This window comes from Pseudomonas sp. B21-035 (genome assembly GCF_024748945.1).
Lineage (GTDB): Bacteria > Pseudomonadota > Gammaproteobacteria > Pseudomonadales > Pseudomonadaceae > Aquipseudomonas.
The window spans coordinates 751,222-808,892 of sequence record NZ_CP087179.1; the positions used below are offsets into that span (position 1 = coordinate 751,222).

Consider the following 57,671-nt stretch of genomic DNA (forward strand, 5'->3'; position numbering starts at 1 on the left):
GTCACGGCGGGTGACGCGCATGTTATGGGTCAGGTCGCCGGCGGCGATCTTCTCGACCACGGCCAGGGTTTCACGCAACGGGCGAGTGATCTGACGGGTGATGATTACCGCAGCCAGGATGCCGACCAGCAGTGCCAGCAAGGTGGCCGTCAGCTGCAGGGAGCGGGCCTGGGTGCTCTCGCTGTCGCGGCGGTCCAGCTGGATCTGGTACAGGGCGTCGCTGGTCTTGACGATATCGGCGCCTTGAACGGTCATTTCCTGACGCGCTACGGCGATATCGGCAGTGGCGTCGCGGAACTGGCGTACAGCGTCACGGTAGGCCATCACTGCGGATTCAAACTGCTTGATGCGCGTCGCTTCGCCTGGCATCTGGCGGTTCAGGCCGGCGATTTCGGCCAGGGCGGTATCGAGCTGACGCAGGGCCAGTTGCTCGGTCTCGCTGCTGATGTCGGCGATGTAGCTGCGCACGGCCAGGCGAACCAGCAGCAGTTGCTCCTTGGCCTGGGTGATGGTGCGGAACTGCTCCAGGCGGCTGGCGTCACCCTCGGGCAGGGCCAGCACGTCGCGGTTGATCGCTTCGATCAGTTCGATAGCGCGGGCTGCGGCCTGGTTCATCGAGTCGCGTGCGGCCAGGCTGGTCTTGTAACCGGCGCGCATCTTGTTGATCGACACCTGGTATTCGCTGATGGTCTGGCCCAGCTCCTGGAGCAGCTTGATGTTCTCCGGGCTCTTGAAGCTCTTGAGCAGTTTTTGCTGCTGCTCGCTGAAGGCATTGAGCTTGACCTGGACGTTGCCGGCCGCGGCGTCGTCGCCATTGGTCAGCATGTACTGCAGGCGGGTGATGCGCAGGTTGGTCAGGTCACTGTTGAGCTGGGTAATGTCGCTCATCCAGTTGCTGCGATCGATCAGGCTGCCCAGGCTATTCCAGCCGGTCAGGGCCAGCAGGCCGGTCAGCAACAGCACCAGGCCAAAGCCCAGGCCGAGTTTCAGGTTGACGCTGATGTTGGCAAACCAGCTATTCATGCAATCCCTCCAGGAACGTTGTGCTTCTTGATCCGAATCGGTGGAAGGTTGTTGTTATTGATGGCCAGCCGATGTTCTGAGCAGGGTTTATCGGCGGCTTGCGCCGGAGCTGAAACGCTTTTTCAGCAAAAATGATCAGCGGTAGGTAACAGGGGATTTCTGCGGCCAGCCCGAGGCTTCAGGCGGCCGCAAAATGGCTCAGAGCGAGCGTGCGCCGAAGGTGTCGCACTGGTTGATATCGCCCTTGGCGAAGCCGGTCTTGAACCAGCGCTGGCGCTGTTGCGAGGTGCCGTGGGTGAACGAGTCCGGTACTACGCGGCCCTGGCCCTGCTGCTGCAGGCGGTCGTCACCGATGGCGTTGGCGGCGTTCAGGGCTTCTTCGATATCGCCCGGTTCCAGCCAGTTCAGGCGTTTTTGCGCCTGGTAGGCCCAGACCCCGGCCAGGCAGTCGGCCTGCAGTTCCTGGCGTACCAGCAAACCGTTGTCGCCTTCCATGCGCTCACCGCGCTGGCGTGCGGCCTGGACCTTGGCCGAAACGCCCAGCAGGGTTTGCACATGGTGGCCGACTTCGTGGGCGATCACGTAAGCCTGGGCAAAATCGCCGGCGGCCGAGAAGCGCTGTTCCATTTCACGGAAAAAGCTCATGTCCAGGTAGACCTTCTGGTCGGCCGGGCAATAGAACGGCCCGACTGCCGAAGAGGCAAAGCCGCAGGCTGAGTTGATCTGGCCGCTGAAGAGGATCAGGTTGGGGTCTTTATACTGGCGGCCGGCCTGGGCAAAGATGGCCTTCCAGGTGTCTTCGGTGTCGCCCAGCACCGACCTTACGAATTCCGCCTGCTCGTCATTGGCCGGTGGTGCCTTGCCGGTGCCGGTGGTCACTGGCGCGGTCTGTTGCTGGCCCATCTGCCCGGCCAGCTGGCCGAGGATCTGCAGCGGGTCCTGGCCGGTGATCCAGCCAATCCCGACAATCAACAGGATCGCGCCGATGCTCAGGCCCTTGCCACCGCCGAAGCGCATGCCGCCACCGCCCTCGCCACGGGCATCGACCACATTGTCGCTACGCCTGCCTTTTCGCCATTGCATGAGTGCTCTCCGGAGCTTGGAAACATGAGGACAAAGATTAGTTCACGGCGCGGGGCTCTGTCAGATTCCTGATTTATACATAACCATTTGGTTATGAATGGCGCTGTTCTTTTCAGTATTCGCCGGACCCTGCATACCGGAAACTGCAAGCTCGCCTGCCACGCCCAGGCCCTCCAATAATTCCAAGACAGGAGAACGGCATGTCTGCACAAGACAACAGTCGCTTCGCTATCCGTGATCGCAACTGGCACCCGAAAGCCTTGACCCCAGATTACAAGACCTCCGTCGCGCGCTCGCCGCGCCAGGCCCTGGTGAGCATCCCGCAGTCGATCAGCGAAAGCACCGGTCCGGATTTCTCCCACCTGAAATTCGGCCCTAACGATCATGACCTGCTGCTCAACTTCAATAACGGCGGCCTGCCGATCGGTGAGCGCATCGTCCTTGCCGGGCGCGTCTGCGACCAGCACGGCAAACCAATCCCGCACACCCTGGTAGAGATCTGGCAGGCCAACGCCGGTGGCCGCTACCGGCACAAGAACGACCGCTACCTGGCGCCGCTGGATCCCAACTTCGGCGGTGTCGGCCGTGCGCTGACCGACAGTGAAGGTTATTACAGCTTCCGCACCATCAAGCCGGGCCCGTACCCATGGCGCAATGGCCCCAACGACTGGCGCCCGGCGCATATCCATGTGTCGATCAGCGGTCCGTCGATTGCCACGCGGCTGATCACCCAGCTGTATTTCGAAGGCGATCCGTTGATCCCGATGTGCCCGATCGTCAAGTCGATTGCCAACCCTGACGCGGTGCAGAGCCTGATCGCCCGGCTGGACATGAGCAATGCCAACCCCATGGATTGCCTGGCCTATCGCTTTGACATCGTGTTGCGCGGACAGCGCAAGACCCACTTCGAAAACTGCTGAGGAGGCGCCCCATGCCTATCGAACTGCTGCCGGAAACCCCTTCGCAGACCGCCGGCCCCTACGTGCATATCGGCCTGGCCCTGGAGGCCGCCGGCAACCCGACCCGCGACCAGGAAATCTGGAACTGCATGGCGCAAGCCGACGCGCCGGGCGAACACATCCTGGTGTTCGGCAACGTCTATGACGGCAACGGTCATCTGGTGCGCGACTCGTTCCTGGAGTTCTGGCAGGCCGACCACAACGGCAATTACCAGGGCGATTTCAACCTGGAAAAACCCTTCAACAGCTTTGGCCGTACCGCCACCACCTTTGATGCCGGTGAGTGGACCCTGCACACCATCAAGCCGGGCGTGGCCAAGAACGCCGCCGGCGTGCCGATGGCGCCGCACATCAACGTCAGCCTGTTTGCCCGGGGTATCAATATCCACCTGCAGACGCGCCTGTACTTCGATGACGAAGCCCAGGCCAATGCCCAGTGCCCGGTGCTCAACCTGATCGAGCAGCCGCAGCGGCGCGAGACCTTGGTGGCGACCCGCTGTGAAGTGGACGGCAAGCTGGCGTATCGCTTTGATATCCGCATTCAGGGTGAAGGCGAGACGGTGTTCTTCGATTTTTGAATGCGCCATTGAGTGACATGAGCAAAGCCCGCCATTGGCGGGCTTTTTGTTCGGATCAGCGTGGTGTCGTAACGCCAATGGATTCGGACTTCAGCAGTTTCAAGCCTTCATCGGCGTTGTAGCCATGAATCTCTTTCACGTCGAGCTTGCGCATGAACGAGAGCGTTTCAGCAGTGATTACCTGGCCCGGTACCAGGATCGGAAACCCCGGCGGATAGGGGATCACGAAGTTTGCTGAAATCAACGGCGGGCCGTTTTCCAGGCGTTCGTCGATGGTTTTGTCGAACAGACGAAGATGCTCGCACGCTGCACTGTCATAGGCTTTGTAGTAAGCACTGCGAATGTCTCCTTCTGCCGTACTGCTGTTCGCCGACTCACGAAAAGCGGGGTAGAAATGGCTGAAGTCGGGCAGGTCCGGCACATCTTCCATAAGTGACGTGACGCGTGCATTAAAGGCTTCACGCAGGTTGTCGTCACTGGTGCCCAGGCGGTCCTCCAGTTCGCGGCTGATACGTACCAGCACCCGGATCAGGTGTGCCACGTCACTGCGAGTGTTGTTGATGTTGGTTTGCAGCAGCACGCTGTTGCGAGAGGTTTTGTTCAACTGGACATCGTAGCGGTTGGTCAGCAAATTCTTGAACGTGGTGCCGTCAAAGCCTGCATGGCCACAGACCAGCGTCAGGCGGGTAGGGTCCAGGGCGACTTCATCGGTGTTCAGGGCATCGACGACGGTGGACCACGCAGTGCCCTTGGCCAGGTAATCCTGCAGCCCTGAAGCCCGATAGACCGTTGGCACCAGGTCCTCGATCGTGAGTATCTTGAAATACTTGGATATCAGTGGGTGGCGGCCGACCTCCCGACGGATGTCGAAGGCCAACTGGGTTGCCGACATCACCAGTTCATAGCCTTCCAGCTCCATTTGCCGGCGGGCAACATCCAGGGACGCAATGATTTGCTGATTGGGGGAGGTGGACGTGTGGGTAAATACCGCCTCGCGGAACGATGCTTCGACGTGATGGAAGTCCTGATCGTCGACCAGGATCATCGAGCCCTGGCGCAGCGCCGACATAGACTTATGGGTGGAGTTGGTCTGGTAGACGCGCACGCGGGTGGTGTCCGGGTCCATCAGCAGGTGTTCCTGCAGCAGCGCAGGGTCATCGCCAGCAAGCGCTTGCAGCCGTTCGCGCTGGCATTCGAAGGCGTACCGGTACTGCGGGCAACTGAGCGCCTGCTTGAGTTGTGCGGCGGCGCCCATGCCGGTTCGACGACGCAGCAGGGGTGAAAAGCGTGCAAAACCAAACCAGGCTTCATCCCAGAGAAAGGCCAGGTCCGGTTTGATTGCCAGGCATTCTTCCATGACCCGGAAGGTGTTGTAGACGTGCCCATCGAAGGTGCAGTTGGTCAACACCAGCAGTTTGACCCGATGCAGTTTTCCTTCTTTTTTCAGGTCGAGTAGCGCTTGCTTGATAGCGCTCAGTGGCACTGCGCCGTACATCGAGTATCGGGGCAGCGGGTAGGCTTCGACATACAGCGGATAGGCGCCGGTCAGCACCATGGCGTAGTGGTGTGACTTGTGGCAGTTACGATCGACAATGACAATGTCACTGGGCGCAAGCAGGGCTTGTTCAACGATCTTGTTCGAGGTCGAGGTGCCATTGGTGACGAAAAACGCCTGCTGTGCGCCGAACGCATGGGCTGCCCGGTCCTGGGCCTTTTTGATGTTGCCGGTGGGCTCTAGCAGGCTGTCGAGCCCGCCCGTGGTGGCAGAGCTTTCGGCCAGAAACAGGTTGATGCCATAGAATTCGCCCATGTCGCGGATCCAGTTCGACTTGAATATCGATTTTCCGCGGGCAATGGGCAGCGCATGGAAGGTGCCGATAGGACGTTGAGCATAGTGTTTCAGGTTGTTGAAAAACGGCGTTTCATAGCGCTTTGCAACGCCTTGCAGCAGGCTCAGGTGGATCTCCAGCGGCTCCTCGACTTCGTAGAACACCCGGCTGATGAACGCGTAGTCTTCATCACCGGCAATTCGCTCAACCTGACGATCGCTGAGCAGCAGGATATCGAGCTCTGGCCTGATGGACTTGATCGCTCGGGCCAGTGGCAAGGCCAGGTTCGTGGAGTCTTCGCCGTCCGGGCTGTTGCCCAGGTGTGGCGCCAGCAGCTCACGCACCCAGGCGGCGCGACAGCTCGATGTAAAAGCGAAACCTTCGTAGATCACCACCGCTTGCAGGTTGACGTTGAGTATCACCGCGAGCAACGCATCCTCAAAGGAGCCGGTCATGACGGGCTCGTAGATGAAGGGGTCCTGGTGGCGGCGCAACTGGCGAATGGCCTGACGGTGCTGCGGCCATGTCGAGATTGGCGCGGGGCTGACAATCAGAGTTTCGAAATACGGACGATGTGCGGACGCAGCGGCGAAACTACGGGGCGCGGGTGCGTCGGGCAGGTCCTCGCTGGCCTCCCAGTCGTTTGCGTCTTGCTTGTAACTGCGGTCGAGCAGCGAACTGCTGATGCGCTGAGCCAGATGCAGGGCTCCGATGCCATTGCCCGCTGCTACGCGTTCGACCAGCAGGGCCAGCAGGCGAGGGCCCGGGTAAGCCTGATAAGCCTCCAATTGCGCAAGCTGCTCGAGTTGGGCAAGGCATTGCTGCTGGACCTTCGCGCTAGCGGGCTGATCTTTGCAGTTGCGCCAGCGGCGACACAGGGCGTTGAGTTCACGCCACAAGTCAACGCGGGCAGTGGTACAGGAAAACAGTTGATCGATTGGCTTTGCGTCGCCATCGGGCAGGGTCAGGTTGTTCACGGTTCAATTCCTTTTGAACGGTCGCCGGAGCCGTGAAGTATTCGCGTTGCGGATAATCGTGAGCAGCCTGTCTGCTTTCCCTGTGATGCAATGCTGCAAGGTACGCCTTACTCGTAGTCTGTCACCCCGGCAATATGCCGCCCGGCGATATAGCCGAACGTCGCCGCCGGCCCCAGGTTGATCCCGCCCGCCGGATAGTGCCCGCCCATGATGCTGGCCATGTCGGTGCCCACCGCATACAACCCGGCAATCACCTCACGCTTTTCATCCAGCACCTGCGCGTGGGTGTTGGTCCTGAGCCCGGCGAAGGTGCCGAAACAGCCCGGTTCGACCTTTACCGCATAGAACGGCCCGTTCTCGATCGGCGCCACGCACGGATTTGGTCCGTGCAGGGCATCGCCCTGTTTGCGGTTGTAAGGGGTGGAGCCGCGGCCGAAGTGCGGGTCTTCGCCGTTGCGGGCATGCCGGTTGTACTCGGCGACCGTTGCCACCAGGCCTTGAGGGTCAATGCCGCAGGCCCGCGCCAGGGCTTCGATACTGTCGCCGGTCTTCAGGTAGCCGGATTTGATCAACGGCTGCAGCGGCAACGGAAACGGCCGTGAAATGCCCAGGCCATAACGGCGCTGGAAGGCATGGCTGCAGATCAGCCACGATTCGACCTTGTCCCCCGGCGCCTTGGCGACCATGGCGCTGACATAGTCGTAGTAGCCGTCGGCCTCGTTGACGAAGCGCTTGCCGTCGGCGAGCACGCCGATGATGCCGGGCTTGGCCCGTTCGATGATGTGCGGGAAATGCCCGCTGCTGCCGTCCTTGTAAGGCACCCGCGATACCGGCGCCCAGGCCACCGGGCTGTGCAGGTCGTCAGCCACCTGGCCGCCAACGCTTTCGCCCAGGCGCAGGCCGTCACCATTGGCGCCCAGCGGCGGCAGCGCCAGGTGTTCGTGGCCGGTGGGTGTACGCGGGAACAGCGCCTTGCGCCGTTCGATGTCGTTGGCAAAGCCGCCGGCGGCCAGCACCACGGCCTTGCGCGCATTTATTTGGATCGGCCCGCGCGCGGTTTCAATCAGCGCACCGCTGACCCGGCCATGCTCGCGGAGCAACTGCCGAGCCGCTGCCGATTCCCAGAGCAACACGCCAAGGTCTTCAGCCGACTTGGCCAGCCGAGCGACCAGGGCTACGCCGTTGACCAGTTGCAGGGCCCGGCCGCGGGTTGCCAGATCGAGCAGGTGGCGGCTCAAACGCTTGCTCACATGCAGCAGCGAGCGCCAGGAACGGGTGAGGCTGAGGAAGGCGCCGAGGTCCTTGCCGGCCATGATCGGCATGCCCATGAACGAGGTTTCGCGCATGGTTTTGCGCAGGCGCTTGAGCAGCTTTTTGCCCAGCTGGCGGCCATCGTAGGGGGCGGCAATTACCGAACGCCCGCCGGTGCCGGCGCCAGGGGTATTACCGTGAATGTCGGCGATGCCATTGCCGTCGGCAAATTGCAGGGCGGTATGGCGCTCGAAGAACGACACCATGTTGGGCGCCGCGTCGAGAAACGCATCGATCATCGGCCCATCGAAACGTTCGCCCAGTTCATGCTCCAGATAAGTGCGCGGCTGCGAGCGCTGCTCGATGATCCCGGCGCGCTGCGCCAGCGGGTTGCACGGTACCCACATCCAGCCACCGGACCAGGCCGTGGCGCCGCCGAACACCGGGTCCTTTTCGACCACGATGACCTTCTGGCCATGCCAGGCGGCGGTCACGGCGGCGGCCAGCCCGGCGGCGCCGGAGCCGATGACCAGTACATCGCATTCGACCAGCGGGGTATCGACGGGCATGAGCAGTATCCTCCAGGCAGTTTTGTTATATTTTGGAACTGTATTCCATATTTTATGGTTTGATCTGTCGCCCAGCCAAGGCGTGCCACGACAAAGTGGGCGAAGATCGGACAGTGATTTGCGCTTTCGCCGGGGCTCTTTAGAATCGGCACAAATTTCAGGGACCATGACCATGGCCGGCAGTCAGATCGAACGCGCGTTCAGCCTTCTCGAACGCCTCACCAGCGACCCGCGCGGGCTGCCCCTGCAGACCCTGGCCGAAGAGCTGGACATCCCCAAGAGCGCCACCCATCGCATGCTCGCCGAGCTGATGCGCCTGGGCTATGTGCGCCAGAACGCCGAGAGCAGCCGCTATCACCTGAGCACCCGCCTGGTGGCCATGGGTTTTCGCTATCTGGCCAGCAGTGGCGCCGATATCGTCCAGCCGATTCTTGATCAACTGGCCCAGCAGACCGGCGAGCTGGTGCGCCTGGGGGTGATCGACGGCGAACGCCAGACCTGGATCGCCAAGGCCCAAGGCGCCCGCTCCGGCTTGCGCTACGACCCGGACATGGGCCGTGATGCGCCGTTGTTCTACACCGCCTCCGGGCATGCGTGGCTGTCGAGCCTGAGCGATGCCCAGGCCTTGTTGCTGGTGGAGCGCCAAGGCATCGCCGACCCGGCGCAGTTCGGCCCCAACGCACCGAAGTCCAATGCCGAGCTGCTCGAACGCCTGCGTGTTGCCCGCGAGCATGGCTATGCCTGGGTGGTGGAGAGTTCGGCAGTGGGGATGTCGGCGCTGGCGGCGGTGGTGCGGCACCCGCTGGATGGCCATGCGGTTGGCGTGCTCAGCGTTGCCGGGCCCAGTGCGCGGATGAGCGAGGCACGCATGCACGAGCTGGCGCCGGTGTTGCTGGCGGCGGTGGCGGAGTTGTCGGCGGCAAGTCCTGCTTCTGAGTTGTTTGTCTAGAAGCATCACGGGTCAAGCCCGCTCCTGCACTCGCGATCCGTTTTTTCGCTTGCATTGAAATTGGAACTAAGTTCTAAATATTTCCAAATTCAATTCGCCGAGAAAACAACAATGAGCCAACGCGTGATGTCCCTTGCCGCCCTGACGGTACTCGAGCTGTCGCCTGTCGACATGGTCGAGGTTGCTGCCCGCGCAGGCTACAGCCATGTCGGCCTGCGCCTGGAACCGGCCACGGCCGAGGAACATCACTTTGCGCTGGTGGCCGACGCCGGCCTGCGCCGGCAGACCGCCGCGCGCCTGCGCGATACCGGCATCCAGGTGCTGGATGTGGAGATTTTGCGGCTCAAGCCCGAGACCTGCGTGGCCGACTTCGAAGCCCTGCTGGCGGTCGGCGCCGAGTTCGGCGCCAGCGAGCTGCTGGTGGCCGGCAACGATCCTGACGAGCAACGCCAGAGCGACAATTTTGCGGCCCTCTGCGACCTGGCCGCAGATTACGGCCTGCATCCGCACCTGGAGTTCATGCCCTGGACCGACGCCAAGAACCTCACCCAGGCCTGGCGCATCGTCGAGCAGGCCGGGCGCGACAATGGCGGGGTGCTGGTCGATGCCTTTCACTTTGACCGCTCCGGCTCGTCGCTGGATGAGTTGCGCCAGGTGCCGGCCTCGCGGCTACGCTATGCACAGTTGTGCGACGTGGCCGGGCCGCGTCCGCACGATATGGCCGAGATCTTGCGTCAGGCGCGCAACGAGCGGCGGTTTCCCGGCGATGGCAATTGCGATTTGCCCGGCTTGTTGCGTAGCCTGCCGCAGAACATTGCGCTGAGCCTGGAAATTCCCGTTCGCGACCAGGGCCTGAGCGCCTTGCAGCGGGCACAGATGGCCCTGGACAAGACCTGTCAGTTGCTCCGTCAACTCTGAACCTGCGAGCTTTTATCGATGCCCCGTCCTACTGCGCTCGACGCTGTCAGCCAACCGCTCAAGGGCATTGCCCTGGTGGTGCTGGCGACCTTTCTGTTCGCCAGCCACGACGCCTTGTCGAAGTACCTGGCGGGGTTCTATCCGATTCTCTGGGTGGTGTGGGCGCGCTACCTGGTGCACACCCTGCTGATGATGGTGATCTTCCTGCCGCAGTCGGGCCTGCGCGTGTTGCGCACCCGGCGACCGGGGCTGCAGACCTTGCGCGCGCTGTGCCTGCTGGGCACCAGCCTGTTGTTCACCACCGCCCTGCAGTACATACCGCTGGCCGAGGCGACGGCGGTCAACTTCCTCGCGCCGTTGCTGGTCACGGCGCTGTCGCTGCCGCTGCTGGGCGAGAAGGTCACGCGCGGGCAATGGGTGGCGGTGCTGGTGAGTTTTGTCGGGGTGACGGTGATCATCCATCCGGGCGGGGCCTTGTTTACCCCGGCGGTGTTGCTGCCATTTGGCTCGGCCTTGTGCTTCTGCTTCTACCAGTTGCTGACGCGCAAGCTCAGCGGCACCGACAGCCCGACCACCAGCAACTTCTTCACCGGCCTGCTCAACACCTTGGTGATGAGCGCCGTGGTGCCGATGTTCTGGCAGACCCCGAGCTTCATCCATGGCCTGATGGCCGTGGCCCTGGGCACCTGCGGGATGACCGCGCACCTGTTCCTGACCCAGGCGTTCCGGCATGCGCCACCGGCCATGCTGGCGCCGTTCAGTTACTGTCAGATCGTGTTCGCCGGTGTTCTCGGCCTGGTGTTGTTCGGACACAGCCCGGACATGGCCGGGCTGGTGGGGATTGCCTTGATCTGCCTCAGCGGCCTGGGCGCCGCCTGGTTGCAACGGCGGCGTTAGGCCTCGACCTTCGGCACCTTGCGCGGGGCCATGAAGTACATCCAGGTCAGGGCGATGAAGTACATGGCCGGGATCATGGTGAACAGCAGGGTGTAATTGTTGTTGGTGGTGGTCAGGATGTAGCCGACCAGCTGGGTCATGAACATGCCGCCGATGGCCGCGCACATGCCGCCGAAACCGAACACCGTGCTCATCATGTGCTTGGGCGTGTAGTCCATGACCAGGCTCCAGATGTTGGCGGTCCAGGCCTGGTGCGCGGCGATGGCCAGGGAAATCGCCAGCACCGCGACCCACAGGCTGCTGGCGCCGGCGGCGAAGATCACGCCGATGATGGTGGTGGCGAACAGCAGCATCGACAGCAGCCGCGCCTTGACCGGGGCCATGCCGCGGCCGATCAGGAACGACGAAAGAATGCCACCGCCGACACTGCCGAAATCCGCACTCAGGTAGATGACGATCAGCGGGATACCCATCTGCGTGACGCTGATGCCCAGGCTGTATTGCTGGTTGAGGAACGGTGGCAGCCAGTACAGGTAGAACCAGAACACCGGCGCGGTCATCGAGTAGGCCAGGGCGAAGGCCCAGGTGCCGCGCATGCGCAGGATTCGTGAGAACGGCACGCGGGCTTGTTCCGGTTCCACTTCGCTTTGCACGTAGGCCAGTTCTTCTTTGCTGACGCTCGGGTGATCTTCCGGGTTGAAGTATTTCAGGCCCCAGAACACTACCCAGACCAGGCCCAGGGCGCCCATGCCGATGAACGCCGCTTGCCAGCCCCAGACGGTGAGGATCAACGGCAACAGCATCGGCGTGAACATGGCGCCGACGTTGGTGCCGGCGTTGAAAATGCCGGTGGCCACGGCGCGCTCACCGGCCGGGAACCATAAGCGGGTGGTCTTGACGCAGGCGGGGTAGTTGGCCGCTTCGGTCAGGCCGAGAATGAACCGGCAGACCATGAAGCCCACCGCCGAGGTGGCCAGGCCATGGGCGCCGGTAGCCAGGCTCCAGAGCAGCACGGCGCAGAAGAACACGCGCTTGACGCCGACCCGGTCGATCAGCCGGCCTTGCAGTACGAAGCCGATGGCGTAACCGACCTGGAACCAGAAGTTGATGTTGGCGTAGTCCATCGCCGTCCAGCTCATCTCCTTGGCCAGAATCGGCTGCATCACCCCGAGGGCGGCGCGGTCGATGTAGTTCAAGGTGGTGGCGAAGAACACCAGCGCGAGCATGACCCAGCGGGTCTTGCCGACGGCCATGGCGCCACGCAGCTTGTCGCCGATGCCGGCGTGCGCAGTAGTACCCAGGGGCTGGGCCATGCGGGTGGATTGAGAGTGGATCATCGCGGGTTACCCGTATTTTTATGTTTATGGGTCAAGCCTTGGTGTCGAAATGGTGCGCCTGTGGTCAAAAAAGGGTCAATTGACTGAACGCTATATTGGGCGATAATCGAACACAAAACTAACTAGTTCGTACCTTTTGCATTGAGCAAAATTTGCTCAACACCAATAATTCCTCCACCGGTTTTTGCCTGCCCATCGGAGCCAGAATAATGCAGCGTTCGATCGCCACCGTATCCTTGAGCGGTACTTTGCCAGAAAAACTCGAAGCCATCGCCGCCGCGGGCTTCGATGGGGTCGAGATCTTCGAGAATGACCTGCTGTACTACGCCGGCAGCCCGCGCGAAATTCGCCAGCGCTGCGCCGATCTGGGCCTGGCGATTACCCTGTTCCAGCCGTTTCGCGATTTCGAGGGCTGCCGCCGCGATCGCCTGGCGCGCAACCTGGAACGCGCGGAACGCAAATTCGATTTGATGCAGGAACTGGGCACCGATCTGGTGCTGGTGTGCAGCAATGTCGCCGCCGATTCCCTGGGTGAGCGCCAGGTGCTGATCGACGACCTGCGCCTGCTGGCCGAGCGCGCTGGGGCCCGTGGCCTGCGCATCGGCTACGAAGCCCTGGCCTGGGGCCGCCACGTGAACACCTGGGAGCAGGTCTGGGACATCGTCAAAACGGCTGACCACGCAAGCCTGGGGATGATCCTCGACAGCTTCCACACCTTGTCGCTCAAGGGCGACCCACGGGCTATCGCCCAGGTGCCGGGGGACAAGATTTTTTTCGTGCAGATGGCCGACGCGCCGCTCCTGGCCATGGACGTGCTGGAGTGGAGCCGGCACTTTCGCTGCTTTCCGGGGCAGGGCGAGTTTGACCTGGCGGGTTTTCTCGCGCCGATCCTGGCCAGCGGTTACAGCGGCCCGCTGTCGCTGGAGATCTTCAACGATGGCTTTCGCGCCGCGCCGCCTCGGGCCAATGCCGCCGATGGCCTGCGCTCGCTGTTGTACCTGGAAGAAAAGACCCGCCAGCGCCTTGAGCAAGACCGCGTAGCGCCGGCCAGCGACGACCTGCTGTTCGCCCCACCACGTGCCAGCGCCTACGATGGCGTCGAGTTTCTCGAGTTCGCCGTCGACGACGCCCTGGGAGCCAAGCTCGGCAACTGGCTGGAGCGCCTGGGCTTTACCCGCGCCGGCGTGCACCGTTCGAAGAATGTCAGCCTGCTGCGCCAGGGCGACATCAACCTGATCCTCAACGCCGAGCCTTATTCCTTCGCCCATAACTTCTTTGAGAGTCATGGCCCGTCGCTGTGCGCCACGGCGATCCGGGTCAAGGACAGCGCCCAGGCCCTGGCCCGTGCCGTGGCCTACCATGGCCAGCCCTATCGCGGCCTGGTCGGCCCCAACGAGCGCGAGCTGGCGGCGGTGCGTGCGCCGGACGGCAGCTTGATCTACCTGGTCGACCAGGATGCCCAGGGCCGGACTATCTATGACACCGACTTCAGCCTGCAGCCACAAGCGGGCAGCAGCCTGGGCCTGACCCGCATCGACCATATGGCCCTGGCCTTGCCGGCCGACGGCCTGGACAGCTGGGCGCTGTTCTACAAGAGCGTGCTGGACTTTACTGCCGACGACGAAGTGGTGTTGCCCGACCCTTATGGTCTGGTCAAGAGTCGCGCCTTGCGCAGCCGTTGCAGCTCGATCCGCCTGCCGCTGAATATTTCGGAAAACCGTAATACGGCGATTGCCCATGCCTTGTCGCATTACCGCGGTTCCGGCGTTCACCACATTGCCTTTGACTGCGAGGACATTTTTACTGCGGTCAAACAGGCCAAGGAGTCGGGGGTGGCTTTGCTCGACATTCCGCTCAACTACTACGACGACCTTGCCGCACGCTTTGATTTCGACGACGAGTTCCTCAGCGAACTGGCTTACTACAACGTGCTCTACGACCGCGATGCCCAGGGCGGTGAGCTGTTTCATGTGTACACCGAGCCGTTTGAGGAGCGCTTCTTCTTCGAGGTGCTGCAACGGCGTAACGGCTACAGCGGCTATGGCGCGGCCAACGTCGCCGTGCGCCTGGCCGCCATGGCCAAGGCCCGCGCCGGCGCGCCGGCCCAGGCCAAGTTGTAGGGCGCAGGCGCCGAGGCTTCCTTACTCAGCACCCGGGGCTCATAATTGCCGGGTTAACCGATGGCCATGAGTCCCGTATGACGACTACCCCAGCACTCTGCGCAGCCCCCGAACAAGCGCCGCGCAAGGGCCGCAAGAACAATCCGGAAAAGACCCGCGAGAATATTCTCCAGGCGGCAATCAGCGAGTTCGTCCAGCAGGGGCTGGCCGGCGCCCGGGTCGATGCGATCGCCGAGCGCACGCAAACCTCCAAGCGCATGATCTACTACTACTTCAACAGCAAGGAGCAGTTGTACGTAGAAGTGCTGGAGAAGCTCTACGGCGATATTCGCAGCACTGAAAGCAACCTGCACCTGGCCGAACTCGAGCCGCGCCTGGGCATCCGCCGGCTGGTGGAATTCACCTTCGATCACCATGATCGCAACGTCGATTTCGTGCGCATCGTCTGCAACGAGAACATGCACCACGGCGAGTACGTGAAGCGCTCGGCGGCGATTCGCTCGATGAACAAGACCGTACTCACGGCGCTGGATGAAGTGCTCAAGCGCGGCGCTGGCGAGGGGGTATTCCGCCAGGGGCTGGAGGCGCTGGATGTGCACCTGCTGATCAGCTCGTTCTGCTTCTACCGGGTGTCGAACCGGCACACCTTTGGCGAGATCTTCCAGGTGGACTTCGAGGACAAGGCGGTCAAGGACCGGCATCGGCAGATGATTTGCGAGTCGGTGCTTAGATTTTTGCAGGCCTGAGTATTTTCGCGGGGCAAGCCCGTTCCTACCGTAGGAGCGGGCTTGCCCCGCGATGCTTTTCAGTCACCCAGACTGTTGAAGTGCTCGATCATCCGCGCCGCATCAGGCTTCACCCCGCTGAACAGTTCAAACGCCTTCACCGCCTGGAACACCGCCATGTTCGCCCCGCTCAGGGTGCGGCAGCCCAGGGCCCGGGCTTCGCGCAGCAGTTCGGTTTGCAGCGGAAAGTAAACAATCTCCGCCACCCACAGATCCGCCCGTAGCAGCGCCTTGGGCACCGGCATGCCCGGCAGCTTGGCCATGCCCATGGGCGTGGTGTTGACCAGGCCGTCGGCGCTGGCCATGGCGCTTTGCAGGTCATGACCGACCCTGGCGCGGCTGCCGGCAAAGTGCTGGTTGAGGTTGTCCACAAGGGCCTGGGCACGGGCCGGTTCGACATCGAACACGCTCAGTTGCCCGACCGCTTCTTCCAGCAGCGCATGAGCTACCGCAGCGCCGGCGCCACCGGCGCCCATCTGCACCACCTGGCGGCGCGGCGCGTCGCTCAGGCCACGGCGAAAGCCCTCGGCAAAACCCAGGCAGTCGGTGTTGTGGCCGATGCGCTTGCCGTCCTTGAGTACCACGGTGTTCACCGCGCCGATACCGCGCGCTTGCGGTGACAGTTCGTTGAGCAGCGGCAGGATCGCCTGCTTGCACGGGAAGGTGATGTTCAGGCCGGTGAAGCCCATGTGCTCGGCCGCGGTCAGCAGCTCTTCGAGGGCGCTGCTGTCGAGCTTGAGCTGGTCCAGGTCGATCAGCCGGTACAGGTAGTTCAGGCCTTGCGCGGCGCCTTCGTGCTCGTGCAGCGCCGGGGTGCGCGAAGCCTGGATGCCCGCGCCGATAAGGCCGGCAAGAATGCCGGAAGAAGAGGCCAAAGCCATGTTGAAAACTCCGTTGTTATTCTTGGTGATGAAGCGGGAGTGCCTTCGCTTAAAAATGTACCGAATGGTTAATTTGGTCAATCGGGCGCAAGGCCGCAGGGGTGTTTTCTGTGCGCTGATCGCACAGCCTGTGCTACACCTGTTGCTTTGCACCTGACCACGGAGGGCAACATGGCAACGCCGATCAACGACCTGCAGTCGCTGGGTGAAACCTGGCCGGGCCTGGCCAACCTCACCCAGTCGATTTTCGCGGCCCTGGGTGGCCACGGTTTTCGCAATGCCTTTCGCCTCGACCATTCGCGCAGCACCTGCCTGCTGCTGATCGACGGCCTGGGCTGGAACCTGCTGCAGGCCCACGCCCGGCATGCGCCGTTTCTTGCCTCGCTGATGCAGCCGGACAGCCACTTCAAGGTAGGCTTTCCAGCCACCACGGCGACCAGCCTGGCCTCGGTGGCTTGCGGGCTGGGCAGCGGCGCCCACGGTATCGTCGGCTGCGGCTTTGCCCTGGATGAGCACACTGAACTGTCGCCACTGACCTGGACCACCTCGCCCTTGCAGGTCGAGGCGCAGGCCAGTGGCGCGCCGCCGCCGGAGACTTTTATCGTGCCCGCCGATGCCTGGGGCCAGGCCGCGGCCCAGGGCATCGCCATCAGCACGGTGATGCTCGGGCGCTATGCCGGTTCGGACTTCACTCGGGCGATCTACCGGGCCGGCAAGATCCTCCCTGCGCCGGCCTATGATGCCTATCCGGAACTGGTCAATGCCGCCCTGGCCGTGCCGGGGCCGGCGTTCTGCTTCGCCTATTTCGGCGACCTGGATTTTGCCGGGCACCTGTTCGGCCCAGGCTCCGAGGGCTGGCTCAAGCAGTTGCAGATTGCCGACCAGCTGGCCCGGGCCATCGCCCAATCCTTGCCTGAGCAGGCGCGGCTGATGGTGATTGCCGACCACGGCATGCTGGCGCTGGACAGCGAACAGGTGCGCGACTTTGATCTGGACCCGGCGCTGCAGGAGGGCGTGCGGGCGATGGCCGGGGATATTCGCGCGCGCTACCTGTACACCCACGCGCACCAGCAGGACCGCGTGCACGAGCGCTGGCAGAATCGTCTGGGGGAGGGCTATCACGTGTTGAGCAAGGCCCAGGCGATTGCCAAGGGGCTGTTCGGCGATGTGCTGCTAAGCCAGGCGGAAGCGCGGATTGGCGATCTGATCGTGGTTCCGAACGGGGCGGGCGGGATTATTCGCAGCGAAGTTGAAAAGCACGCCAGCCAGTGGCGGGGGCACCATGGGGCGTTGACCGATGAGGATCAGCTGGTGCCGTTGTTGATGTGTTCGGGGTTCGGCTGAAGGGCCCGCTCCTGCAGGAGCGGGCTTGACCCGCGGTAGCTTCAACGGCGAACCAGCAACACCCCGCTCTCCATGTGATGGGTATACGGAAACTGGTCAAACAACGCACAGCGCTCGATGCGATGGGTGTCGTGCAACTGGGCGATGTTGGCCGCCAGGGTTTGCGGGTTGCAGGAGATGTACAGGATGTTGTCGAAGCGCCGGGTCAGCTCGCAGGTATCCGGGTCCATGCCGGCGCGCGGCGGGTCGACGAACACACTGGCGAACTGGTAGCTCTTAAGGTCAATGCCTTCGAGGCGGCGGAACGGACGCACTTCGTTCAGCGCTTCGGTCAGCTCTTCAGCCGACAGACGCACCAGGCGCACGTTATCCACAGCGTTGTCGTCGAGGTTGTGCAGGGCGGCATTGACCGAGGTCTTGCTGATCTCGGTGGCCAGTACCTTGCGCACCCGGGTGGCCAGCGGCAGGGTGAAGTTGCCGTTGCCGCAGTACAGCTCGAGCAGATCGTCCTGGCGCTCGCCCAGGGCTTCATAGGCCCAGTTGAGCATCTTCTGGTTGACCGCGCCGTTAGGCTGGGTGAAGGCGCCTTCGGGCTGGCGGTAGCGGAAGGTGCGCCCGGCAATCTGCAGCTCTTCAACTGCGTAATCGCGGCCGATCACCACGCGCTTGCCCTTGGAGCGGCCGATGATGCTCACGCCCAGGTCGCTGGCCAGTTGCTGCGCGGCGCGCTCCCAGTGCTCGTCCAGCGGACGGTGATAGCACAGGGTGATCATTGCATCGCCTGCCAGGGTGGTGAGGAACTCCACCTGGAACAGCTTGAAGCTCAACGCCGAGCTGGCTTGCCAGGCGGCCTTGAGCCGTGGCATCAGGTCGTTGATCTGCAGACTGGCAATCGGGAAGTCTTCGATCAGGATCGGCGTGTGTTTCTCGCCCGGGGCGAACATCGCGTAGAAGCGCTGCTCGTTTTCGCGCCACAGGCGGAACTCGGCGCGCAGGCGATAGTGCTCGCGCGGCGAGTCGAATACCGCAGGCTCGGGCGCCGCGAACGGCGCCAGCAGCTCGCGCAGGCGCGCGACCTTGGCGTCGAGCTGCTGGGTGTAGGTCGAAGGGTCGAAGACAGCACTCATGCGTTGAACCAGCCCAGTTTGATGACGAACAGGACCGAGAGGATCACCAGTGCCGCGTTGAGGTCACGGGCGCGGCCGGAAAGCAGCTTGATCGCGGTCCAGGCAATGAAACCGAAGGCGATGCCGTTGGCGATCGAGTAGGTCAGCGGCATGGCCAGGGCAGTGACCACCACCGGCGCGGCTTCGGTAATGTCGTCCCAGTTTATTTCAGCCAGGCCCGAAGCCATCAACACGGCGACGAACAACAGCGCCGGTGCCGTGGCGAAGGCTGGCACGCTGCCGGCCAGCGGTGCGAAGAACAGCGCCAGCAGGAACAGAATGGCTACCACGATGGCGGTCAGGCCGGTGCGGCCACCGGCGCTGACGCCGGCTGCAGATTCGATGTAGCTGGTGGTGGTCGAGGTACCCAGCAGGGAACCGGCCATCGCCGCGGTGCTGTCGGCGATCAGCGCCCGGCCCATTTTCGGCATGTGGCCGTCCTTGCGCATCAGGCCGGCGCGCTTGGCGACGCCGATCAGGGTGCCGGAGTTGTCGAACAGGTCGACGAACAGGAAGGCGAAAATCACGCTGATCAGGCCGACGTCCAGCGCGCCCTTGATGTCCAGCTGCAGGAAGGTCGGCGCCAGCGACGGCGGCATCGACACCACGCCGTTGAATGGAGTCACGCCCAGGGCGATCGAGGCCACGGTCACCGCCAGGATGCCGATCAGCACCGCGCCGCGGACCTTCATGGCCTCCAGCGCGACGATCAGGAAGAAGCCCAGGGTGGCGAGGATCGGCGCCGGTTTCTTGAGGTCACCGAGGCCCACCAGGGTGGCCTGGTTATCGACGACGATGCCGGCGTTATGCAGGGCGATCAGCGCCAGGAACAGGCCAATACCGGCGGCAATTGCCGAACGCAGCGGCAACGGGATGCTGTTGACGATCCATTCGCGGATGCGAAAGATCGACAGCAGGAAGAAGCACACCGCCGAGATGAACACCGCGCCCAAGGCCACCTGCCAGGTGTGGCCCATGTGCAGGACCACGGTGTAGGTGAAGAAGGCGTTCAGGCCCATGCCCGGTGCCAGAGCGATCGGGTAGTTGGCGATCAGGCCCATGGTGGTCGAGCCGATCGCCGCTGCCAGGCAGGTGGCGACGAACAGCGCGCCCTTGTCCATGCCGGTCTCGCCGAGAATGCTCGGGTTGACGAACAGGATGTAGGCCATGGCCAGGAAGGTGGTCACGCCCGCGAGAATCTCGGTGCGGACATTGGTGTCGTGTGCTTTTAGTTGAAACAGCCTTTCCAGCATGCCTGCTCCCCGTGGCGCTCCCGGCGCCGTGAATGTATCGACCCAGTTAGCAAAGCACAGACTGTACCGGGAGACTGTGGTTTTTCCCTGGGTCGGAAAAAAGCCGCGCATCATACCAGCATGCTCGGGCAGCGGTAATTAATGTCGCGATACACTGCAGATATCTGCAGGTTCTGCGCCGTTCCCCCCATCCCGAGTTGACCATGCTGTGCACCTGACCGACTACCGCGACCTTAACCCGGCCCAGCGCGAGCAACTGCTCGACATCCAGGTGCGGCCTGAGCAACTGCGCTTTGCCGGCGATATGGCTAGCGCCTTGTACACCCTGCAAAGTGGCGACAGTCCCGACCGGCGTGGCGTGGCGCTGCTGCTGGACAACCTGCCGCGGGCCTTCTTGCTGCTTCAGCGCGGGGTGTTCCTGGCGCCCTGGGCCCGGGCCGATGCGGCGACGATCAATGCCTTGCAAGTCGATCAGCGCTTGCAGGGCCAGGGCCTGGGGCGATTTTTCATGCAGGCGTTGCCGGGCCTGGTGCGCGAGGCGTGGCCCGAGGTGCGTTGCCTGCAGCTTTCTGTAGACCGGGACAACCACGCCGCCCTGGCGCTGTACCTGGCCAGCGGCTGGGTCGACAGCGGCGATGGCTACCGTGCGCGCCAGGGCCACGAGCGTCAACTGACCCTGTTGCTGTGAGCGACTAAGCTTGTGGGATACCCCGGCGGAGAGCAGTTGATGACCCACAGAGCCCTGATCGTAGTCGCCGAAGGCGTGGATGACCTGCAGAGCGTGACCCTGATCGACGTGCTGCGCCGCGCCGAGATCGAAGTGGTGGTGGCCAGTATCGAAGGCCGGCGGATGCTCACCTGTGCCCGCGGCACGCGCTTGACCGCCGACGGCATGCTGGTCGACCTGCTGGCCCAGCCGTTCGACCTGATGGTCTTGCCCGGGGGCGAAAAAGGCGCACAGCACATGGCCGCGCACCAACCACTGGCGCAGCAGGTCAAGGATCAGGCCAGGGCCGGCAAGTTTTTTGCCGCGATCGGCGAAGCGCCGTTGGCGCTGCAGGCCTATGGTGTGTTGCGCCAGCGACGCATGACCTGTGACCCGGCTGTCAGCCAGGGGTTGTCCGGGTGCAGCTTTGTCGATCAGCCGGTGGTGGTGGACGGTAATTGCATCACCGCCCAGGGGTCGGCGGCGGCGCTGGAATTTGCCTTGGTGTTGGTCGAGCAACTGGCGGGCAGGGTGCTGCGCAAGCGGGTGGCGGCTGAGCTGCGGGTGTGACTATCGCGGGGCAAGCCCGCTCCCACAGGCCCTCACTGCTTATGCATATGATCGCGCCCAGCCAGGGTCGGAAACAGCTTGATCCACACCCCGGTCACCAGCAGCGTGCCGACCCCGCCCAGCACTACCGCCGGTACCGTGCCGAACCAGTGCGCAGTCACTCCTGACTCGAACTCACCGAGCTGGTTCGAGGCGCCGATGAACAGCCCGTTCACCGCGCTGACCCGGCCGCGCATTTCATCCGGTGTCTCCAGCTGCACGAAGGCACCGCGTATTACCATGCTGATCATGTCGGCGGCGCCCAGCACCGCCAGCACGGCGAGGGAAAACCAGAACGAAGTGGACAGGCCAAAGGCAATGGTCGCCACCCCGAACACGCCGACAGCGGTAAACATCACCCGCCCGACCTTGCGCTCCACCGGAAAGCGCGCCAGCCACAGCGACATCAGCAGGGCGCCCACCGCCGGCGCCGAGCGCAGCAGGCCCAGGCCCCAGGGGCCGGTCAGCAGGATGTCCTTGGCAAACACCGGCAACAGCGCGGTGGCGCCGCCCAGCAGCACGGCGAACAGGTCCAGGGAGATCGCCCCGAGGATGTCCGGGCGGCTGCGGATAAAGCGAATGCCGGCCATCAGCGATTCGAGGCTGGCGCGGCCCTGGTTGCCTGGTTGCTGGCGCGACACCAGGCCCAGGGTCAACACGCAGGCAATCAGGTACAACGCTACCGTCGGCCCGTACACCCAGACGCTGCCAAAGGCATAGAGAAAACCGCCCACCGCCGGCGCGACGATGGTCGCCGCCTGCATCGCCGAGGCAGAAGCAGCCACGGCACGTGGAAACAGCTCGGAGGGCACCACATTGGGCAGCAGCGCCTGGGTCGCCGGCATTTCAAAGGAGCGTGCGCTACCGAGCAAGAACGCCAGCAGGAAGATCAGTTCGCGGCTGACGCTGTGGGTGCTGCTGGCGACCACCAGCACCAGGGCGATCATGGCCTGGGCACTCTGGCACAGGGCGGCGACCCGGCGCCGGTCATAGCGGTCGGCGACGTGTCCGGTGTGCAGCATGAACAGCACCCGCGGGGCAAATTCCACCAGGCCCACCAGGCCTAGGTCGAGGACATTGCCGGTCAATTGGTAGAGGTGCCAGCCGATCGCCACGGTAAGCATCTGAAAGCCGCTGGCGGTAAATACCCGGGCCAGCCAGAAGGCCAGGAAGGGACGGTGATGACGCAGCAGCAAAACGGGGTCTGACATCGGCGAAACAGAGCCTCGGCGCAGGGATCGACGCTGCAGGTTATCACCACTTTGTAACAGCAGGTTGCGAGGAATGGCACCTGTGTGCGGTAAGCGCACTGTTTTGGGGCGCGGTAAAGGGGGTGAGACAACCGGTCACGCGGCAATCAACCACACAAGCGCACAGCCCGTTCAGGACTATCCTTTCAGGCATCCGTTGATCTGGATCAATTGTTTCATTTGCAACGGCATGGCCAGACGGCCGAATTCCCTGCGATGTGATGTTTACAGAACAATTCCAACTTGCCGCACTCAACTACCGTGGGGGCAGTTGGCGCCAAGGCCACCGCCTGACGCCGGATTACCTGACAGAGGAAGCACTATGTTCGGATTAGAGGCTCTAGATCTCGCCCGAATTCAGTTCGCGTTTACCGTGTCCTTTCACATCCTGTTCCCGGCCATCACCATTGGCCTGGCGAGCTACCTGGCTGTTCTCGAAGGGCTGTGGCTGAAGAGCAACAACAGCGTCTACCGTGACCTTTACCATTTCTGGTCGAAAATCTTTGCCGTCAACTTCGGCATGGGGGTGGTCTCCGGTCTGGTCATGGCCTACCAGTTCGGCACCAACTGGAGCAAGTTCTCCGATTTCGCTGGCTCCGTCACCGGGCCGCTGCTCACTTACGAAGTTCTCACCGCCTTCTTCCTTGAAGCCGGTTTCCTTGGCGTCATGCTCTTTGGCTGGAACCGCGTCGGCCGTGGGCTGCACTTTTTCGCCACGGTCATGGTGGCCATCGGCACTTTGATCTCGACCTTCTGGATCCTCGCCTCCAACAGCTGGATGCAGACCCCCCAGGGCTACGAAATCGTCAACGGCGTAGTCGTGCCGGTGGACTGGTTCGCGGTGATCTTCAACCCGTCGTTCCCTTACCGCCTGGCGCACATGGCGACTGCCGCCTTTGTTGCTACAGCGTTCTTCGTCGGCGCCTCGGCCGCCTGGCACTTGCTGCGCGGCCGCGATAACCCGGCGATTCGCAAGATGCTTTCGATGGCCATGTGGATGGCCCTGATCGTCGCCCCGGTACAAGCGGTGATCGGCGACTTCCACGGCCTCAATACCCTCAAGCACCAGCCGGTGAAAATCGCTGCTATCGAAGGCCACTGGGAAAACAAGCCAGGCGAACCGACCCCGCTGATCCTCTTCGGTATCCCCGACATGGAAGCCGAGACCACCCGCTTCAAGGTGGAAATCCCGGCGCTGGGCAGCCTGATCCTGACCCACAGCCTGGACAAGCAAGTGCCGGCGATGAAGGAGTTTCCGAAAGAAGACCGGCCTAACTCGACCATCGTCTTCTGGTCGTTCCGGGTCATGGTCGGCCTTGGCATGCTGATGATCTTCGTCGGCCTCTGGAGCCTGTGGCTGCGCAAGAGCGACAAGCTCTACAGCTCGCGGCCGTTCCTGTACCTGACCTTGTGGATGGGCCCCTCCGGCCTGATCGCGATCCTCGCCGGCTGGTTCACCACCGAGATCGGCCGCCAGCCCTGGGTGGTCTATGGCCTGATGCGCACCGCCGATGGCGCCTCGAACCACAGCTACGGCCAGCTCGGCCTGACCCTGGTGATGTTCGTGGTGGTCTACTTCGCGCTGTTCGGTACCGGCCTTGGCTACATGATGCGCCTGGTGCGCAAAGGGCCGAAAACCGGTGAAGGCGACGAGACCAACCCGGGTGGCCCCGGCCAGCAACGCACCCCGGCACGGCCGCTGTCTGCCGCCGATGACGATCATGACAATGGCGAGCACGCCAGCCTGAACAAGGGGAACTGAATCATGGGTGTTGATCTTCCGCTTATCTGGGCCATCATCATCATCTTCGGCATCATGATGTATGTGGTCATGGACGGCTTTGACCTTGGCATCGGCATCCTCTTCCCGTTCGTCAAGGGCGAGCAGGACCGCGATGTGATGATGAACACTGTCGCCCCGGTCTGGGACGGTAACGAAACCTGGCTGGTGCTCGGTGGCGCGGCGCTGTTCGGCGCCTTCCCGCTGGCCTACGCCGTGGTGCTTTCAGCGCTGTACCTGCCGTTGATGCTGATGCTGATCGGGCTGATCTTTCGCGGCGTGGCCTTCGAGTTCCGCTTCAAGGCCACTGCAGCCAAGCGTCACCTGTGGGACAAGGCCTTCATCGGCGGCTCGCTGGCGGCTACCTTCTTCCAGGGCGTGGCCCTGGGCGCCTTCATCGAAGGCTTTGAGGTGGTCGATCGCAGCTACGCTGGCGGCAGCCTCGACTGGCTGACCCCGTTCAGCCTGTTCTGCGGCCTGGGCCTGATCGTGGCTTACGCCTTGCTCGGCTGCACCTGGCTGATCATGAAGACCGAAGGCAAGCTGCAACTGCAGATGCACGACCTGGCGCGGCCGCTGGCCCTGGTGCTGCTGGCGGTGACCGGCATCGTCAGTATCTGGACGCCGCTGGCCCACCCGGACATTGCCGAGCGCTGGTTCAGCCTGCCCAACCTGTTCTGGTTCCTGCCGGTACCGATCCTGGTCCTGGTAACCCTTTACGGTTTGCTCCGGGCGGTGGCGCGGAACGCACACTACACCCCGTTCCTGCTTACCCTGGTGTTGATCTTCCTCGGCTACAGCGGCCTGGGCATCAGCTTGTGGCCGAACATCATTCCGCCGTCGATCTCGATCTGGGACGCTGCCGCGCCGCCGCAAAGCCAGGGCTTCATGCTGGTCGGGACCTTGTTCATCATCCCGTTCATCCTCGGTTACACCTTCTGGAGCTATTACGTGTTCCGCGGCAAGGTGACCCACGAAGATGGCTACCACTAGGGGAGCATGGCAATGACTGGCAAAGGCACGATGGACGAAGAGAAGAAACCGCTCTGGCAGCGCCTGGGCTGGTTGGTAGCGATCTGGGTCGGCAGCGTGGTGAGCCTGGCCCTGGTCGCCTGGCTGATGCGCCTGTTCATGAGTGCGGCCGGACTGAGCACGCACTAGTACGATATTTCCCATCCCGCCTTGCGGCGGATTTACAGCCCTTCGCAGCATCAGCTGCGGAGGGTTTTTTTTGCCCTGTGGGGGCGGCTTGACCCGTGATTCAGGCGACGCGGTACTGGCCTATTTACGCGCCTTGAGCACCACGAACTTGGGCGTCGCCGCCACCTGCTCGACCCCACGGAACAAGCGCGCCAGCTTGCTGTGATAACCCAGGTGACGATTGCCGACGATGTACAGCGCACCACCGACCACCAGCGCCTCGCGCGCTTGCTGGAACATCCGCCAGGCGAGGAAGTCACCGACTACCTGCTGTTGATGGAACGGCGGATTGCACAGCACCACATCCAGCGACTGCGCTGGCTGCCCGGCCAGGCCGTCGTCGGCGCGCACCGTGACTTCACGCGGGCCCAACGCCGCCTGCCAGTTTTCCAGTGCCGACTGCACGGCCATGTATGACTCGTCGACCAGGGTGTACTGCGCCTGCGGGTTGGCCAGGGCGCTGGCGATGGCCAGCACGCCATTGCCGCAACCGAGGTCCGCGACACGTGCATCGCCGAGGTCCTTGGGCAGGTGCGGCAGGAACGCCCGGGTGCCGATGTCCAGGCCTTCGCGGCAGAACACGTTGGCGTGGTTGAGCAGCACCAGGGGTGGCGCGTCGAGTTGGTAGCGGGTCGGGTAGGGCGAATCGAACGCCGGCTTCGGCTCGAAGGTAGCAATCAACAGCCGGGCCTTTTTCTTCGCCAGCGATGCCTGCACCGGGCCGATGTATTTCTCCAGCAAGTCACCGGCGGCGCGCGGCAAGTGTTTGATCATGGCCCCAGCCACCACCTGTGCGCCGGGCGCCAGCTGGCCCTGCAGGCGAATCAGTTGCTCTTCGAGCAGGGCAAGAGTCTTTGGCACGCGTACCAGTACCCGGTCGAACGGGCCTTGCCAGGTATTGCTGGCCGCCACGAAGGGCACCGCGTCGAAGGCCAGGCCATTGCGCACCAGGTTCTTTTCCAGGGCCAGATGCGCCAGGTGCGAATCGCCGCTGCTGAGCACCGACACATGCGCTGCCAGGCTGATGGCCAGGGCGCCGAAACTGTCGTTGAGCACCAAAACCCGGCTGGTCGCGGTAGGTGCCTGTTCGGCCAGGTGCTCCAGCAGGTACTCGTCGGCAGCATCGAAGGCTTGCAGGGGATCGTTGGCTTGTTCGGGCTGGCGAAGCAGGTCGAGTTCGGCGAAGGGGCTGGTCAGCAGGGGCATGGTGTAAGGCTCTGGGGCATTGATGTGCGTGCGTGCGGCGCGCTCTACAGGGCCGTGATTCTACCGTGCTTTGCGAAGGTACGGGGGCGTTGGCTCAGATCAGGCCACGCATCGCCGCAATGGCGATTGCGCCGGCTTTGTTGCTGGCGTTGGTTTTGGTGATGATGCTGCGGATGTGAAAGTTCACCGTGCTCTGTGACAGCGAGAGGATGCAGGCGATGTCGGCGGCGGTCTTGCCGGCGGCCGACCATTTGAGCACTTCGGTTTCCCGCTCCGAAAGGTTGTACGCCGGGGTTGCTTGCCCGGGTTGGCGGTCAATCATCAGCGTGTGCAGCAGGTTGCACAGCCAGATGGTCTGGCCGGCCTTGTCATAGAGTTCGTCTAGATTGATTGCGCCCTGGCTGCGGGCGATGCTGAGGATGCTTTCGTTGTGACGCATGTCGTGGGCCGACTGGCTCCAGCCGTGGCGCAAGCCGAAGGATTTTGCCTCTTCGCGAAATTCCGGTGTCTCTCGGAACACATCATCGCACCACAGCAATGGCATCAGGGAGTGGTGGCAATGGGCGACGGTGGGATCGATGTCCACGTAGTTGCAACGTTGGTAGCGTTCGTTCCAGGCGTCGGGATAGTTGTTGAAGAATCGCATTTGCGGCGCGAAAGTGGCTATCTGCACGCGCATGCCGAAACACAGGTACTCCATGTCCAGTTGCTGGGCCAGGGAAACCGCCAGGTCAAACATCCGTTGTTCATCTGTTTCGGCTAGCAACTGCTCGAGTTGCTGTTCTTTCCAGTGCGGCATGGGGGAGATCTCAAGGGGGTGGATCCAAGATCTGGCAGGGTGCAAAGTAGTGTAGGAAATGTCCCACGGTTTTGTTGGGTTTTTTGGCTATAGAAATGTGAACATTTTGGCAGGCCTGTTCTTTAGCGATCTTCTTGATATCAGTTCGAAATCATTGGGCTATTACCGGCATCGTGCAGTGATTTTCTCCTGTCGCTGTTGAAGTGTTGTGACAAGGGGTTTTTCTCCCTTCGGCGTCGCTTGTGCGGCTGGTACCGCGCCCGCGGTTGATGCCACTACAAACCAACGGTGTTTATCCCTCGGCGTTTGCGCGACACTGGGGCATCTGTTTTTTGGAGCAAGCCATGACTGCCAGTGCTGAAAAGTTCACCCGCCAGACGCTGCTCGACGTCCAGCCGCTGACCCCCAGCCTGTTCAGCCTGCGAACCAGCCGCGACCAGGGCTTTCGTTTTCGTGCCGGGCAGTTCGCCCGTCTTGGGGTGACCAAGGCAGACGGTAGTGTGGTCTGGCGCGCCTATTCGATGGTGTCCTCACCGTTCGACGAGCATCTGGATTTCTTTTCCATCGTAGTGCCGGGCGGCGAATTCACCAGTGAGCTGAGCCGCCTGGGCGCCGGCGACAGCCTGTTGATCGATCGCCAGGCCTTCGGTTACCTGACCCTCGACCGCTTCGTTGATGGCCGCGACCTCTGGCTGCTGGCGACCGGCACCGGTATCGCGCCATTCCTGTCGATCCTCCAGGACTTCGAAGTGTGGGAGCGATTCGAGTCGATCAAACTGGTTTATTCGGTGCGTGAGGCCCGCGAGCTGGCCTACCTGGATTTGATCGCCGGCCTGGAGCTGCGCGACTACCTGGCCGAGTACGCCGGCAAGCTGCAGTTCATCCCGATCGTCACCCGCGAGCAGCATCCGGGAGCGCTGAACCAGCGCATTACCACCCTGATCGAGAACGGCGAGCTTGAACGCGCGGCGGGCCTGGCGCTGACTCCGGAACATTCGCGGGTAATGCTCTGTGGCAACCCGCAGATGATCGACGACACCCGCAAAGTGCTCAAGCAGCGCGACATGAACCTCAGCCTCAGCCGCCGCCCCGGTCAGGTCGCGGTCGAGACCTACTGGTAAGCGCCAACAAAAACGGCGCCCGCAGACGCCGTTTTTTTAGCCCTGGGTTCAAGGTTGCCGATTCTGCGACTTGAGCAGGTCGCGAATTTCGGTGAGCAGCTCTTCTTCTTTGGTCGGCACCGGCGGCAGGGTCGGCGCGGCGGCTTCTTCGCGTTTCAGGCGGTTGATGACCTTGACGCCCATGAAAATCGCGAAGGCGACGATGATGAAGTCGAGGATGGTCTGGATGAATTTGCCATAGGCCATCACCACCGCCGGTATGTCGCCTTCGGCGGCCTTGAGGGTGACCGCGAGGTCGCTGAAATCGACGCCGCCGATCAGCAAACCGATCGGTGGCATGATCACGTCACCTACAAAAGATGAAACGATTTTGCCAAAGGCGGCGCCGATAATGATACCGACGGCCATATCGACGACATTCCCTTTGACCGCGAAGGCCTTGAATTCATTGAGCACGCCCATGGTTTATTCCTTGTAACAGATGAGTTGGGTAAACGCAGTGTAATTCAGCTATGCGCTTCATGCTCCGCGCTGCTGCAACAGACTGCGGTTATACCGAATAGTTTTGTCGTTTTCTCTGCCCGCCGGGGCGTCCGAGGTCGGCTATGATGGTGCCTTTTTCCAGAGGACCGTCCCCATGGCCAAGGCCAAGCGCATGTACGGCTGCACCGAGTGCGGCGCGACCTTTCCGAAATGGGCCGGGCAATGCGCTGAATGCGGTGCCTGGAACACCCTGGTCGAGACCGTGCTCGAGAGTGGCGCGGCCGCCGCACCGAGCGGGCGCACCGGCTGGGCCGGGCAGCAGGCGCAGATCAAGACCCTGGCCGAAGTCAGTGTCGAGGAAATCCCGCGCTTCACTACCGCCAGTGCCGAACTCGACCGGGTACTCGGCGGCGGCCTGGTCGACGGTTCGGTGGTGCTGATCGGTGGTGATCCGGGCATCGGCAAGTCGACCATCCTCCTGCAGACCCTGTGCAACATCGCTACGCGCATGCCGGCGCTGTACGTCACCGGCGAAGAGTCCCAGCAGCAGGTGGCGATGCGCGCCCGGCGCCTGGGCCTGCCCCAGGACAAGCTGCGGGTGATGACCGAAACCTGTATCGAGACCATCATCGCCACCGCCCGGCTGGAGAAGCCCAAGGTGATGGTCATCGACTCGATCCAGACCATCTTCACCGAGCAGTTGCAGTCGGCGCCTGGCGGTGTTTCCCAGGTGCGCGAAAGCGCAGCCTTGCTGGTGCGTTATGCCAAGCAGAGCGGCACGGCGATCTTCCTCGTCGGTCACGTGACCAAGGAAGGCGCGCTGGCCGGGCCACGGGTGCTCGAGCACATGGTCGATACCGTGCTGTATTTCGAGGGCGAATCCGACGGCCGCTTGCGTTTGCTGCGCGCGGTGAAAAACCGTTTTGGCGCGGTCAACGAGCTGGGCGTGTTCGGCATGACCGACCGTGGCCTGAAGGAAGTCTCCAACCCCTCGGCGATCTTTCTTACGCGTGCCCAGGAAGAAGTACCGGGCAGCGTGGTCATGGCCACCTGGGAAGGTACCCGGCCGATGCTGGTGGAGGTTCAGGCCCTGGTCGACGACAGCCACCTGTCCAACCCGCGGCGGGTCACCCTGGGCCTGGACCAGAACCGCCTGGCCATGCTGCTGGCGGTGCTGCATCGCCATGGCGGCATCCCTACCCATGACCAGGACGTGTTCCTCAACGTGGTCGGCGGGGTCAAGGTGCTGGAGACGGCCTCCGACCTGGCGCTGATGGCGGCGATCATGTCCAGCCTGCGCAACCGTCCGCTGGACAACGGCCTGCTGGTGTTTGGCGAGGTTGGCTTGTCTGGCGAAGTGCGCCCGGTGCCGAGCGGCCAGGAGCGTTTGAAGGAAGCGGCCAAGCATGGCTTCAAGCGCGCCATCGTGCCCAAGGGCAACGCCCCGAAGGAAGCGCCGCCCGGGCTGCAGGTGATTGCCGTGACCCGCCTTGAACAGGCGCTGGACGCGCTGTTCGAGTGATCTTCGCATCCCGGCACGTGCAAGGCGTGCCGGGGTGAAGTTGCAACTGATTCTCACTAACGAGTAGCATACCGCCTTCTTTCCGGCCATCCACAGGGAGTTCGCGTGGCGGAGTCCGACTTGAAGCGGCTGTTCCTCAAGCACGCGAAAACCTTGCAGGGGTTGCTGACGCGCAAGGTGCGTGACCCGCAGCTGGCTGCCGACCTGGTGCAGGAAAGTTTCCTGCGCCTGGCCGAGCAACAGGGCCGCGAACGAATCGACAACACCCCGGCCTACCTGTATCGCACCGCGCACAACCTGATGATCGATCATGTTCGCCAGCAGCAACGGCGAAAGACCGATTCGGTGCCCCACGAAGCACTGGAAACCATCGTCGAGGACAGCCCGGGCCTGGACGAAAACGCCGCAACCGAGCAGCACATGCGCCGCCTGCGCCGGGCCCTGGCCGACTTGCCGCCACGCACCCAGGAAGTGTTTCGTCTGAACCGCCTTGAGGGCATGACCCACGCCGAGGTGGCGCGGGCGCTGGATATTTCCGACAGCTCGGTACAGAAGCATCTGGCCAAGGCCTTGGCCTATGTGATGCAGTGTCTGCAGGAACCAGGATGACGAACGGTTTACTGGGAAATGCGCCTTCAGACGTCAGCACTCACATAACCAGAATTCGAGAGAACCGTGTGACCAGCCAGAACTCGCCAGAGCAAGCCATTCGCGAGCAGGCCGCCGAGTGGGCGGTGCTGCGCTGCGCCGGCCCGTTGAACCCCGAACAGACGCAGGCGCTGGCGCGCTGGCTAGCCTGTGATCCGCGCCATGCCCAGGCGCTGGATTTTGCCCAGGCGACCTGGGCTGATCTCGGCCGTCTTGGGCGCATGCACCAGTCCGCGCCAATGGCAGCCCCGGCGCTGGCTCGGCCACTGGCCGGGCGTCGGCGCCGTTCACGCCTGCGCTGGGCGCTGAGTACGGCGGCGCTGCTGGTGCTGGCGGTAGTGGGCGTGGAGCAGGCGCCGAGCCTGGCGCTGGCATTGCGCGCCGACTACGCCACGGCCAAGGGTGAGGTTCGCCAGGTGACGCTGCCCGATGGCAGCCAGGTCGACCTCGACAGCCAGAGTGGCATCGAGCTGGCTTATAACGACAGCGAGCGCCGCGTGCGCCTGTTGGCCGGTGAAGCAGTGTTCACCGTTGCAGCGGTTTCTGGCGCTGAACAACGGCCCTTTGTGGTCGAGCGGGCAGGGGGCAGCAGTCGCGCCCTGGGCACGCGTTTCGTGGTGGGCCCCGAGCCTGACGGCGGCACCTGGGTCGGCATGCTCGAACACAGTGTTGCCGTGACCTTGCAGGCCAGCCCGCACGCGGGCAGTTCCGAGCAGGTGCTCAAGGAAGGCCAAAGCCTGCGCTACGACGCCGCCCATGGCATTCGCCCATGGCCTGAGCAGGACGTGCGTCGCGCCAGCGCCTGGCAGCGCGGCGTGCTGGTGTTCGAGCGCGAACCGCTGGCCGAGGTGGCCGCACAGCTCAATCGCTATCGCAGCGGTCATGTGCTGATCAGCGACCAGGCCCTGGCCCGGCGTGAGGTCAGCGGCATGTTTCGCCTGGATAACCTCGATGCCGCGCTGGCCATGCTGACTGAAGAGCTCAAGGCCAGCCGCCTCGACCTGCCCGGGCTGACGCTGATCTATTGATCGCTGCGCCGGCGATTGTCGGTTGCGCTGTTTTCCACGAAACTGGCATTTTGACAACGATCTCAAGGCAGGGATATGGCCAGTGGTTTTCTCGCGTGTGTTGCTTCATCCATCTGTGGCGCCTTGCTGTTCGGAGTGTCCAGCACTCACGTGCTGGCGGCCGACGACCTGGTGCAATTCGATCCCGCTACGTGCGAGTTCGGCGCAAAGCTTGAGCCGTACTACGACAAGGCCATCGCCAAACGTCAGGCGTTGCCTGCCCAGGCGCAGGAAGAGGAGGTGAGCTACCCGGTCGATCTGCCCTTCCACGGCATCAAGGTCACAGCGGTGTTCATGGGCTATGAATGGCACGGGATCTACTTCGATGCGCCGCCCGAGCAGGTGCGTTCGCTGTTTCGCCAACTGGGCTACCGCGTGGCCGAAGACGGTGACATGTCGGCCAGTGGTGATGAGGTCGCGGTCACCGCATCGATCATCGAAACCAGCGACAAGGCCCGCCAACAAGGGCTGTCGGCGCTCACCTGCGGCGTCTGAAACAAGCACCCTGAAATTCTTTTGAATTTTCGTTACTGACTTTTCCCGCGTTGCACGTCTGTTTGTTGAGATTGATTTTCATTACTAGAAAACGCCAACACAGCGAGCAACAGACGTGAGCAATCAACAACAACGACGCACCCGGCCGTTCGGTCGGGTAGCCCTTGCCAGCAGCCTGATGCTGGCGGCCTGGACCTTGCCGATGGGGATCGGTAGCGTGCAGGCCGCCGAGCCCGCTCACCCGAGCCAAACTACTGCCCTGATCCGCTTTGACATTCCCGCCCAGGCGCTGGACAGCGCCGTGCTGGCCTTCGCCGAACAGGCTGGGGTCCAGGTGTTTTTCGACAGCCGCAAACTGGCTGGCCTGCGCAGTGAGGGTTTGCGCGGCGAGCACTCGGCCCAGCAAGGGCTAGGCCTGTTGTTGCGCGGTTCGCCCGTGCGCTATCGCTTCAGCGGCACTGACCGGGTCGGCCTGGAGCGGGTCAGTGATGATGGCCAGACCCTCGAGCTGGGTACCACCCATGTCGACTCCAACAGCGATGCCGACTGGGTCTACCAGACGCCGCGTTCGGTCAGCGTCATCACCCGCGAGCAGATCGACAAGCGCCCACCGCGCCACGCCGCTGACATGCTCGAAGAAACCGCCGGCGTCTACACCGCGGTCAACCAACGCGACCCCGGGCTGTCGGTGAACATCCGCGGCGTGCAGGACTATGGCCGGGTCAATATGAACATCGACGGCATGCGCCAGAACTTCAACGTCAACGGCCATCAGCAGCGCAACGGGGTGATGTTCATCGACCCGGAGTTCATCAGCTCCATCGAGATCGAAAAAGGTACCCAGGCGGGCATGGGCGGTGCTGGTGTTATTGGCGGTATTGCCAGCTTCAACACGGTCCAGGCCCGTGATTTTCTCGGCCCCGACAAGGAGTACGGTGGCCGCCTGCGCGCCGGCAACGGCATCGGTGAGCTGGGCAATGGCACAAACTTCAATGGCAGCGCATTGTTTGCCTTCGGCAATGAGCTAGGCGATGTACTGCTGGGCGTCAGTGAGCGGCACTTCGGTGATTACCGCGCCGGCACCAACAACGCTGACAACCTCGGCACCCAGATCCGCGGCAAGACCAGCTACCCCGAAGCCTGGAAGGACTGGCTGCACTCCGAGGTCGGCGAGACCGGTAGCGTCACGCGCTCGCAACTGCTCAAGCTGGGCCTGAACCTGCCCAACGACCAGCGCCTGCAGCTCAACTACATGGAAACCGACACGGACAGCAAAGACGCCTGGACCTATTACGACAATCAGACTCGGCAGTTCTATTACAAGCGCACCGGCAGCAGTGATTTCAACGCCCGCAACGCCTCGCTCGACTACAGCTACAGCCCGGACAACGACCTGGTCGATCTGAAGGCCAAGCTGTATTTCGTTTCGACCCGCCAGGATCGCTGGAACGCCGGTAATGACGCCTCGGCCAGCAGCAACAACCGCGTCGAGGCGTATGACGATCGTTTTCAGACCGATACCTGGGGCCTGCAACTGGAAAATACTTCGCGCTTCTATTTGGGGGACGCCGACAAGCTCACCTTTAACTACGGCACCGAATTCTTCCAGGATCGCTTCAAACCGAAAACCGATCGGGTCCCGGCACTCAACGAACAGGCTTTGCCTTACGTTCAGGGGGCCACGCCTGAAGGCAAGCGCATCATGGCCAGCCTGTTCGGCGATGTGCAGTACGAGCATGGCGACTGGCTGACGGTCGATGCCGGATTGCGCTACGACCGTTACCGCCTCACCGGCGAAACCGGCATCACCACCTGGATGTACCCAAGGGGTGTCACGGGTGAAAACCTTCAACGCGTGCAGACTCACCTGATCTTTGACGAAGAACAGGAGCAGGGCCGTTTCTCGCCCACCTTCGGCATTGCGCTGAAGCCCGGTGTCGACTGGATGCAGGTCTACACCCGCTGGGGACGTGGCTGGCGTCCGCCGTCAGTGACTGAAGTATTCATGAGCGGTCGTCCCCATGGTGGCGGTAGCGAGATGCTCTATCCCAACCCCTTCCTCAAGCCCGAGGAGTCGCACAACTGGGAACTGGGGGTGAACCTGTTCAAGGAATCGCTGCTGCAGGAAGGTGATCGCTTTGGCGCCAAGGTCGCCTATTTCGACACCCGCATCGACAATTTCTCGTTCATGGATGTCAACGCCGATGTGCCCGGCGCCTCTGCACTGGGGACTTCACTCGGGCGCTCGGCGTATCAGAACAACCTGGAGCAGACGCGTTTTCGCGGGGTCGAATACAGCCTCGACTACGACGCCGGGCGTTACTACAGCCAGCTCAGTTATACCCACATGATTGGCAGCAACGATTTCTGCTCCAAGCAGTTGTACATGGGGGGAGGGCAGCGCCTGGTCAGCGCCGGGACGGTGCTGCGCCCGGTGCGGGTCGGCAGCCGCGTGATCATGTTGCCAGTGCGCGTTTCGCGGGCCGAGGACGCTGCCGACCTCGATCAGACAGTCAGCTGCGGTCACATCATGGGCAACGCCAGCTACATGCCGGCAGATCGCGGCTCGCTGACGGTCGGCATGCGCTTTCTGGACCGCACCCTCGATGTCGGCGCCCGCCTGCGTTACAGCAAGGGCAATGGTGAGAACCTCAACGACCACGGCTACCGCCTGATCGACCAGGCGCAGTGGCCCAAATACAAGGTCTACGACCTGTACGCCAGCTACTGGATGACGCCGAGCCTGAACCTCGCGCTGTCGCTGGAGAACGCCACCGACGAAGCCTATTTCGTGGCCATGGGCGACACCGACAACCTGTCGCTGGCCCGCGGCCGGACCTTGAGCGGGATGCTCGAATACAAATTCTGATCCACACCGGGTTTGCCCATGTCGGGCGACACGAAGGCAGGGAATACGCCTTCGCAATCATGCAATGCAACGAGGAACCGTTATGACTCTTTCCGTTACTTACGATGCCGCCTTCTCCAGCTCGTCGATCGATGACTACCTGGCGTTCTGGACTTCGGGCTTCGTCACTGCAGGTCATGGACAAAGCAATACCGGCGGCTTCAGCAACGGCAGCCTGAGCGGCGACCAGTACGCTACCCATGGTAGCCAGGGCTCCGACTACGCATTCATCGCCGACAGCAACACTGCCAATGGTCTGCACTATGTGTTCGACCGCGGCCTGCCAGCCGGTGACAACCTCAACCACTACCTGTGGGGCGAACTGGACAACGTTTCCCTGGGCCAGGTGCTGGGCGGCGGTAGCGGTAGCGACTTCACCCTGAGCAACTACGTGGTCAGCTTCAACGGCCTGGACCTGGACGCCGCGCTGGGCGCCGGTCGTGCCGGCAACGAAGTACAGAGCGTGATCTACGGCCTGATGCAGGGCAACACCTCGGCCCTGGAAGGCGTGCTGGACAACCTGCTGGCCGGCTACGGCGTGTCTACCGACGACAGCTTCGACGTGGTCAGTGCTGCGTTGGCTGCCGGCCCGCTGAGCGTGGCCTCGGCCGATGTCGTGGGTGTCCAGGCCCTGGCTGACGACTTCGCCCTGGCCGCCTGACCCCAGGTAAAAAAAAGCGAATGGAAGATCACTCCTCCATTCGCTGCTTGCTTACCCCGCCGCCTGCGTCTTTGCCGGGCCCAGGTGGCGGTGGTGCGAATTCTGCGAGCCTGCGCCGGCGAGGTCAATCGCCCGCAGGCTTGCCCTGTCGAGGACGTTCATGAAAGCCACCCGCTCCCGCCCTGCCAACGAAGTGTTGCAGGCGCTCAAGGCCTGCCGCGCCGGCTTTGCCAACATCGGCCTGTTCACTGCGGTGATCAACTTGCTGATGCTGGCGCCGGCGCTGTACATGCTGCAGGTCTACGACCGGGTGCTGTCCTCGGGCAACGAGATGACCCTGCTGATGCTCAGCCTGATGGTGCTGGGCTTGTTCGCCTTCATGGGCCTGCTGGAATGGGTACGCAGCCTGGTGGTGATCCGCCTTGGCACGCAAATGGACATGCGCTTGAACCCGCGGGTGTTCGAGGCCGCTTACCAAGCCAGTCTGGCCGGCCACAAGGGTGCAGCGAACCAGGTGCTGAGCGACTTGACCACCTTGCGCCAGTTCGCCACCGGCCAGGCGCTGTTCGCCTTTTTCGATGCGCCGTGGTTCCCGGTGTACCTGTTGGTGATGTTTCTGTTCAGCCCATGGCTGGGCTTGATGGCGCTGGTGGGCGCGGTGCTGTTGACGATTCTCGCCTGGGTCAACGAGCGCCTGACCCAGGCGCCGTTCGCCGAAGCCGGGCAGTTGGCGCAGCAGGCCGGGCAACAGGCTGGCGCCAACCTGCGCAATGCCGAAGTGATGGAAGCCATGGGCATGCTGGCGGCGGTGCGCCAGCGCTGGGCCAGCTTGCACCATGGTTTTCTCCTGCGCCAGAACCTGGGCAGCGAGCGCACGGCGGCAGTGACTGCGGTGTCCAAGAGCCTGCGCCTGACCCTGCAATCGCTGGTGCTGGGCCTGGGCGCGTGGCTGGCGATCGAGCAACTGATTACCCCGGGGATGATGATCGCAGGCTCCATCCTTATGGCCCGGGTGCTGGCGCCAATCGACCAATTGATTGCCGTGTGGCGCCAGTGGGGTTCGGCCCGCCAGGCCTATGAGCGCTTGCACAGCTTGCTCAGCGAGCAACCGCCGCGTGCACTCGGCATGCCGTTGCCGGCACCCAGCGGGCGCTTGCTGGTGGAGCAACTCAGCGCCCTGCAGCCGGGCACGCGCAAGCCGTGCCTGGCCAACCTCGGCTTCGAACTGGCGGCCGGCGACAGCCTGGGCATCATTGGTGCGTCGGGCTCGGGCAAGTCGACCCTGGCGCGCTTGCTGGTTGGCGCGGCGACTCCGGCTGCCGGCAAGGTGCGTCTGGATGGCGCCGAGCTACAGCAATGGGACAAGGGCCTGCTCGGCGCGCACATCGGTTACCTGCCCCAGGACGTGCAGTTGTTCGCCGGCAGCATTGCCGAGAACATCGCCCGCTTGGGTGAAGTCGATTCGCACCAGGTGGTGGCTGCTGCGCAACTGGCCGGTGTCCACGAGCTGATCCTGAAACTGCCCAATGGCTATGACACCCAGCTTGGTGAAGGCGGGGCGGGGCTCTCCGGTGGCCAGCGCCAGCGCATCGGCCTGGCCCGGGCGCTATACGGCCTACCCGCACTGATCGTGCTCGATGAACCCAACTCCAACCTCGATGACTTCGGCGAACGCGCCTTGCTCGAGGCGATCCGCCAGGTCAAGGCGCAACAGCGCACGCTGATCCTGATTACCCACAAATCCAGCCTGCTGGCCGCAGTAGACAAGCTGCTGGTGCTGCAGAACGGCCAGATGCAGGCCTTCGGCCCGACCGCGCGGGTGCTGCAGGATTTGCAGCGCAGCCACAAACCAGCCGGCATTCCCACGCCTGCTCCGACTCCGGCGCTGCGCAGCGCGGCCAGCGTCAGCATGAGCTATGGCACCCCGAGATCCTGATCATGACCGCCCCTCAGTCGCTTCACGCTCAAGCCATTCCCGACAACCTGCTGAGCCTCGATGCCCGCCGTCACAGCCGCCTCGGCCGCTGGCTGGTGATCGGCGGCTTTGGCGGTTTCATCCTCTGGGCAGCCCTGGCGCCGCTGGACAAAGGCGTGCCGGTGGCGGGCAACGTGGTGGTCGCCGGCAGCCGCCAGGCCGTGCAGCATCCCACCGGCGGCACTATCGAACGCCTGCTGGTGCACGATGGCGACAGCGTCAGCGCCGGCCAGGTGCTGGTGCAGATGGACGCCACCCAGGCCCAGGCCCAGCATGATTCGTTGCGGGTGCAATACGTCAACGCCCGGGCCAGCGAGGCGCGCCTGCAAGCTGAGCGTGACGGCTTGGAAAGCATCACTTTCCCGGCCGAGTTGCAGGCACTGGTCAGCGAGCCATGGGTCGCCACCGCCCTGGAACTGCAACGCCAGTTGCGCAGCAGCCGACGCCAGTCGCTGGACATGGAACTGGCCGGCCTGCGCGAAAACATCGCCGGCGCCGAGGCCATGCTGGCTGGCGTGCAGGGCTCGATGAGCCACAAGCAGGAACAGCGCGCCGCGCTTGCCGAGCAATTGCAGGGCCTGCGCGAACTGGCCCGTGACGGCTATATCCCGCGCAACCGCCTGCTCGACAGCGAACGCCTGTACGCGCAGATCAACGGCGCGATTTCCGAAGACCTGGGCAATATCGGCCGCAGCCGCCGCCAGGTCCTGGAGCTGAAACTGCGCATGGCCCAACGTCAGCAGGAATACCAGCGCGAAGTCGGCCAGCAGCTGAGCGACATGCAGTCCAGTGCTGAAGACCTCGGCAACCGCCTGCGCAGCGCCGCCTTCGAACTGGCCAACACCCAGCTGCGCGCCCCGGCCAGCGGCACGGTGGTGGGCCTGAGCGTGTTCACCAATGGCGGGGTGATTGCCCGTGGTCAGCAACTGATGGAGATCGTCCCGATGGACGCGCCCTTGCTGATCGATGCGCGCGCCCCGGTGGAGCTGGTCGATCGCCTGCATCCGGGCCTGCCGGTAGAGATCATGTTCGTCGCCTTCAACCAGAGCAAAACTCCGCGGGTCGATGGCGAACTGACCCTGGTCTCGGCCGATCGCCTGGTCGATGAGCAAACCCAGCAACCTTACTACCAGGTGCGCGCTAAGGTCAGCGATGCCGGCTTGCAGCAACTGGCCGGCCAGGACATTCGCCCCGGCATGCCGGTGCAAGCCTTCGTGCGTACCGGCGAGCGCTCGATGCTCAATTATCTGTTCAAGCCGTTGACCGACCGGGTGCATGTCGCCCTGGCGGAGGAATGATGTCGATGCGTGCGATGTGCTGCCTGCTGTTGCTGGGTGCCAGCCTTTCGGCCGCCGCCGTCGACCTGGGCGATGCCTATGCCCTGGCGGTGCGTAACGATCCGGTCTTCCATGCCGCCATCGCCGAACGCGATGCCGGCCTTGAGAGCCGCGCCATTGGCCGTGCGGCGCTGCTGCCGAACCTGTCCTACCGCTACAACAACGCCCGCAACGACTCCGAAGTGACCCAGACCAACGCCCGCGGCAACGTCACCAGCCAGCGTGACTACCGCAGCTATTCCTCGACCCTGACCTTGCAACAGCCGCTGTTCGACTATGGCGCCTGGGCCGAGTACCGCCAGGGCGTGGCCAAGGCGCTGTTGGCCGACGAGCGCTTTCGCAGCCGCAGCCAGGAACTGGCGGTGCGGGTGTTCGCCGCCTACAGTGAAGCCTTGTTCGCCAACGAACAGATCGCCCTGGCCCAGGCCCAGCGGCGCGCTTATGCCGAGCAACTGCAATTGAACCGGCGCCTGCTCAAGGGCGGCGAGGGCACCCGCACCGACCTGCTGGAAACCCAGGCCCGTTACGAGCTGGCCCAGGCCCAGGAAATCGAAGCCAGCGACAATCTCGATGCGGCCTTGCGGAGCCTGCAGGCGATCATCGGCGAACCGCTGGAAGTCGCCGACCTGGCGCCCTTGAGTGGCGAATTTCGCGTTCAACCTTTGCAGCCCCTGGGTTTTGAAAGCTGGCGCGACCTGGCGGTTGCCCACAACGCCGAGCTGGCCTCCCAACGACACGCCCTGGTTGCCGCCGACTACGCCGTCGAGCGCCAGCGCGCCGGTCACCTGCCAACGTTGAGCGCCTACGCCAGCAGCGGCAAATCCAGCTCAAGCTCGGAAAGCAGCTACGACCAGCGCTATGACACCGACAGCATCGGCATCCAGATCAGCCTGCCGCTGTTCGCCGGCGGCGGGGTGTCGGCCGCGACCCGCCAGGCAGCTGCCGAGCGTGACAGTGCGCGTTTCAGCCTCGACGGGCAGATCGCCGATACCGTCAACCAGCTGCGCAAGCAATTCAATCTCTGCGCCAGCAGCACGGCGAAGATCCGTGCCTATGAACTGGCAGTCAAATCCGCCCGCGGCTTGATTAGCGCTACGCGCAGAAGCGTGGCCGGCGGTGAGCGGGTCAACCTCGACGTGCTCGATGCCGAGCAGCAGCTCTACAGCGCCCGCCGCGACCTGGCCCAGGCGCGCTACGACTACCTGCGCGCCTGGCTGCAGTTACGTTATCTGGCCGGGGTGCTGGAGCCGCAGGATTTGCAGCAATTGAATGGCTATTTTAAGAGTCGCTCGCAGGGCCTGGCGGGACGCTGAGATCAGCTTGCCGTTTGACTTGCAGCAATCAGGCGTTTGACTTGTCGTTCGCCAGGTTTTGACATAATTGCTTAGCTGCTTTGTTGGTATGTCCAATAAAAACGGGGCTTTCATGTGCTATGTTTTGACTTGCTGTGGAAGCGCTCTAGAGATAATTTGACATGCCGACTTTCAAACACCGCGAACTGGAACACCCAGCAGCTGTCATCGGTGCAACACTAGCGACTCGATAGAAAAGGCCGGTGCATGTGCACCGGCCCCGAAGATTCAACCGCTAACTCATTCAGTGTTCCGAAACCGTCTCTCGTCGCGCCGGCGGTTCTCCATGCTCGCCCTCGCTCATCACCGGCACTTCTATGCCCTCGGCGTTGAACAGCTTGCCATCTTCGAAGTAGTCACCATCGCGCAGGGCGGAGATGTCCGAGTAGTGGATGGTGCGTTCGTAAGCGGCAGCGAACACCGACTGCTGGTCGGAGTTGCCGGTGGTGAAGTGGTTGAACACCAGGTTGAGGACGATAGCCATGATCGCTGCCGAGCTGATGCCGGAGTGGAAGATGGTCTCGAACCAGTTGGGGAACTGCGCGTAGAAGTTCGGCGCAGCGATCGGGATCATGCCAAAGCCCAGGGAGGCGGCGACGATGATCAGGTTGACGTTGTTCTTGTAGCTGACCTTGGACAGGGTGCGGATACCGCTGGCGGCAACGGTGCCGAACAGCACGATGCCAGCGCCACCGAGTACCGAGGTCGGCACTGCGGCAATCACCCGGCCCATGATCGGCAGCAGGCCGAGCACTACCAGGATCACCCCGCCGGTGGCCACCACGTAGCGGCTCTTGACCCCGGTCACGGCCACCAGGCCGACGTTCTGGGCGAAGGCGCTCTGGGTGAAGGAGCCGAAGATCGGCGCCAGGATGCTCGAGGCCATGTCGGCGCGCAGGCCGTTGCCCAGGCGTTTGGAGTCGACCTTGGTGTCGATGATTTCACCGACTGCGAGGATGTCCGCCGAGGTTTCCACCAGGGTCACCATGATCACGATGCACATCGACAGGATGGCGGCGATGTGGAAGGTCGGCATGCCGAAGTGGAACGGCGTCGGCATCGCCACCAGCGGGCCGTCGAGGACCTTGCTGAAGTCAGCCATGCCCAGCGACCAGGCAATCAGGGTACCGATGACCATGGCCAGGAGGATCGACAGCCGCGAGATGGTCGCGCTGCCCAGCTTGCTCAGCACCAGGACGATGACGAAGGTCAGCCCGGCCAGGCCGATGTTGGCCATGCTGCCGAAATCCGGGGCCTTGCTGTTGCCGCCCATGACCCAGCGCGCGGCCACTGGCATCAGGGTCAGGCCGATGGTGGTGATGACGATGCCGGTCACCAGCGGCGGGAAGAACTTGGTGATCCGCGAGAACACCGGGGTAATCAGAAAGCCGATCAGCGACGCCGCCATGACCGCGCCCAGTACCCCGGGCAAGCCACCGCCACCTTCACTGCTGAGAATTGCGCCCATGGTTGCTACACCGGCGAACGACACGCCCTGCACCAGCGGCAGCTGGCAACCGAACCACGGCAGGCCGAGGGTTTGCAGCAGGGTGGCGAGGCCACCGGCAAACAGCGAGGCGGCGATCAGCAGGCCGATGTCGGCAGGGCCCAGGCCGGCCGCCTGGCCGAGGATCAACGGCACGGCGACGATACCGCCGTACATGGTCAGAACATGCTGCAGGCCATAAGCCAGGTTGGCGCCAAGGCCCAGGTTCTCGTCTTCGGGACGCTGGGCTGAAGACGTGCTAGGGGAGGACGTATTCATGGGGCAAGTTCTCAGTTTTATTGTTGTGGCGCTACTGTAGACAAGTCCTACACGTGAATGCCAGAACAATTGTATACAATTTTTAGATTTGCGTAGGAACAGTCCTACCCATGGTTTGGCTTCAGGGCTGGATGCAGATTCTGTTCCAAGAGCCACAGGCCAGCGCCACAGGGCCTCGTGCGGGCACCGTGGGGCTGGCTATAAAGCTGTCCAAACGGACAAGAAAGGTATTTGGGGGAAGGTAGGTAGGAAGCTAAGAGTTTCTAAACTTCGATCAGTTGGTGGAACTCGCGCTCCAGTTCGGTGCGATCGGCCAGATTAAGCTCGATCAGGCGGCACAGATGCTCCAGCGAAGGCAGGTCGATGTGCAGGCAGATAAAGCCGAGCTGCTGTTCATCGATATGGCGCAGTTGCACCTGCATCTCGACCTGCGCGCCTTCACCCAGGTGAATCACCGCATCGAACAGCTCTTCGAGGTCGGCGTCCCAGGGTTCGGGGTATTCGATCAATATGCCCTTGAGGGAGATGTCCAGCAGGCTGACCTGCCAACGGTGTTCGCCTTGCACCAGTTCGGTGGGGGCGTCGAAGGCAATGCGTTTGAAACGTCGACGTTCTAGGTGGTCGCTCATGTTCAGGCACTCCGGGGTTCTTCCTGACTATAGCTCAGCACTTGCCAAGGCCCGCGCAAGGGCGCATAACGAGATTTGTTCAACCACGCTGGAAGGCTCTAGACCAACGTGGGGGCTGGCCTTTCCTGCCAGTATCGCTAGACTCGAAAGGCTGTCTTTTATCCACTAGCTGGAAGCAAACCATGAACAACAATAATAGCCTGCTACGCCACATTCCGTGGCTGGCGCTGGCAGTCATAGGAGCCTGTGCGCTGGGTGTGGTTGCCCTGCGTCGTGGCGAGGCCATCAACGCCTTGTGGATCGTCGTCGCCTCGGTGGCCATCTACCTGGTCGCCTACCGCTACTACAGCCTGTTCATCGCCACCAAGGTGATGCAGCTGGACCCGCGTCGGGCCACCCCGGCAGTGGTCAACAACGACGGTCTGGACTACGTGCCGACCAACAAACACATTCTTTTCGGCCACCACTTCGCCGCGATTGCCGGCGCCGGCCCGTTGGTCGGTCCTGTGCTGGCGGCGCAGATGGGCTACCTGCCCGGTACGCTCTGGCTGATTGCCGGGGTGGTGCTGGCCGGTGCGGTACAGGACTTCATGATCCTGTTCCTCTCCACCCGCCGCAACGGCCGCTCGCTGGGTGACATGGTCCGTGAAGAAATGGGCCGGATCCCGGGCACCATCGCCCTGTTCGGCTGCTTCCTGATCATGATCATCATCCTCGCGGTGCTGGCGCTGATCGTGGTCAAGGCCCTGGCCGAGAGCCCGTGGGGCATGTTCACGGTGATGGCGACCATCCCGATCGCGATGTTCATGGGCATCTACATGCGCTACATCCGCCCGGGCCATATCGGCGAGATCTCGCTGATCGGCGTGGTGCTGCTGTTGCTGTCGATCTGGCTGGGGGGCCAGGTTGCCGCCGACCCGGTCTGGGGCCCGGCGTTCACCTTTACCGGCGTGCAGATCACCTGGATGCTGGTGGGCTACGGTTTCGTCGCCGCCGTGCTGCCGGTCTGGCTGGTGCTGGCGCCGCGTGACTACCTGTCGACCTTCCTCAAGATCGGCACCATCGTTGGCCTGGCCATCGGCATCCTGATCATCGCCCCGGAGCTTAAAATGCCGGCGCTGACCCAGTTCACCGACGGTACCGGCCCGGTGTGGAAGGGCACCCTGTTCCCGTTCCTGTTCATCACCATTGCCTGCGGCGCGGTATCGGGCTTCCATGCGCTGATTTCCTCAGGGACCACGCCCAAGCTGCTGGATAACGAAGTCAACGCCCGCTACATCGGCTACGGCGGCATGCTCATGGAGTCGTTCGTGGCGATCATGGCCATGGTTGCCGCTTCGGTGATCGAGCCTGGCGTGTACTTCGCCATGAACAGCCCGGCCGCGGTGGTCGGCTCTGATGTCGTCTCGGTAGCGCAAACCGTCAGCAGCTGGGGCTTTGCCATCACCCCTGATGCCCTCGAAGCGGTCGCCAAGGACATCGGCGAGCACACCATCCTGGCCCGTGCCGGCGGTGCGCCGACCCTGGCAGTGGGTATCGCGCAGATCCTTCACCAGGTGCTGCCGGGTGAAAACACCATGGCCTTCTGGTACCACTTCGCGATCCTGTTCGAGGCGCTGTTCATCCTCACAGCGGTGGACGCCGGTACCCGTGCCGGGCGCTTCATGCTCCAGGACCTGCTGGGCAGCTTCGTGCCTGCGCTCAAACGCACCGAATCGTGGGGCGCCAACCTGCTCGCCACCGCCGGTTGCGTGGCGCTCTGGGGTTACCTGCTGTACCAGGGCGTGATCGATCCGCTAGGTGGTATCAACACCTTGTGGCCGCTGTTCGGCATCTCCAACCAGATGCTCGCCGGTATCGCCCTGATGCTCGGCACGGTGGTGCTGATCAAAATGAAGCGCCAGCGCTACATCTGGGTCACCTTGCTGCCTGCGGTATGGCTGCTGATCTGCACCACCACCGCCGGTTTCATCAAGCTGTTCGACCCGAACCCGGCGGTTGGCTTCCTGGCCCTGGCCAACAAGTACAGCGCCGCGCTCGACGCCGGCCAGGTGCTGGCCCCGGCCAAGGACATCGGGCAGATGCAGCACGTGATTTTCAACGCCTACACCAACGCGGCCCTGACCGGCCTGTTCCTGTTCGTGGTCTTCAGCATTCTGTTCTTCGCCCTCAAGGTCGGCATCGCTGCCCTGGGCAAAAAAGAGCGGACTGACAAAGAGTCCCCGTTCCAGGCCCTGCCGGATGCGTAACCCAAGAGGAATGCAGTGATGTTCAACGATCTCGGTCGACTGGGTAAGTACCTGGGGCAGGCAGCCCGCCTGATGGTCGGCATGCCCGACTACGACAACTACGTCGAGCATATGCAGACCAAGCACCCGGACAAGCCGGTAATGACCTACGAGGAGTTCTTCCGCGAACGCCAGGAGGCACGTTACGGCGGCAAGGGTGGGCCAAAGTGCTGTTGAAAAGCGGCATGCAAGGCCAGTGACAAAGCTGTGGGAGCCCGGTTCGCGCCGGGCTCCCACAGTCATTTTCAGCGTTCAGGAGTATTCGGTTTGTTACCTCCAATTCCCGTTACCGTGCTCAGCGGCTTTCTCGGCGCCGGCAAGACCACCTTGCTGCGCCACCTGCTCAAGGCCGAGCACGGCCTGAAGATTGCCGTGATCGAAAACGAATTCAGCGATGCCGGCATCGATACCCAACTGCTCGGCGACGAGCCGGTGCAGGTCATGACCCTGGCCAACGGCTGCGTGTGCTGCAGTATCCACACCGACCTGACCAAGGCGCTGTTCCTGCTGCTCGAGCGCCTGGACAGCGGCGAGATCGCCTTCGACCGGCTGGTGATCGAATGCACGGGCCTGGCCGACCCGGCGCCGGTGGCGCAAACCTTCTTCATCGATGAAGAGCTGCGCGAGCGCTACATCCTCGACGGCATCATCACCCTGGTGGATGCCGCGCACGCCGATCAGCACCTGACCCAGGCCATTGCCCAGGCCCAGGTCGGTTTTGCCGACCGCCTGCTGGTGAGCAAGACCGATCTGGTCGACGCCGCCAGCTTCCAGGCCCTGAGCGAGCGCCTGGGGCGGATCAACCGCCGTGCGCCGATCCGGGTGGTGGAACACGGCAAGATCGATCTGGCCGAGTTGCTCGATGTGCGGGGTTTCAACCTCAATGCCAGTCTGAACGTGCGCCCGGTAGTAGCGGCGCCGAGTGTCGACCGGATCTCCAGCATGGTCCTGCGCACCGACCTGCCGCTGGATATCGACCGCCTCAGCGAGTTCATGAACCAGTTGCTTGAAGAGCACGGCAAGCAACTGCTTCGCTACAAAGGCGTGCTGAACATTGCCGGCGAGGATCGGCGCCTGGTGTTCCAGGGGGTGCTCAAGCTTTATGGCTTTGATTGGGATACCGAGTGGGCAGAGGGGGAAGTGCGCGAGAGTGTGATGGTGTTCATTGCCGACGATTTGCCGGAGGCGAAGATTCGCGAAGGGTTTGAGGCTTTGACTCTGTAGGAGCGGGCTTGCCCCGCGATGCGATGGTGCGATCACTATTGCATCGCGGGGCAAGCCCGCTCCTACAGGTACAAAAAAGCCCGGCTCTAGAGCCGGGCTTTTTCACATCACAACTGAGCTTAGTTGCCGTATACCGGCAGCTTGGCGCAGATGGCCTTGACCTTCTCGCGAACGGCGTCGATCACCGCTTCGTTGTTCAGGTCGGCGAGGATGTCGCAGATCCAGCCTGCCAGTTCTTTACACTCGGCCTCTTTGAAGCCACGAGTGGTCACAGCCGGGGTGCCGAAGCGCAGGCCGGAGGTGACGAACGGCGAACGTGGGTCGTTCGGTACCGAGTTCTTGTTGACGGTGATGAAGGCGCGACCCAGGGCGGCGTCGGCGTCTTTACCGGAGATTTCCTGCTTGATCAGCGACAGCAGGAACAGGTGGTTCTGGGTACCGCCGGAGACCACGTCAAAACCGCGCTCGATGAACACACCGGCCATGGCCTGGGCGTTCTTCACCACTTGTTGCTGGTAGGTCTTGAACTCAGGCTGCAGCGCTTCTTTGAAGCAGATGGCCTTGGCGGCGATCACGTGCTCCAGCGGGCCGCCCTGGGCGCCCGGGAATACTGCGGAGTTGAGCTTCTTCTCGATCTCGGCGTTGGCACGCGCGAGGATCAGGCCGCCACGTGGACCGCGCAGGGTCTTGTGGGTAGTGGTGGTGACCACGTCGGCGAATGGCACCGGGTTCGGGTACACGCCTGCAGCGACCAGGCCGGCAACGTGGGCCATGTCGACGAACAGGTAGGCACCGACCTTGTCGGCGATTTCACGGAAGCGTGGGAAGTCGAGGATCTGCGAGTAGGCCGAGAAACCGGCAACGATCATTTTCGGCTTGTGCTCGACCGCCAGGCGCTCGACTTCGTCGTAGTCGATCAGGCCGTTGGCGTCGATGCCGTACTGGATGGCGTTGTACAGCTTGCCCGAGGAGCTGACGTTGGCGCCGTGGGTCAGGTGACCGCCGTGGGCCAGGCTCATGCCCAGGATGGTGTCGCCGGCCGACAGCAGGGCCAGGTAGACGGCGCTGTTGGCTTGCGAGCCAGCGTGCGGCTGGACGTTGGCGTAATCGGCGCCGAACAGCTCCTTGGCACGGTCGATGGCCAGTTGCTCGACCACGTCGACGTATTCGCAACCGCCGTAGTAGCGCTTGCCCGGGTAGCCTTCGGCGTACTTGTTGGTCAGCACCGAGCCCTGGGCTTCCATGACAGCGGGCTTGTGTAGTTTTCCGAGGCGATCAGCTCGATATGTTCTTCCTGGCGCTGAGCTTCTTGCTCCATGGCGGCAAAGAGATCGGCGTCGTACTTGGCAATGGTCAAATCACGGCTGAACATGGCGGTCCTCAAGGATCGTGCTGAAATAGGCGGGCATTCTACCTCATCAGCTTTTGTCTGGCATATGAAAGGGCATCATGTCGCAGACAAATGGGGCTCATGAGCGACAAGCTGCAAGCTTCAAGCGGCAAGTCAAAGGCCGATCGCGTAACGCTTCTAACTTGCCGCTTGTAGCTTAAGGCTTGCAGCTTCCTGCCTAATTTGTCTGGCATATGAAAGGGCATCATGTCGCAGACAAATGGGGCTCATGAGCGACAAGCTGCAAGCTTCAAGCTTCAAGCGGCAAGTCAAAGGCCGGACGCGTAACGCTTCTAACTTGCCGCTTGTAGCTTAAGGCTTGCAGCTTCCTGCCTATTCGAACATGAACAGGGTTTCGTTGCTGAACTGCGCCTCGAACTGATGCGCCGGCATCGGTCGCCCGAACAGGTAGCCCTGCACTTCGTCACAGCCGTGTTCACGGAGGAACTCCAACTGTTCGTGGGTCTCGACGCCCTCGGCGATCACCGCCAGGTTCAGGCTGTGGGCCATGGCGATGATCGCCCGGGCGATCTGTGCATCCTGCTCGCCCTCAGGCAGACCGTCGACGAAGGTGCGGTCGATCTTCAGCACGTCGATGGGGAACTGCTTGAGGTAGTTGAGCGACGAATAGCCGGTGCCGAAGTCGTCAACGGCGATGCTCAGGCCGAGGTTCTTCAGGCTGTCGAGGATCACCATGGCCTCGTTGACCTCGCGCATCAGGATACTTTCGGTCAGCTCCAGTTCCAGGCATGCCGGCGGCAGGCCGGTTTCCTTGAGGATGGTGGCGATGCGTTCGCCCAGTTGACCGTCGGAGAATTGCCGCGCCGAAATGTTCACCGACACCTTCGGCACCCGCACCTTGGCCTGGTGCCAGGCCTTGAGCTGGCGGCTGGCTTCCTTGAGTACCCAGTCGCCGACATCGACCACCAGGCCCAACTCCTCGATCACCGGGATGAAATCCCCCGGCGGTACCAGCCCGCGCCGTGGATGACGCCAGCGCAGCAACGCCTCGGCACCGGTCAGGCGCTTGCCGTCGCCGCTGAACTGCGGCTGGTAATAGAGGATGAATTCGTTCTGCTCCAGGGCATGGCGCAGGTCGCTTTCCAGCTCCAGGCGCTCCAGGGCACTGGCGTTCATGTCGGCCTGGTAGAACTGGAAGTTGTTCTTGCCGCGCTCCTTGGCGTGGTACATGGCGGTGTCGGCGTTCTTCATCAACTGGCTGAGTTCGCTGCCGTCCTGCGGGCTCAGGGCGATGCCGATACTGGCGGTGACGAAGAACTCGCGGTTCTCCAGCACGAATGGCCGCACCAGGCTGCCAAGGATCTGCTCGGCCACGTGAATGGCCCGGTTCAGGGCCATTTCGCGGGTGGCGCGCGGTTGCAGCAGCAAGGTGAACTCGTCGCCGCCCATGCGCGCCACGGTGTCGTCGTCATCGACGCAGTCGAGCAGGCGCTCGGCCATGTCCTTGAGCATGCGGTCGCCCGCGGCATGGCCGAGGGAGTCGTTGATCGGCTTGAAGCGGTCGAGGTCGAGGAACATCAGCACCACCCAGGCCTTTTGTCGCTCGGCTTGCTGCAGGGCAGTGTGCAGGCGGTCCTGGAACAGGGTGCGGTTGGGCAAGTGGGTCAGGGCGTCGTAGTAGGCCAGGCGATGGATGCGCTGTTCGCTGGCCTTGCGCTCGCTGATGTCGGTAAAGAAGCACACGTAGCTGGCCAGGTCGCCTTCATCGTCGAGCACCGCGGTAATGCCGACCCAGGCCGGGTAATGTTCGCCGCTGCGGCGCTTGAGCCACACTTCACCTTCCCAGGTGCCGCGCTGGTGCAGCTGTTTGAGCACGTAGCGCAGGTGTGCATCCTGGTGCTCATCGACGGTCAGCAGGCTCGGCAACTGGTCCAGCACGTCGGCCACGGCATAGCCGCTGACGCGGCTGAAGGCTTCGTTGGCCTGGACGATGTAGCCGGCCGGGTCGGTAATGAGGATCGCCGAGGTCGAGTGCTCGAACACCGTGGCGGCCATGCGCAGGTCTTTCTCGGCGCGGCGCTGCTGGCTGATGTCGCGGCCCACGCCAAGGATGCCCTCGAAGCGCTCCTGGTCATCCCAGACCAGCACCAGGCGCAGCTCGATCGGGATCTTGCGGCCGTCGGCGCGCAGGCAATCGAACAGGAACAGCTGAGTCGGCAACTGGGTGCGCAGCAGTTCCATCTGTTCGGGGTCGCCCAGGGCCTTGTTGACCCGCTCGACCAGGCTGTAGATACCGGTGAGCTGGGCCGGGTTGGCGATGGTCGAGTGCCAGCCGTTCTCGAAAATCCACTCCACTTCAAAGCCCAGCACCGCCTGGATCGACGGGCTGACGTAGTTCAGTTGCAACTGGCTGTCGGTGGAGAAGATCACGTCGCTGATACTTTCGGCGAGCATGCGGTAGCGCTGTTCGCTGTCGCGCAGAGACTCGCTGGCCTCGATCTGCTCGGTAACGTCCTTGCCGACGCCGATGATCCGCGTCACGCAACCTGCGCTGTCGCGGGTCAGGGCCTGCTCGCGGATGTCGAAACGCAGCCAGCGCTGGTCGTGGTGACGGAAGCGCAGCTGGCAATGCAGTTGCTCGACGTAGCCCGAATCGCGTTGCTGCTGGCGCAACTGGTGATAGAGCTGGGCGTCGTCCGGGTGCAGCAGCACCTCCCAGAAATGGTCGCCCATCTGCGCAAGCTCGGTGCGGCTGTAACCCAGGGTCTGGCCGAGGTTGCGGTTGCTGAAGATCATCAGCTGGCTATGCACGTCCTGGACGTACAACTGGTCGGGCACGGTGCGCACCACATCCGACCAGAAGCTTTCGCGCTCGAGCAACGACAGCTCGACCTGCTTGCGGCTGGTGATGTCGCTGATGCTGAGGATCACTGCCTGGTAATCGCGGCGCTGCTGCGGGAAACGCACCATCAGCCACAGGTGCAGGTCGTCGCCACCGGGCACCGGCAGGCGCATTTCCAGCTCCAGCTGCTGCTGGTTGTCGAGGATCGCCCCGAGGAGCTGGATGCCGATGCCTTCGTTGCCGGTCTGCGAGCCTTCGACCAGGCGTTGCCAGGCACTGTCGCAACAGTTGACGCCCAGCAGTTGCAAGGCCACCTGGTTGACCTCGGTGACTTTCAGCTCCTGGAGCAAAATCCGCCGCAATGGCTGGTCGAAAGCCAGGCGCTGTTCCAGCGCCGGGCGGCTGCGCAGGCGATAGCGCTCGAGCTGGCCGGGCAGGCCCGAGAGATCTAGCACGCACAGGGCGACCCCGGTGCCTTCGAAGATATCGTGATAGCGTCGGCGGCTTTCCTGCAGCAGGCGATGGCGGCGGCGCATGTTGATCAGCGCCAGCAGCGGGATCAGCGCGCAGAACAGCCCGAGCATGCATTTGCCGATCAGCGCCGGCAGCAGTTGCTGGCGGGCAAGGCCGGCATCGAACAGGCCGCGCAGTTGCCAGGTACTGTTGTCGAGGAACGCCAGCATCACGCTTTGCAGCGGCTCGTCGCTGCCGGGGGTCGGCTGGTGGCGGTTGATGATCTCGCCGGTGCGGCTGTTTTCCAGCAGCCACAACGGGTGATTGGGGCGGTCCAGGTGGTTGGTCAGGTCGCTGTAGTAACCCGGGGCCAGGCGCAGGAACCAGTAGCCGCTGGGCGCCTCGCCCGGCTGGCGTAGCAACAGGTAGACCTGCTGGTTGTCGGCACTGTTGCTGTAATAGAAGTCGCGGCCCTGGTTGAGCCGCAGCAGTTCGTCCAGTGCCTGGTAATCGGGTGTATCCTTCAGGCTGTCGGCCTGCAGGCTGCCATCGGCACCAATCCAGGCGACGCTGAGCAGCTTGGGCTGCTGCTGGCGCAGTTGCGCGATGACCTGCGCCAGTTGCTCAGGGGCAGGCGATGAGCGGTAGGGCTGGATCTGGTTGAGCGCCACCTGGGCCTTGAGCGCCATGTTCAGGCTCATGTGGTCGGCGAGCTCGGCGCTGGCGTTCAGGCTGTGCTGGTACTGGTCAGCCTGGGTATGACGGAACTGGGCGATCAACTGCCACAGCAGCAGGCCTAGCAGCAACAGCACCAACAGGGCCAGCGCGCCTTTCAATGAGCCGCGCAGCGGCGAGCCTGACGCAGTGGCCGGCTTGCGCAGGGATGACGGCTGAGTGAGATTGGTCAAACGTTGATCCTGCGGTATGGCTGGATGGCAGGTTTAGAGCTGCTGGTTGGCAAGTGCCGCGTTCCTGGCGACGGCTCCGGTTGCGCACTATAAGCCGGACGCCCGAAGGGCGGCTAGCATGCCCGCAAACGTGGCAAAGTGCCAGCCCTGTTCGTCGGCGGTTTGCCCAACCCGGCGCATTACGGTAGCTTTGGCCCTTTCCTGGGCGCCACGGCGCCCTTCATCTGTTTCGTTTCTATTTTTTCGTCTCTGACGCTAGGTTTTTCCATGGCTCAATACGTCTATACCATGCATCGGCTGGGCAAGGTTGTCCCGCCGAAGCGGGAAATCCTCAAGAACATTTCGCTGTCCTTCTTCCCCGGCGCCAAGATCGGCGTGCTCGGCCTCAACGGCTCGGGTAAATCCACCCTGCTGAAAATCATGGCGGGTGTCGATACCGAGTTCGACGGCGAAGCCCGTCCGATGCCGGACCTGAACATCGGCTACCTGCCACAGGAGCCACAGCTGGACCCGTCCAAGACCGTGCGTGAAGTGGTCGAGGAAGCGGTCAGCGTGATCAAGGACGCCCAGGCCCGCCTGGACGAGGTCTACGCCGCCTACGCCGAGCCGGATGCCGACTTCGACAAGCTGGCCGCCGAACAGGCCAAACTCGAAGCCATCCTCCAGGCCAGCGACGGTCACAACCTCGAGCGCCAGCTGGAAGTGGCCGCCGACGCCCTGCGCCTGCCAGCGTGGGAAGCCAAGGTCGAGCACCTGTCCGGTGGTGAGAAGCGCCGTGTGGCCCTGTGCCGCCTGCTGCTGTCGGCCCCCGACATGCTCCTGCTCGACGAACCGACCAACCACCTGGACGCCGATTCCGTCGCCTGGCTGGAACACTTCCTTCACGACTTCCCGGGCACCGTGGTCGCGATTACCCACGACCGGTACTTCCTCGACAACGTTGCCGGCTGGATCCTCGAGCTCGACCGCGGCGCCGGTATTCCGTATGAAGGCAACTATTCGGGTTGGCTGGAAGCCAAGTCTGATCGTCTGGCCCAGGAATCCAAGCAGCAGTCGGCCCATGAAAAGGCCATGAAGGAAGAACTGGAGTGGGTGCGCAAAGGCGCCAAGGCACGTCAGTCCAAGTCCAAGGCCCGACTGCAACGCTTCGAAGAAATGCAGTCGCAGGAATTCCAGAAGCGCAGCGAGACCAACGAGATCTACATCCCGGCCGGTCCGCGCCTGGGTGACAAGGTCATCGAGTTCAAGAACGTCAGCAAGGGCTATGGCGATCGCGTGCTGATCGACAACCTGTCGTTCTCCATGCCAAAAGGTGCGATCGTCGGCGTGATCGGCGGTAACGGTGCCGGTAAATCGACTCTGTTCCGCATGCTGATGGGCAAGGAACAACCGGACTCGGGCAGCATCGAGATCGGTGAAACCGTGCAACTGGCCTGCGTCGACCAGAGCCGCGAAGACCTCGACGGCAACAAGACCGTGTTCCAGCAGATCTCCGACGGCTCCGACCAGCTGCGCATCGGCACCTACGAGATTCCGTCGCGCACCTACGTTGGCCGTTTCAACTTCAAGGGCGGCGACCAGCAGAAGTTCGTCAAGGACCTCTCCGGTGGTGAGCGCGGCCGTCTGCACCTGGCCCTGACCCTGAAAGAGGGCGCCAACGTCCTGCTGCTCGACGAACCGTCCAACGACCTCGACGTCGAAACCCTGCGTTCGCTGGAGGAAGCCCTGCTGGACTTCCCGGGCGCCGCTATCGTGATTTCTCACGATCGCTGGTTCCTGGACCGCGTGGCGACCCACATCCTGGCCTACGAAGACGATTCGCAGGCGGTGTTCTTCGAAGGCAACTACACCGAGTACGAAGCCGATCGCAAGAAACGCCTGGGCGAAGCGGCTGCCCAGCCGCACCGCGTACGGCACAAAAAACTGGCATGACCCTCAGGGGTTTGCACTGAAACGGGGCCTTCGGGTCCCGTTTTTTTTGCCCGAAATTTACCCCGGCCCTGTAGGAGCGGGCTTGCCTCGCGATACGGCTTAACATGTATACACTTATACAAATGCACCATTTAATTTCATAAAAACGACATTGCGCCCTGTTGCGGTGCCGTGGCTTCTTGGTAAAGTCGAGGAAAAAACATAAGTCCAACTCCATCTGGTGAATGTCTACATGATCGAATCTGTCGAAGATTTCCTCGCGCGCCTCAAGCAACGCGACCCGGCCCAGCCTGAATTCCATCAGGCGGTCGAAGAGGTGCTGCGCAGCCTCTGGCCGTTCCTCGAAGCTAATCCACACTACCTGCAGGCCGGTATCCTCGAGCGTATGGTCGAGCCTGAGCGGGCGATCCTGTTTCGTGTGTCGTGGGTCGATGACCAGGGCAAGGTCCAGGTCAACCGCGGCTACCGCATCCAGATGAGCAGTGCCATCGGCCCGTACAAGGGCGGCCTGCGCTTCCACCGCTCGGTGAACCTTGGCGTGCTCAAATTCCTGGCCTTCGAACAGGTATTCAAGAACTCCCTGACCTCGCTGCCCATGGGCGGCGGCAAGGGCGGCTCGGACTTCGATCCGAAGGGCAAGAGCGATGCTGAAGTCATGCGCTTCTGCCAGGCATTCATGAGCGAGCTTTACCGCCACATCGGTGCCGACCTCGATGTGCCGGCCGGCGATATCGGCGTTGGCGCCCGCGAGATCGGCTTCCTGTTCGGCCAGTACAAGCGCCTGGCCAACCAGTTCACCTCGGTGCTGACCGGCAAAGGCATGACTTACGGCGGCAGCCTGATCCGCCCGGAAGCCACCGGCTACGGCTGCGTGTACTTCGCCGAAGAAATGCTCAAGCGCCAGGACCTGCGCATCGACGGTCGCCGGGTGGCCATCTCCGGCTCCGGCAACGTTGCCCAGTATGCGGCGCGCAAGGTCATGGACCTGGGCGGCAAGGTGATCTCGCTGTCCGACTCCGAAGGCACCCTGTACTGCGAAGCCGGCATGAGCGACGAGCAGTGGGATGCGCTGATGGAGCTGAAAAACGTCAAGCGCGGCCGTATCAGCGAGCTGGCCGAGCGTTTCGGCCTGGAGTTCCGCAAGGGCCAGCGCCCCTGGAACCTGGCCTGCGACATTGCCCTGCCATGCGCGACGCAGAACGAACTGGACGCCGAAGACGCCCGCACCCTGCTGCGCAACGGCTGCCTCTGCGTGGCCGAAGGCGCCAACATGCCGACCACCCTCGAGGCTGTGGATATCTTCATCGAGGCCGGCATTCTCTTCGCCCCGGGCAAGGCCTCCAACGCCGGCGGCGTGGCCGTCAGTGGCCTGGAGATGTCGCAGAACGCCATGCGCCTGCTGTGGACCGCCGGTGAAGTGGACAGCAAGCTGCACAACATCATGCAGTCGATCCACCATGCCTGCGTGCACTACGGCGAAGAGAACGGCCGCATCAACTACGTCAAAGGCGCCAACATCGCCGGCTTCGTCAAGGTTGCCGATGCCATGCTGGCCCAGGGCGTGGTTTAAGTCTCGGGCTCGACGGCGACGACTTCGGGTGCTTGCGGCCTATTTGTGTCGATAGGCGCGCGCGGCGTCGCGATCCTTTTCTTCCTGCCACTGCTCATCGCGCTCATCCCAGTGACGGGCGCGATACTCCTGCAGGTCCTGGTTCTCCTGCATGGCGTGGCACTGGCGAAAGCCGTCGTCCCAGCCGGACTCGTACTGGCGGTTGTGCAGGTAGCGCGGCACGTCTTTGCGAAAGTCCCCGGCCATCACCCCGGCGGCCTGGCGACCGCTGCTGCAACCGTCCTGGAAGCCATCGGCATAGGCCGGTGGGTAACCTTGATTGATCAATTGCTCATGGGTTGTCTGGCAACCTGTGAGCACACCCATTACCACCATTACCAGCCAGTACCGCCGCATGTTCAGACTCTCCGCTTGCCAGGGAAAGTCTAGGCGGGCAATTGTCGGCGGCGCGTCAAAAGGATGTGATCAAGGTATTGGGGCCTTGCTAATAGTGATACCACTTGAGCTCCAGCATCACCTCGTTCTGCGCTGACGCAAGCTTGCTGAAGTCGCGGCTGGCACTCAAACGTACACCCAGATCGCGGGACAGCTCCCACTGCTGATTCAGACTCAGGCTACGGCGCACCTCGCCATTGGTGAAGTAGTCGGCCTTGGCCTCGACGCTCAGGTTGCCCAGCGGGTTGCGCCACAGCATCCCGGTATTGAAGCCTGCAGCCGGCGCAATGAAGCCGGCGAAGTCATTGTTGTGCTCGACGCGCACCGTGCCCAGGGCAAAGCCCAGTACGTCATCGGCCAACTGCCAGGTAGCGCCGGCGCCGCCGTTGACGTGGCTGACCAGCACCTCGTCGCCGTGCTTGCCCAGCACTCGCTCAAGCCCCCCGGCGACCTGCCAGGACCAGGGTTGCAGCAGGGCGTTGCGCGGGGTCAGCGAGCGGATGGTCGCCAGGTCCAGGCGCTGCACCTGCCAGTCGTTGCCTTCGTACTGGCGCAGCTTGAGCTGGAGGATCTCGATCTGTGCGCCAAGGGGGAAGCCGTAGGCGTTGTCGTTGAGGTCGTGATAGGCCATGCGCAGGCCATATTCGGCGTAGGCGCGATCATCGCGGCTGCCCAGGCCCAATTGCCAGGTACGTGACTGGTGGCCGTCCTCAGGCAAGCCGGGGCGCTCGATCTCAAGCTCCGGCGGCGGGTTGCGGTTGATTGCCCGTAGCAGCTCGAAGCTGCGCTTGGTCCGCGCCGGGTCGCGCTCCTGACCGTTGGCGCGGTAACGCTCCAGGCGGTAGGCGGCGTCCTGCACCAGGGCCTGGCGCTCGCGGGGCAGGGCGGTGAACGCGGGGCTCTGTAGCTGCGCGGTGTCGGCACTGACGGCCAGCACCTGTTGCTGTTCCTCGGCCTCCAGCGGCTTGGCGCGCTCCAGCAGTTCGCGCTCGCGCGACGGCCGGTAGTCGATACGCTCGACCAGGCCGGCCTGCTTGACCGCCTTGACCGTGTCGGTGGGGATCGCGGTCAGCGGGAACTGCGAAGTCAGGTCCAGGCTCGGGCGCGCCACCTGCAGCAGTTCGAGCAGACGGTAGGAGCAGTTTTCGTCGAAGAAGAAGTAGTCGAACTGGATCTGCTTGAGTTCCCAGACGTGCTCGACCATTCGCCCGGTTTCTTCCGGGGTCAGGTTCAGCC

The 57,671-nt window shown here is 63.0% G+C and carries 44 protein-coding genes and 2 pseudogenes (2 of these 46 only partly in view); 28 read left to right on the forward strand and 18 right to left on the reverse strand.

Annotated elements, in window-relative coordinates; genetic code table 11:
• Together LOY22_RS26980 and LOY22_RS03330 are read right to left on the reverse strand one after the other, a co-directional pair.
• Nucleotides 1-1,023: pseudogene (locus LOY22_RS26980) on the reverse strand (methyl-accepting chemotaxis protein) (its annotated part extends 42 nt beyond the left edge of the window); the annotation flags it as partial.
• Between the two features lie 198 nt (nt 1,024-1,221).
• The gene (locus LOY22_RS03330; protein ID WP_093387823.1) at nt 1,222-2,106 is read right to left on the reverse strand and encodes a neutral zinc metallopeptidase; all 885 of its coding nucleotides are present in this window, start codon (nt 2,104-2,106) and stop codon (nt 1,222-1,224) included.
• A 200-nt stretch (nt 2,107-2,306) separates the two neighbouring features.
• Here LOY22_RS03330 and pcaH point away from each other — a divergent pair, with 200 nt between their 5' ends.
• Nucleotides 2,307-3,026 carry a protocatechuate 3,4-dioxygenase subunit beta gene (pcaH, locus tag LOY22_RS03335; protein ID WP_045195856.1) on the forward strand — a complete coding sequence of 240 codons (720 nt, stop codon included), beginning with the start codon at nt 2,307-2,309 and terminating at the stop codon, nt 3,024-3,026.
• Between the two features lie 11 nt (nt 3,027-3,037).
• Complete coding sequence (gene pcaG, locus LOY22_RS03340) at nt 3,038-3,643, forward strand: protocatechuate 3,4-dioxygenase subunit alpha (RefSeq protein ID WP_045195858.1); 606 nt, start codon at nt 3,038-3,040, stop codon at nt 3,641-3,643.
• A 55-nt stretch (nt 3,644-3,698) separates the two neighbouring features.
• Here pcaG and LOY22_RS03345 read toward each other — a convergent pair whose 3' ends face one another.
• Nucleotides 3,699-6,449, reverse strand: a complete 2,751-nt coding sequence (locus tag LOY22_RS03345) for a beta-eliminating lyase-related protein (protein ID WP_258596342.1) — start codon at nt 6,447-6,449, stop codon at nt 3,699-3,701.
• A gap of 107 nt (nt 6,450-6,556) precedes the next feature.
• The gene (locus LOY22_RS03350) at nt 6,557-8,269 is read right to left on the reverse strand and encodes an FAD-dependent oxidoreductase (RefSeq protein WP_093387829.1); all 1,713 of its coding nucleotides are present in this window, start codon (nt 8,267-8,269) and stop codon (nt 6,557-6,559) included.
• 172 nt (nt 8,270-8,441) lie between these two features.
• Here LOY22_RS03350 and LOY22_RS03355 point away from each other — a divergent pair, with 172 nt between their 5' ends.
• The 3 genes from LOY22_RS03355 (at nt 8,442) to LOY22_RS03365 (ending at nt 11,033) form a co-directional block, all read left to right on the forward strand.
• A complete protein-coding gene (locus LOY22_RS03355) occupies nt 8,442-9,218 on the forward strand; it encodes an IclR family transcriptional regulator (RefSeq protein WP_045195862.1) in 777 nt (258 codons plus the stop codon).
• 111 nt (nt 9,219-9,329) lie between these two features.
• Nucleotides 9,330-10,136 carry a sugar phosphate isomerase/epimerase gene (locus LOY22_RS03360; RefSeq protein WP_045195864.1) on the forward strand — a complete coding sequence of 269 codons (807 nt, stop codon included), beginning with the start codon at nt 9,330-9,332 and terminating at the stop codon, nt 10,134-10,136.
• 18 nt (nt 10,137-10,154) lie between these two features.
• The gene (locus LOY22_RS03365) at nt 10,155-11,033 is read left to right on the forward strand and encodes a DMT family transporter (RefSeq protein ID WP_045195866.1); all 879 of its coding nucleotides are present in this window, start codon (nt 10,155-10,157) and stop codon (nt 11,031-11,033) included.
• On the opposite strand, the gene LOY22_RS03370 is transcribed toward LOY22_RS03365, so the two are convergent.
• Entirely contained in the window at nt 11,030-12,370 is a 1,341-nt protein-coding gene (locus LOY22_RS03370; RefSeq protein ID WP_045195868.1) for an MFS transporter, read from the reverse strand. The two genes, LOY22_RS03365 and LOY22_RS03370, sit on opposite strands and share 4 nt — an antisense overlap.
• Before the next feature lie 209 nt (nt 12,371-12,579).
• On the opposite strand from LOY22_RS03370, the gene quiC reads away from it, so the two are divergent.
• Nucleotides 12,580-14,490 carry a 3-dehydroshikimate dehydratase QuiC gene (gene quiC / locus LOY22_RS03375; RefSeq protein ID WP_093387831.1) on the forward strand — a complete coding sequence of 637 codons (1,911 nt, stop codon included), beginning with the start codon at nt 12,580-12,582 and terminating at the stop codon, nt 14,488-14,490.
• Between the two features lie 77 nt (nt 14,491-14,567).
• Nucleotides 14,568-15,236, forward strand: a complete 669-nt coding sequence (locus LOY22_RS03380; RefSeq protein WP_045195875.1) for a TetR/AcrR family transcriptional regulator — start codon at nt 14,568-14,570, stop codon at nt 15,234-15,236.
• A 59-nt stretch (nt 15,237-15,295) separates the two neighbouring features.
• On the opposite strand, the gene LOY22_RS03385 is transcribed toward LOY22_RS03380, so the two are convergent.
• Nucleotides 15,296-16,156: a shikimate dehydrogenase gene (locus LOY22_RS03385; protein WP_371128688.1), complete on the reverse strand. Its 861-nt coding sequence runs from the start codon at nt 16,154-16,156 to the stop codon at nt 15,296-15,298.
• Nucleotides 16,157-16,327: 171 nt separating this feature from the next.
• On the opposite strand from LOY22_RS03385, the gene LOY22_RS03390 reads away from it, so the two are divergent.
• Entirely contained in the window at nt 16,328-17,500 is a 1,173-nt protein-coding gene (locus tag LOY22_RS03390) for an alkaline phosphatase family protein (protein WP_258596348.1), read from the forward strand.
• A gap of 41 nt (nt 17,501-17,541) precedes the next feature.
• On the opposite strand, the gene trmA is transcribed toward LOY22_RS03390, so the two are convergent.
• On the reverse strand, nt 17,542-18,627 hold the full coding sequence (gene trmA / locus LOY22_RS03395) for a tRNA (uridine(54)-C5)-methyltransferase TrmA (RefSeq protein ID WP_045195878.1): 1,086 nt from the start codon (nt 18,625-18,627) through the stop codon (nt 17,542-17,544).
• Entirely contained in the window at nt 18,624-19,919 is a 1,296-nt protein-coding gene (locus LOY22_RS03400) for an NCS2 family permease (RefSeq protein ID WP_045195880.1), read from the reverse strand. The genes trmA and LOY22_RS03400 overlap by 4 nt, the downstream gene beginning before the upstream one ends.
• A gap of 208 nt (nt 19,920-20,127) precedes the next feature.
• Here LOY22_RS03400 and LOY22_RS03405 point away from each other — a divergent pair, with 208 nt between their 5' ends.
• Nucleotides 20,128-20,607 (forward strand): N-acetyltransferase, encoded by a 480-nt coding sequence (locus LOY22_RS03405; RefSeq protein WP_258596351.1) that lies wholly within the window; start codon nt 20,128-20,130, stop codon nt 20,605-20,607.
• Nucleotides 20,608-20,646: 39 nt separating this feature from the next.
• Nucleotides 20,647-21,195 carry a DJ-1 family glyoxalase III gene (locus LOY22_RS03410; RefSeq protein ID WP_045195885.1) on the forward strand — a complete coding sequence of 183 codons (549 nt, stop codon included), beginning with the start codon at nt 20,647-20,649 and terminating at the stop codon, nt 21,193-21,195.
• Nucleotides 21,196-21,227: 32 nt separating this feature from the next.
• Here LOY22_RS03410 and LOY22_RS03415 read toward each other — a convergent pair whose 3' ends face one another.
• Nucleotides 21,228-22,445 carry an MFS transporter gene (locus tag LOY22_RS03415; protein WP_045195887.1) on the reverse strand — a complete coding sequence of 406 codons (1,218 nt, stop codon included), beginning with the start codon at nt 22,443-22,445 and terminating at the stop codon, nt 21,228-21,230.
• A 361-nt stretch (nt 22,446-22,806) separates the two neighbouring features.
• Here LOY22_RS03415 and LOY22_RS03420 point away from each other — a divergent pair, with 361 nt between their 5' ends.
• From LOY22_RS03420 to LOY22_RS03430, 3 genes are read left to right on the forward strand one after another with little or no spacing between them, the layout of a single operon-like run.
• Complete coding sequence (locus LOY22_RS03420; RefSeq protein ID WP_045195889.1) at nt 22,807-24,246, forward strand: cytochrome ubiquinol oxidase subunit I; 1,440 nt, start codon at nt 22,807-22,809, stop codon at nt 24,244-24,246.
• Nucleotides 24,247-24,249: 3 nt separating this feature from the next.
• Nucleotides 24,250-25,257, forward strand: coding sequence for a cytochrome d ubiquinol oxidase subunit II (cydB, locus tag LOY22_RS03425; protein ID WP_045195891.1), 1,008 nt, complete (start codon nt 24,250-24,252; stop codon nt 25,255-25,257).
• A 12-nt stretch (nt 25,258-25,269) separates the two neighbouring features.
• Complete coding sequence (locus LOY22_RS03430) at nt 25,270-25,425, forward strand: DUF2474 domain-containing protein (protein WP_045195893.1); 156 nt, start codon at nt 25,270-25,272, stop codon at nt 25,423-25,425.
• 120 nt (nt 25,426-25,545) lie between these two features.
• On the opposite strand, the gene LOY22_RS03435 is transcribed toward LOY22_RS03430, so the two are convergent.
• Both LOY22_RS03435 and LOY22_RS03440 read right to left on the reverse strand, forming a co-directional pair.
• Nucleotides 25,546-26,670 carry a methyltransferase gene (locus LOY22_RS03435; RefSeq protein WP_213602491.1) on the reverse strand — a complete coding sequence of 375 codons (1,125 nt, stop codon included), beginning with the start codon at nt 26,668-26,670 and terminating at the stop codon, nt 25,546-25,548.
• A 94-nt stretch (nt 26,671-26,764) separates the two neighbouring features.
• A complete protein-coding gene (locus LOY22_RS03440) occupies nt 26,765-27,469 on the reverse strand; it encodes an autoinducer binding domain-containing protein (protein WP_123564513.1) in 705 nt (234 codons plus the stop codon).
• Nucleotides 27,470-27,813: 344 nt separating this feature from the next.
• On the opposite strand from LOY22_RS03440, the gene LOY22_RS03445 reads away from it, so the two are divergent.
• Complete coding sequence (locus tag LOY22_RS03445) at nt 27,814-28,590, forward strand: ferredoxin--NADP reductase (protein ID WP_258596355.1); 777 nt, start codon at nt 27,814-27,816, stop codon at nt 28,588-28,590.
• A gap of 48 nt (nt 28,591-28,638) precedes the next feature.
• On the opposite strand, the gene mscL is transcribed toward LOY22_RS03445, so the two are convergent.
• Complete coding sequence (gene mscL, locus LOY22_RS03450; RefSeq protein ID WP_093387855.1) at nt 28,639-29,052, reverse strand: large-conductance mechanosensitive channel protein MscL; 414 nt, start codon at nt 29,050-29,052, stop codon at nt 28,639-28,641.
• 175 nt (nt 29,053-29,227) lie between these two features.
• Here mscL and radA point away from each other — a divergent pair, with 175 nt between their 5' ends.
• The 9 genes from radA (at nt 29,228) to LOY22_RS03495 (ending at nt 40,999) form a co-directional block, all read left to right on the forward strand.
• A complete protein-coding gene (radA, locus tag LOY22_RS03455) occupies nt 29,228-30,595 on the forward strand; it encodes a DNA repair protein RadA (protein ID WP_045195900.1) in 1,368 nt (455 codons plus the stop codon).
• Between the two features lie 105 nt (nt 30,596-30,700).
• Nucleotides 30,701-31,204: an RNA polymerase sigma factor gene (locus LOY22_RS03460; RefSeq protein WP_045195901.1), complete on the forward strand. Its 504-nt coding sequence runs from the start codon at nt 30,701-30,703 to the stop codon at nt 31,202-31,204.
• 68 nt (nt 31,205-31,272) lie between these two features.
• Nucleotides 31,273-32,271, forward strand: a complete 999-nt coding sequence (locus LOY22_RS03465) for a FecR domain-containing protein (protein ID WP_258596358.1) — start codon at nt 31,273-31,275, stop codon at nt 32,269-32,271.
• Between the two features lie 75 nt (nt 32,272-32,346).
• Nucleotides 32,347-32,805 (forward strand): hypothetical protein, encoded by a 459-nt coding sequence (locus tag LOY22_RS03470; RefSeq protein WP_258596360.1) that lies wholly within the window; start codon nt 32,347-32,349, stop codon nt 32,803-32,805.
• A 178-nt stretch (nt 32,806-32,983) separates the two neighbouring features.
• Entirely contained in the window at nt 32,984-35,674 is a 2,691-nt protein-coding gene (locus tag LOY22_RS03475; protein ID WP_045195905.1) for a TonB-dependent receptor, read from the forward strand.
• A gap of 82 nt (nt 35,675-35,756) precedes the next feature.
• The gene (locus LOY22_RS03480) at nt 35,757-36,374 is read left to right on the forward strand and encodes a heme acquisition protein HasA (protein ID WP_093387863.1); all 618 of its coding nucleotides are present in this window, start codon (nt 35,757-35,759) and stop codon (nt 36,372-36,374) included.
• Between the two features lie 160 nt (nt 36,375-36,534).
• Nucleotides 36,535-38,310, forward strand: coding sequence for a type I secretion system permease/ATPase (locus tag LOY22_RS03485; RefSeq protein WP_258596363.1), 1,776 nt, complete (start codon nt 36,535-36,537; stop codon nt 38,308-38,310).
• A gap of 2 nt (nt 38,311-38,312) precedes the next feature.
• Complete coding sequence (locus LOY22_RS03490; RefSeq protein ID WP_258596365.1) at nt 38,313-39,647, forward strand: HlyD family type I secretion periplasmic adaptor subunit; 1,335 nt, start codon at nt 38,313-38,315, stop codon at nt 39,645-39,647.
• Between the two features lie 5 nt (nt 39,648-39,652).
• Nucleotides 39,653-40,999 (forward strand): TolC family outer membrane protein, encoded by a 1,347-nt coding sequence (locus LOY22_RS03495; RefSeq protein WP_195885651.1) that lies wholly within the window; start codon nt 39,653-39,655, stop codon nt 40,997-40,999.
• A gap of 283 nt (nt 41,000-41,282) precedes the next feature.
• Here the strand turns inward: LOY22_RS03495 and LOY22_RS03500 are convergent, their stop codons facing one another.
• Together LOY22_RS03500 and LOY22_RS03505 are read right to left on the reverse strand one after the other, a co-directional pair.
• Complete coding sequence (locus LOY22_RS03500; RefSeq protein ID WP_045195912.1) at nt 41,283-42,803, reverse strand: nucleobase:cation symporter-2 family protein; 1,521 nt, start codon at nt 42,801-42,803, stop codon at nt 41,283-41,285.
• Nucleotides 42,804-43,066: 263 nt separating this feature from the next.
• Nucleotides 43,067-43,432: a PilZ domain-containing protein gene (locus tag LOY22_RS03505; protein WP_093387872.1), complete on the reverse strand. Its 366-nt coding sequence runs from the start codon at nt 43,430-43,432 to the stop codon at nt 43,067-43,069.
• A gap of 182 nt (nt 43,433-43,614) precedes the next feature.
• On the opposite strand from LOY22_RS03505, the gene LOY22_RS03510 reads away from it, so the two are divergent.
• From LOY22_RS03510 to yjiA, 3 genes are all read left to right on the forward strand, one after another.
• A complete protein-coding gene (locus tag LOY22_RS03510; protein WP_045195915.1) occupies nt 43,615-45,681 on the forward strand; it encodes a carbon starvation CstA family protein in 2,067 nt (688 codons plus the stop codon).
• 18 nt (nt 45,682-45,699) lie between these two features.
• Nucleotides 45,700-45,897 (forward strand): YbdD/YjiX family protein, encoded by a 198-nt coding sequence (locus tag LOY22_RS03515; protein ID WP_010226397.1) that lies wholly within the window; start codon nt 45,700-45,702, stop codon nt 45,895-45,897.
• Between the two features lie 90 nt (nt 45,898-45,987).
• The gene (gene yjiA / locus LOY22_RS03520) at nt 45,988-46,944 is read left to right on the forward strand and encodes a GTPase (RefSeq protein ID WP_093387875.1); all 957 of its coding nucleotides are present in this window, start codon (nt 45,988-45,990) and stop codon (nt 46,942-46,944) included.
• Between the two features lie 119 nt (nt 46,945-47,063).
• On the opposite strand, the pseudogene glyA reads toward yjiA, so the two are convergent.
• Both glyA and LOY22_RS03530 read right to left on the reverse strand, forming a co-directional pair.
• Nucleotides 47,064-48,316, reverse strand: a pseudogene (glyA, locus tag LOY22_RS03525) (serine hydroxymethyltransferase).
• Nucleotides 48,317-48,667: 351 nt separating this feature from the next.
• Nucleotides 48,668-52,498 (reverse strand): EAL domain-containing protein, encoded by a 3,831-nt coding sequence (locus tag LOY22_RS03530; protein ID WP_195885654.1) that lies wholly within the window; start codon nt 52,496-52,498, stop codon nt 48,668-48,670.
• 267 nt (nt 52,499-52,765) lie between these two features.
• On the opposite strand from LOY22_RS03530, the gene ettA reads away from it, so the two are divergent.
• Entirely contained in the window at nt 52,766-54,430 is a 1,665-nt protein-coding gene (gene ettA, locus LOY22_RS03535; protein WP_045195926.1) for an energy-dependent translational throttle protein EttA, read from the forward strand.
• Between the two features lie 232 nt (nt 54,431-54,662).
• Nucleotides 54,663-56,000, forward strand: a complete 1,338-nt coding sequence (gene gdhA / locus LOY22_RS03540) for an NADP-specific glutamate dehydrogenase (protein ID WP_045196574.1) — start codon at nt 54,663-54,665, stop codon at nt 55,998-56,000.
• A 39-nt stretch (nt 56,001-56,039) separates the two neighbouring features.
• On the opposite strand, the gene LOY22_RS03545 is transcribed toward gdhA, so the two are convergent.
• Together LOY22_RS03545 and LOY22_RS03550 are read right to left on the reverse strand one after the other, a co-directional pair.
• A complete protein-coding gene (locus LOY22_RS03545) occupies nt 56,040-56,396 on the reverse strand; it encodes a lipoprotein (protein WP_045195929.1) in 357 nt (118 codons plus the stop codon).
• A gap of 88 nt (nt 56,397-56,484) precedes the next feature.
• A protein-coding gene (locus LOY22_RS03550) for a DUF4105 domain-containing protein (RefSeq protein ID WP_093387887.1) crosses the window boundary here: on the reverse strand, nt 56,485-57,671 show its 3' portion. The gene runs 667 nt beyond the window's last position; the window shows 1,187 of its 1,854 coding nt (coding positions 668-1,854); the start codon falls outside the window, past its right edge; it ends in the stop codon at nt 56,485-56,487.

Coding starts and splice junctions, on each gene's coding strand:
- LOY22_RS03330 (WP_093387823.1), bottom strand. CDS start 2,106: ATGCAATGGCGAAAAGGCAGGCGTAGCGACAATGTGGTCGATGCCCGT.
- pcaH (WP_045195856.1), top strand. CDS start 2,307: ATGTCTGCACAAGACAACAGTCGCTTCGCTATCCGTGATCGCAACTGG.
- pcaG (WP_045195858.1), top strand. CDS start 3,038: ATGCCTATCGAACTGCTGCCGGAAACCCCTTCGCAGACCGCCGGCCCC.
- LOY22_RS03350 (WP_093387829.1), bottom strand. CDS start 8,269: ATGCCCGTCGATACCCCGCTGGTCGAATGCGATGTACTGGTCATCGGC.
- LOY22_RS03355 (WP_045195862.1), top strand. CDS start 8,442: ATGGCCGGCAGTCAGATCGAACGCGCGTTCAGCCTTCTCGAACGCCTC.
- LOY22_RS03360 (WP_045195864.1), top strand. CDS start 9,330: ATGAGCCAACGCGTGATGTCCCTTGCCGCCCTGACGGTACTCGAGCTG.
- LOY22_RS03365 (WP_045195866.1), top strand. CDS start 10,155: ATGCCCCGTCCTACTGCGCTCGACGCTGTCAGCCAACCGCTCAAGGGC.
- LOY22_RS03370 (WP_045195868.1), bottom strand. CDS start 12,370: ATGATCCACTCTCAATCCACCCGCATGGCCCAGCCCCTGGGTACTACT.
- quiC (WP_093387831.1), top strand. CDS start 12,580: ATGCAGCGTTCGATCGCCACCGTATCCTTGAGCGGTACTTTGCCAGAA.
- LOY22_RS03380 (WP_045195875.1), top strand. CDS start 14,568: ATGACGACTACCCCAGCACTCTGCGCAGCCCCCGAACAAGCGCCGCGC.
- LOY22_RS03385 (WP_371128688.1), bottom strand. CDS start 16,156: ATGGCTTTGGCCTCTTCTTCCGGCATTCTTGCCGGCCTTATCGGCGCG.
- LOY22_RS03390 (WP_258596348.1), top strand. CDS start 16,328: ATGGCAACGCCGATCAACGACCTGCAGTCGCTGGGTGAAACCTGGCCG.
- trmA (WP_045195878.1), bottom strand. CDS start 18,627: ATGAGTGCTGTCTTCGACCCTTCGACCTACACCCAGCAGCTCGACGCC.
- LOY22_RS03400 (WP_045195880.1), bottom strand. CDS start 19,919: ATGCTGGAAAGGCTGTTTCAACTAAAAGCACACGACACCAATGTCCGC.
- LOY22_RS03410 (WP_045195885.1), top strand. CDS start 20,647: ATGACCCACAGAGCCCTGATCGTAGTCGCCGAAGGCGTGGATGACCTG.
- LOY22_RS03415 (WP_045195887.1), bottom strand. CDS start 22,445: ATGTCAGACCCCGTTTTGCTGCTGCGTCATCACCGTCCCTTCCTGGCC.
- LOY22_RS03420 (WP_045195889.1), top strand. CDS start 22,807: ATGTTCGGATTAGAGGCTCTAGATCTCGCCCGAATTCAGTTCGCGTTT.
- cydB (WP_045195891.1), top strand. CDS start 24,250: ATGGGTGTTGATCTTCCGCTTATCTGGGCCATCATCATCATCTTCGGC.
- LOY22_RS03430 (WP_045195893.1), top strand. CDS start 25,270: ATGACTGGCAAAGGCACGATGGACGAAGAGAAGAAACCGCTCTGGCAG.
- LOY22_RS03435 (WP_213602491.1), bottom strand. CDS start 26,670: ATGCCCCTGCTGACCAGCCCCTTCGCCGAACTCGACCTGCTTCGCCAG.
- LOY22_RS03440 (WP_123564513.1), bottom strand. CDS start 27,469: ATGCCGCACTGGAAAGAACAGCAACTCGAGCAGTTGCTAGCCGAAACA.
- LOY22_RS03445 (WP_258596355.1), top strand. CDS start 27,814: ATGACTGCCAGTGCTGAAAAGTTCACCCGCCAGACGCTGCTCGACGTC.
- mscL (WP_093387855.1), bottom strand. CDS start 29,052: ATGGGCGTGCTCAATGAATTCAAGGCCTTCGCGGTCAAAGGGAATGTC.
- radA (WP_045195900.1), top strand. CDS start 29,228: ATGGCCAAGGCCAAGCGCATGTACGGCTGCACCGAGTGCGGCGCGACC.
- LOY22_RS03470 (WP_258596360.1), top strand. CDS start 32,347: ATGGCCAGTGGTTTTCTCGCGTGTGTTGCTTCATCCATCTGTGGCGCC.
- LOY22_RS03475 (WP_045195905.1), top strand. CDS start 32,984: ATGCTGGCGGCCTGGACCTTGCCGATGGGGATCGGTAGCGTGCAGGCC.
- LOY22_RS03480 (WP_093387863.1), top strand. CDS start 35,757: ATGACTCTTTCCGTTACTTACGATGCCGCCTTCTCCAGCTCGTCGATC.
- LOY22_RS03485 (WP_258596363.1), top strand. CDS start 36,535: ATGAAAGCCACCCGCTCCCGCCCTGCCAACGAAGTGTTGCAGGCGCTC.
- LOY22_RS03490 (WP_258596365.1), top strand. CDS start 38,313: ATGACCGCCCCTCAGTCGCTTCACGCTCAAGCCATTCCCGACAACCTG.
- LOY22_RS03495 (WP_195885651.1), top strand. CDS start 39,653: ATGCGTGCGATGTGCTGCCTGCTGTTGCTGGGTGCCAGCCTTTCGGCC.
- LOY22_RS03500 (WP_045195912.1), bottom strand. CDS start 42,803: ATGAATACGTCCTCCCCTAGCACGTCTTCAGCCCAGCGTCCCGAAGAC.
- LOY22_RS03505 (WP_093387872.1), bottom strand. CDS start 43,432: ATGAGCGACCACCTAGAACGTCGACGTTTCAAACGCATTGCCTTCGAC.
- LOY22_RS03510 (WP_045195915.1), top strand. CDS start 43,615: ATGAACAACAATAATAGCCTGCTACGCCACATTCCGTGGCTGGCGCTG.
- LOY22_RS03515 (WP_010226397.1), top strand. CDS start 45,700: ATGTTCAACGATCTCGGTCGACTGGGTAAGTACCTGGGGCAGGCAGCC.
- ettA (WP_045195926.1), top strand. CDS start 52,766: ATGGCTCAATACGTCTATACCATGCATCGGCTGGGCAAGGTTGTCCCG.
- gdhA (WP_045196574.1), top strand. CDS start 54,663: ATGATCGAATCTGTCGAAGATTTCCTCGCGCGCCTCAAGCAACGCGAC.
- LOY22_RS03545 (WP_045195929.1), bottom strand. CDS start 56,396: ATGCGGCGGTACTGGCTGGTAATGGTGGTAATGGGTGTGCTCACAGGT.